The 57,671-nt window shown below is 48.1% G+C and carries 58 protein-coding genes and 1 riboswitch (1 of these 59 running past the window's edge); of the genes, 46 read left to right on the top strand and 12 right to left on the bottom strand.

What is annotated here, in order from left to right; all coding sequences use genetic code 11:
- Positions 1 to 68: riboswitch (cyclic di-GMP riboswitch) on the top strand. This riboswitch is flagged as partial in the annotation.
- Positions 69 to 215: 147 nt separating this feature from the next.
- Entirely contained in the window at positions 216 to 1,313 is a 1,098-nt protein-coding gene (locus tag PV433_RS08615; RefSeq protein WP_332071768.1) for an HD-GYP domain-containing protein, read from the top strand.
- A 109-nt stretch (positions 1,314 to 1,422) separates the two neighbouring features.
- Complete coding sequence (locus tag PV433_RS08620; RefSeq protein ID WP_332071769.1) at positions 1,423 to 2,241, top strand: glycosyltransferase family 2 protein; 819 nt, start codon at positions 1,423 to 1,425, stop codon at positions 2,239 to 2,241.
- 103 nt (positions 2,242 to 2,344) lie between these two features.
- On the opposite strand, the gene PV433_RS08625 is transcribed toward PV433_RS08620, so the two are convergent.
- Positions 2,345 to 4,846, bottom strand: a complete 2,502-nt coding sequence (locus PV433_RS08625; RefSeq protein ID WP_332071770.1) for an HAD family hydrolase — start codon at positions 4,844 to 4,846, stop codon at positions 2,345 to 2,347.
- Between the two features lie 116 nt (positions 4,847 to 4,962).
- Entirely contained in the window at positions 4,963 to 5,799 is an 837-nt protein-coding gene (locus PV433_RS08630; protein ID WP_332071771.1) for a hypothetical protein, read from the bottom strand.
- A 323-nt stretch (positions 5,800 to 6,122) separates the two neighbouring features.
- Between PV433_RS08630 and recQ the strand changes: the two genes are divergently transcribed.
- From recQ to PV433_RS08645, 3 genes are all read left to right on the top strand, one after another.
- Positions 6,123 to 7,907 (top strand): DNA helicase RecQ, encoded by a 1,785-nt coding sequence (gene recQ / locus PV433_RS08635; protein WP_332071815.1) that lies wholly within the window; start codon positions 6,123 to 6,125, stop codon positions 7,905 to 7,907.
- Between the two features lie 300 nt (positions 7,908 to 8,207).
- On the top strand, positions 8,208 to 9,089 hold the full coding sequence (locus PV433_RS08640) for a hypothetical protein (protein ID WP_332071772.1): 882 nt from the start codon (positions 8,208 to 8,210) through the stop codon (positions 9,087 to 9,089).
- Positions 9,090 to 9,261: 172 nt separating this feature from the next.
- Positions 9,262 to 10,074, top strand: coding sequence for a sugar phosphate isomerase/epimerase family protein (locus PV433_RS08645; RefSeq protein ID WP_332071773.1), 813 nt, complete (start codon positions 9,262 to 9,264; stop codon positions 10,072 to 10,074).
- A 220-nt stretch (positions 10,075 to 10,294) separates the two neighbouring features.
- Here the strand turns inward: PV433_RS08645 and PV433_RS08650 are convergent, their stop codons facing one another.
- Positions 10,295 to 10,507 (bottom strand): hypothetical protein, encoded by a 213-nt coding sequence (locus PV433_RS08650; protein ID WP_190932143.1) that lies wholly within the window; start codon positions 10,505 to 10,507, stop codon positions 10,295 to 10,297.
- 256 nt (positions 10,508 to 10,763) lie between these two features.
- Between PV433_RS08650 and PV433_RS08655 the strand changes: the two genes are divergently transcribed.
- The 3 genes from PV433_RS08655 (at position 10,764) to PV433_RS08665 (ending at position 12,605) form a co-directional block, all read left to right on the top strand.
- Entirely contained in the window at positions 10,764 to 11,687 is a 924-nt protein-coding gene (locus tag PV433_RS08655) for an NAD(P)/FAD-dependent oxidoreductase (RefSeq protein WP_332071774.1), read from the top strand.
- Positions 11,688 to 11,719: 32 nt separating this feature from the next.
- Positions 11,720 to 11,974: a glutaredoxin family protein gene (locus PV433_RS08660; protein WP_190932141.1), complete on the top strand. Its 255-nt coding sequence runs from the start codon at positions 11,720 to 11,722 to the stop codon at positions 11,972 to 11,974.
- A gap of 76 nt (positions 11,975 to 12,050) precedes the next feature.
- Positions 12,051 to 12,605 (top strand): peroxiredoxin, encoded by a 555-nt coding sequence (locus PV433_RS08665; RefSeq protein WP_332071775.1) that lies wholly within the window; start codon positions 12,051 to 12,053, stop codon positions 12,603 to 12,605.
- Between the two features lie 139 nt (positions 12,606 to 12,744).
- On the opposite strand, the gene PV433_RS08670 is transcribed toward PV433_RS08665, so the two are convergent.
- Positions 12,745 to 13,179, bottom strand: a complete 435-nt coding sequence (locus tag PV433_RS08670) for a hypothetical protein (RefSeq protein WP_332071776.1) — start codon at positions 13,177 to 13,179, stop codon at positions 12,745 to 12,747.
- 66 nt (positions 13,180 to 13,245) lie between these two features.
- Entirely contained in the window at positions 13,246 to 13,695 is a 450-nt protein-coding gene (locus PV433_RS08675; RefSeq protein ID WP_332071777.1) for a hypothetical protein, read from the bottom strand.
- Positions 13,696 to 13,845: 150 nt separating this feature from the next.
- On the opposite strand from PV433_RS08675, the gene PV433_RS08680 reads away from it, so the two are divergent.
- Complete coding sequence (locus PV433_RS08680; RefSeq protein WP_332071778.1) at positions 13,846 to 14,223, top strand: DUF423 domain-containing protein; 378 nt, start codon at positions 13,846 to 13,848, stop codon at positions 14,221 to 14,223.
- A gap of 114 nt (positions 14,224 to 14,337) precedes the next feature.
- Here PV433_RS08680 and PV433_RS08685 read toward each other — a convergent pair whose 3' ends face one another.
- Positions 14,338 to 14,643 carry a hypothetical protein gene (locus PV433_RS08685; RefSeq protein WP_332071779.1) on the bottom strand — a complete coding sequence of 102 codons (306 nt, stop codon included), beginning with the start codon at positions 14,641 to 14,643 and terminating at the stop codon, positions 14,338 to 14,340.
- A gap of 68 nt (positions 14,644 to 14,711) precedes the next feature.
- Positions 14,712 to 15,956, bottom strand: a complete 1,245-nt coding sequence (locus PV433_RS08690; protein WP_332071780.1) for an NAD(P)/FAD-dependent oxidoreductase — start codon at positions 15,954 to 15,956, stop codon at positions 14,712 to 14,714.
- A 202-nt stretch (positions 15,957 to 16,158) separates the two neighbouring features.
- On the opposite strand from PV433_RS08690, the gene PV433_RS08695 reads away from it, so the two are divergent.
- Both PV433_RS08695 and PV433_RS08700 read left to right on the top strand, forming a co-directional pair.
- The gene (locus tag PV433_RS08695; RefSeq protein ID WP_332071781.1) at positions 16,159 to 16,401 is read left to right on the top strand and encodes a hypothetical protein; all 243 of its coding nucleotides are present in this window, start codon (positions 16,159 to 16,161) and stop codon (positions 16,399 to 16,401) included.
- 14 nt (positions 16,402 to 16,415) lie between these two features.
- Entirely contained in the window at positions 16,416 to 16,856 is a 441-nt protein-coding gene (locus tag PV433_RS08700; protein WP_379217490.1) for a spore coat protein, read from the top strand.
- Positions 16,857 to 16,928: 72 nt separating this feature from the next.
- Here PV433_RS08700 and PV433_RS08705 read toward each other — a convergent pair whose 3' ends face one another.
- On the bottom strand, positions 16,929 to 17,534 hold the full coding sequence (locus tag PV433_RS08705) for a hypothetical protein (RefSeq protein WP_332071782.1): 606 nt from the start codon (positions 17,532 to 17,534) through the stop codon (positions 16,929 to 16,931).
- 200 nt (positions 17,535 to 17,734) lie between these two features.
- On the opposite strand from PV433_RS08705, the gene PV433_RS08710 reads away from it, so the two are divergent.
- Entirely contained in the window at positions 17,735 to 18,034 is a 300-nt protein-coding gene (locus PV433_RS08710; RefSeq protein WP_190932132.1) for a YunC family protein, read from the top strand.
- Positions 18,035 to 18,327: 293 nt separating this feature from the next.
- On the opposite strand, the gene PV433_RS08715 is transcribed toward PV433_RS08710, so the two are convergent.
- The gene (locus PV433_RS08715) at positions 18,328 to 18,696 is read right to left on the bottom strand and encodes a helix-turn-helix domain-containing protein (protein ID WP_190932157.1); all 369 of its coding nucleotides are present in this window, start codon (positions 18,694 to 18,696) and stop codon (positions 18,328 to 18,330) included.
- A 408-nt stretch (positions 18,697 to 19,104) separates the two neighbouring features.
- On the opposite strand from PV433_RS08715, the gene PV433_RS08720 reads away from it, so the two are divergent.
- From PV433_RS08720 to PV433_RS08860, 29 genes are all read left to right on the top strand, one after another.
- On the top strand, positions 19,105 to 19,269 hold the full coding sequence (locus tag PV433_RS08720; RefSeq protein WP_332071783.1) for a hypothetical protein: 165 nt from the start codon (positions 19,105 to 19,107) through the stop codon (positions 19,267 to 19,269).
- Positions 19,270 to 19,539: 270 nt separating this feature from the next.
- Positions 19,540 to 21,528 (top strand): asparagine synthase-related protein, encoded by a 1,989-nt coding sequence (locus PV433_RS08725; RefSeq protein WP_332071784.1) that lies wholly within the window; start codon positions 19,540 to 19,542, stop codon positions 21,526 to 21,528.
- On the top strand, positions 21,488 to 21,619 hold the full coding sequence (locus PV433_RS08730) for a paeninodin family lasso peptide (protein WP_190932129.1): 132 nt from the start codon (positions 21,488 to 21,490) through the stop codon (positions 21,617 to 21,619). Before PV433_RS08725 ends, PV433_RS08730 begins: the two co-directional genes overlap by 41 nt.
- Positions 21,620 to 21,701: 82 nt before the next feature.
- Positions 21,702 to 22,628 carry an HPr kinase/phosphorylase gene (locus PV433_RS08735; protein ID WP_332071785.1) on the top strand — a complete coding sequence of 309 codons (927 nt, stop codon included), beginning with the start codon at positions 21,702 to 21,704 and terminating at the stop codon, positions 22,626 to 22,628.
- 6 nt (positions 22,629 to 22,634) lie between these two features.
- A complete protein-coding gene (locus tag PV433_RS08740; RefSeq protein ID WP_332071817.1) occupies positions 22,635 to 22,925 on the top strand; it encodes a lasso peptide biosynthesis PqqD family chaperone in 291 nt (96 codons plus the stop codon).
- 96 nt (positions 22,926 to 23,021) lie between these two features.
- Positions 23,022 to 23,444 carry a lasso peptide biosynthesis B2 protein gene (locus PV433_RS08745; RefSeq protein WP_332071818.1) on the top strand — a complete coding sequence of 141 codons (423 nt, stop codon included), beginning with the start codon at positions 23,022 to 23,024 and terminating at the stop codon, positions 23,442 to 23,444.
- Positions 23,437 to 24,591, top strand: a complete 1,155-nt coding sequence (locus PV433_RS08750; RefSeq protein ID WP_332071786.1) for a nucleotidyltransferase domain-containing protein — start codon at positions 23,437 to 23,439, stop codon at positions 24,589 to 24,591. The genes PV433_RS08745 and PV433_RS08750 overlap by 8 nt, the downstream gene beginning before the upstream one ends.
- Before the next feature lies 1 nt (position 24,592).
- On the top strand, positions 24,593 to 26,380 hold the full coding sequence (locus PV433_RS08755) for an ABC transporter ATP-binding protein (protein ID WP_332071787.1): 1,788 nt from the start codon (positions 24,593 to 24,595) through the stop codon (positions 26,378 to 26,380).
- Between the two features lie 64 nt (positions 26,381 to 26,444).
- The gene (locus PV433_RS08760; protein ID WP_332071788.1) at positions 26,445 to 26,948 is read left to right on the top strand and encodes a tyrosine-type recombinase/integrase; all 504 of its coding nucleotides are present in this window, start codon (positions 26,445 to 26,447) and stop codon (positions 26,946 to 26,948) included.
- A 465-nt stretch (positions 26,949 to 27,413) separates the two neighbouring features.
- Positions 27,414 to 28,169: a YveK family protein gene (locus PV433_RS08765; RefSeq protein WP_332071789.1), complete on the top strand. Its 756-nt coding sequence runs from the start codon at positions 27,414 to 27,416 to the stop codon at positions 28,167 to 28,169.
- On the top strand, positions 28,150 to 28,797 hold the full coding sequence (locus PV433_RS08770; protein ID WP_332071790.1) for a CpsD/CapB family tyrosine-protein kinase: 648 nt from the start codon (positions 28,150 to 28,152) through the stop codon (positions 28,795 to 28,797). Before PV433_RS08765 ends, PV433_RS08770 begins: the two co-directional genes overlap by 20 nt.
- A 256-nt stretch (positions 28,798 to 29,053) precedes the next feature.
- On the top strand, positions 29,054 to 30,958 hold the full coding sequence (locus tag PV433_RS08775) for a polysaccharide biosynthesis protein (protein WP_332071791.1): 1,905 nt from the start codon (positions 29,054 to 29,056) through the stop codon (positions 30,956 to 30,958).
- Between the two features lie 68 nt (positions 30,959 to 31,026).
- Positions 31,027 to 32,253, top strand: a complete 1,227-nt coding sequence (locus PV433_RS08780; protein WP_332071792.1) for a DegT/DnrJ/EryC1/StrS family aminotransferase — start codon at positions 31,027 to 31,029, stop codon at positions 32,251 to 32,253.
- A gap of 19 nt (positions 32,254 to 32,272) precedes the next feature.
- Positions 32,273 to 32,896 carry a sugar transferase gene (locus tag PV433_RS08785; protein WP_332071793.1) on the top strand — a complete coding sequence of 208 codons (624 nt, stop codon included), beginning with the start codon at positions 32,273 to 32,275 and terminating at the stop codon, positions 32,894 to 32,896.
- Between the two features lie 14 nt (positions 32,897 to 32,910).
- Positions 32,911 to 33,639: a GNAT family N-acetyltransferase gene (locus PV433_RS08790; RefSeq protein WP_332071794.1), complete on the top strand. Its 729-nt coding sequence runs from the start codon at positions 32,911 to 32,913 to the stop codon at positions 33,637 to 33,639.
- A gap of 38 nt (positions 33,640 to 33,677) precedes the next feature.
- Positions 33,678 to 34,874, top strand: a complete 1,197-nt coding sequence (locus tag PV433_RS08795) for a glycosyltransferase family 4 protein (RefSeq protein ID WP_332071795.1) — start codon at positions 33,678 to 33,680, stop codon at positions 34,872 to 34,874.
- A 16-nt stretch (positions 34,875 to 34,890) separates the two neighbouring features.
- The gene (locus PV433_RS08800) at positions 34,891 to 35,949 is read left to right on the top strand and encodes a polysaccharide biosynthesis protein (RefSeq protein WP_332071796.1); all 1,059 of its coding nucleotides are present in this window, start codon (positions 34,891 to 34,893) and stop codon (positions 35,947 to 35,949) included.
- Positions 35,909 to 37,018: a capsular polysaccharide biosynthesis protein CapF gene (locus PV433_RS08805; RefSeq protein WP_332071797.1), complete on the top strand. Its 1,110-nt coding sequence runs from the start codon at positions 35,909 to 35,911 to the stop codon at positions 37,016 to 37,018. Before PV433_RS08800 ends, PV433_RS08805 begins: the two co-directional genes overlap by 41 nt.
- Before the next feature lie 3 nt (positions 37,019 to 37,021).
- Positions 37,022 to 38,173 (top strand): non-hydrolyzing UDP-N-acetylglucosamine 2-epimerase, encoded by a 1,152-nt coding sequence (wecB, locus tag PV433_RS08810; protein ID WP_332071798.1) that lies wholly within the window; start codon positions 37,022 to 37,024, stop codon positions 38,171 to 38,173.
- Positions 38,170 to 38,769 (top strand): CatB-related O-acetyltransferase, encoded by a 600-nt coding sequence (locus PV433_RS08815; RefSeq protein ID WP_332071799.1) that lies wholly within the window; start codon positions 38,170 to 38,172, stop codon positions 38,767 to 38,769. The genes wecB and PV433_RS08815 overlap by 4 nt, the downstream gene beginning before the upstream one ends.
- 22 nt (positions 38,770 to 38,791) lie before the next feature.
- Positions 38,792 to 39,985: a glycosyltransferase family 4 protein gene (locus tag PV433_RS08820; protein ID WP_332071800.1), complete on the top strand. Its 1,194-nt coding sequence runs from the start codon at positions 38,792 to 38,794 to the stop codon at positions 39,983 to 39,985.
- Positions 39,986 to 39,990: 5 nt separating this feature from the next.
- Positions 39,991 to 41,211, top strand: a complete 1,221-nt coding sequence (locus PV433_RS08825; RefSeq protein WP_332071801.1) for a nucleotide sugar dehydrogenase — start codon at positions 39,991 to 39,993, stop codon at positions 41,209 to 41,211.
- A gap of 45 nt (positions 41,212 to 41,256) precedes the next feature.
- The gene (locus PV433_RS08830; protein WP_332071802.1) at positions 41,257 to 42,402 is read left to right on the top strand and encodes a glycosyltransferase family 4 protein; all 1,146 of its coding nucleotides are present in this window, start codon (positions 41,257 to 41,259) and stop codon (positions 42,400 to 42,402) included.
- A 1-nt stretch (position 42,403) separates the two neighbouring features.
- The gene (locus tag PV433_RS08835) at positions 42,404 to 43,609 is read left to right on the top strand and encodes an O-antigen ligase family protein (RefSeq protein WP_332071803.1); all 1,206 of its coding nucleotides are present in this window, start codon (positions 42,404 to 42,406) and stop codon (positions 43,607 to 43,609) included.
- A gap of 26 nt (positions 43,610 to 43,635) precedes the next feature.
- The gene (locus tag PV433_RS08840) at positions 43,636 to 45,120 is read left to right on the top strand and encodes a lipopolysaccharide biosynthesis protein (RefSeq protein WP_332071804.1); all 1,485 of its coding nucleotides are present in this window, start codon (positions 43,636 to 43,638) and stop codon (positions 45,118 to 45,120) included.
- Positions 45,121 to 45,150: 30 nt separating this feature from the next.
- Positions 45,151 to 46,512 carry a UDP-glucose dehydrogenase family protein gene (locus PV433_RS08845; protein WP_332071805.1) on the top strand — a complete coding sequence of 454 codons (1,362 nt, stop codon included), beginning with the start codon at positions 45,151 to 45,153 and terminating at the stop codon, positions 46,510 to 46,512.
- On the top strand, positions 46,513 to 47,526 hold the full coding sequence (locus tag PV433_RS08850) for a GDP-mannose 4,6-dehydratase (protein ID WP_332071806.1): 1,014 nt from the start codon (positions 46,513 to 46,515) through the stop codon (positions 47,524 to 47,526).
- Positions 47,527 to 47,597: 71 nt separating this feature from the next.
- Complete coding sequence (gene galU, locus PV433_RS08855; protein WP_332071807.1) at positions 47,598 to 48,488, top strand: UTP--glucose-1-phosphate uridylyltransferase GalU; 891 nt, start codon at positions 47,598 to 47,600, stop codon at positions 48,486 to 48,488.
- A 327-nt stretch (positions 48,489 to 48,815) separates the two neighbouring features.
- On the top strand, positions 48,816 to 49,946 hold the full coding sequence (locus PV433_RS08860; protein ID WP_332071808.1) for an O-antigen ligase family protein: 1,131 nt from the start codon (positions 48,816 to 48,818) through the stop codon (positions 49,944 to 49,946).
- Between the two features lie 260 nt (positions 49,947 to 50,206).
- On the opposite strand, the gene mtnA is transcribed toward PV433_RS08860, so the two are convergent.
- Together mtnA and mtnK are read right to left on the bottom strand one after the other, a co-directional pair.
- Entirely contained in the window at positions 50,207 to 51,268 is a 1,062-nt protein-coding gene (gene mtnA, locus PV433_RS08865) for an S-methyl-5-thioribose-1-phosphate isomerase (protein WP_332071809.1), read from the bottom strand.
- Between the two features lie 56 nt (positions 51,269 to 51,324).
- Positions 51,325 to 52,533, bottom strand: a complete 1,209-nt coding sequence (mtnK, locus tag PV433_RS08870; protein WP_332071810.1) for an S-methyl-5-thioribose kinase — start codon at positions 52,531 to 52,533, stop codon at positions 51,325 to 51,327.
- 239 nt (positions 52,534 to 52,772) lie between these two features.
- Between mtnK and PV433_RS08875 the strand changes: the two genes are divergently transcribed.
- A complete protein-coding gene (locus tag PV433_RS08875) occupies positions 52,773 to 53,231 on the top strand; it encodes a Dps family protein (RefSeq protein ID WP_190931805.1) in 459 nt (152 codons plus the stop codon).
- Positions 53,232 to 53,405: 174 nt separating this feature from the next.
- On the opposite strand, the gene PV433_RS08880 is transcribed toward PV433_RS08875, so the two are convergent.
- Complete coding sequence (locus tag PV433_RS08880) at positions 53,406 to 53,564, bottom strand: asparagine synthase (protein WP_190931806.1); 159 nt, start codon at positions 53,562 to 53,564, stop codon at positions 53,406 to 53,408.
- Between the two features lie 151 nt (positions 53,565 to 53,715).
- Here PV433_RS08880 and PV433_RS08885 point away from each other — a divergent pair, with 151 nt between their 5' ends.
- The 4 genes from PV433_RS08885 to PV433_RS08900 form a co-directional block, all read left to right on the top strand.
- Positions 53,716 to 54,291 (top strand): DUF1802 family protein, encoded by a 576-nt coding sequence (locus PV433_RS08885; RefSeq protein ID WP_332071811.1) that lies wholly within the window; start codon positions 53,716 to 53,718, stop codon positions 54,289 to 54,291.
- A 297-nt stretch (positions 54,292 to 54,588) separates the two neighbouring features.
- Positions 54,589 to 55,374, top strand: coding sequence for a Fe-S cluster assembly ATPase SufC (gene sufC, locus PV433_RS08890; protein ID WP_332071812.1), 786 nt, complete (start codon positions 54,589 to 54,591; stop codon positions 55,372 to 55,374).
- 20 nt (positions 55,375 to 55,394) lie between these two features.
- Positions 55,395 to 56,699 (top strand): Fe-S cluster assembly protein SufD, encoded by a 1,305-nt coding sequence (gene sufD / locus PV433_RS08895; protein ID WP_190931809.1) that lies wholly within the window; start codon positions 55,395 to 55,397, stop codon positions 56,697 to 56,699.
- Positions 56,696 to 57,671: the 5' portion of a cysteine desulfurase gene (locus PV433_RS08900; protein WP_332071813.1), read on the top strand. 254 nt of this gene lie beyond the right edge of the window; 976 of the gene's 1,230 nt are visible here — the first part of the coding sequence; the start codon lies at positions 56,696 to 56,698; its stop codon lies beyond the right edge, outside the window. The genes sufD and PV433_RS08900 overlap by 4 nt, the downstream gene beginning before the upstream one ends.

The raw sequence follows: 57,671 nt of genomic DNA on the forward strand, positions 1-57,671 counted from the left end.
TATCGAAAGGTAGGGACGCAAAGCTGCAGGCCTTCCGGTTGTAAACCGATGGCGGCTGGGCTGCCGAAGCATAGGGAAATTTTATAATTCACGTTATAAAACCGGTCCTGGCTTCTTTGAAGTTGGGATTCTTTTTTATGCGTCTGTCATTTGGCGACTGTAGCTTCCGCAATGTAAGCGATTTCTTCACTATTTTCGAGGAGGAGTATCCGGATATGCGGTACGACCGATATGAAGACTTGATCGGAAAAAAACTGCTACATAATGTGATAAGCGTCAAGGGAATGATGCTCATTCCTGTGGATACGCTTCTTACCGAAGGACATATCGAGAAGCTGCAAAACTTCCATATCGATTTGTTTGATATTCGCGCCGTACCCGTCGAGCCGAAGGAAGATTCCAGGCCGGTATGGAAGGAAGATCAGCCTGCTGCGGAGTTGGCCAAGCAAGCTGCCGAAATCAGGCCAGCGGCGGACAATACGGTCGAGTTCGTAAAAAGGGCGGATGCCAAAATGCAGGAAATTGAGAAATGCGTTTTGCATACCGGAACTATTCCTGTTTCCGAAATGGAGTCCAACTTGCTGCCGGCGATTATGGGAGCGACGCAAAACCGGAACATCTACAAGCTGTTCGCCGAGCTGAAGGCGGAGGGCGATTTTCGCTTCAAGCATAGTATCGGTACTGCGTTTATCGCCGCGATGCTGGGACGCTGGCTGCAGCTGGACGAGAAGGAAGTGTCGACTCTGGCGATGGCCGCCAGCCTGTGCGACATCGGTACGGTCAAGCTTCCCAGCGCTCTGCTGAACAAAACGACGGAACTGGCGCCGCACGAATTCGAGATTATGAAACAGCATACCGTCATCGGATACGAGCTGCTCAAAGAGTCGGAACTCGATCCCCGCGTGGCGCTTGTCGCCCTGCAGCACCATGAGCGTGAGGATGGCAGCGGTTACCCGTCCAAGCTCAAAAGCGCGGATATCCACCTGTTCAGCAAAATCGTCGCTTTAGCGGACGTATACTTAACGATGACGACCGATCGTCCGGGGTGCCCTGCGCTTCCTTTTTATGAGGTTATTCAGAAGCTGCATGCGGATATATTGCAGAACCGGTTCGATTCGAAGATCGGCATGACGTTCCTGAATCGGCTGATGTCCGCCCAGGTCGGAAGCGAGATCATATTAACCGATGAACGGCGGGGGAAAATCGTGCTGATCAACGCCAATTATCCGACCAGTCCGCTCGTATCGCTGGATACCGAATTTATCGATCTGAGCAAAACAAGCGCGCTTAAAATTAAAGAAATCGTCGGCTAGCCGGGACTCTGTCTATCTGGAACCGTCCGTTCCGTCCCGTCTCCGGTCTGGCTATGGTATAATAGCAGCATTCTGCTCGGAAGATAAGGAAAGGAACGGGGGATCTGCGATGCTGCCACTTGTATCCGTATTAACGCCGACTTATAACCGGCTTGGCGAGCTGGGGGAACTGCTGGAGGCGGTCAGCCGCCAAACCTATAAACGGCTGCAGGTAGTCGTCGTGAACGACAACGGCGTCCCGGTCGAGCCGGTTTGCAGCTTGTATCCGGAGCTGGACATTCGGATCGTAAACCTGGAGACGAACCGGAAGCATGTGCGGGCACGCAATATCGGGCTCCAATACGCGGATGGGGAGTATATCATGCCTTGCGATGACGACGACCTTCTTGTGCCTTCCCATATCGAGACGATGATGAAGCATATAGAGGGCGCCGATATGGTGTTCTCCGATGCCGAGATCGTCAATTTGGTATGGCAGGACGGTGCGCGGGTGCCTGCGCATCGTATGGAATTTGCGTACGAACACGATTTGGCCGCTATGCGTTTGTTCTCCACCTTCGTCCCGTCAGGCAGTCTGTACCGCAAAATCGTGCATGAGTCTGTCGGCTCGTTCGACGAACGAGTGTATCATTACTGGGACTGGGATTTTTTCCTGCGCGTCTCCGAGAAGCATCGTGTCAAGCGGGTGCCGATCGCCGGCGTGTTGTACGCTTTCTCGCAGGATGGCGGCAACTTGTCCGGTCAGCTTGAGGATATGAAGCCCTACTTAAACCAACTGTCGGCCAAACACGGATTGGGCGAGCTGCCAACGAAAAACTTTTTCCTGCTCCTTGAGGAACCGGAGGTTCAAAACCGGCGTGCCGGTACGACCGTCTTGTGGGACGGGAAGCCGTTCCGCTCGAGATACGCGGCCATCGGCAAAAGATAGAGAATATAGGCCGGATCGGAAGATAAGGCGGAGATCAAGCTGTTCCTGAAAAGGTGACGGCTGTCTCCGCTTTTTTGCGCACAATCGGGTCAATCAACGAAAGCTAGACAAACGGTTCGATCACTTGCGGCCTGACAGCCGGATTAAGCCGCGAATAACCGTCTGTCAGCATCCGCCTGCAGCTTTGTACACGGACCAGCGTTCCGATTACGTAGGTATACCCGGTGCGATCCGTACGAATCGTTTCTTCCCAAGCCGGAGGCAGCGAATCGTTTGTGGTGCCATCCGCTCTCGTCTGTTCGGCCGGTTCGGAATTAAGAATCCGTTCTATCCGGATTCCTTGTAGCAGCGCTTCCTGAAGCAGTCGTTCGGCGAACTCGCCTTTGCCCAGCAGCATCACGCTCTGAATCCCTTCCCGTCGCAGCTTGTTCATCGTGTTAAATGCGATAACGGCGCTGCCGTAGGCGTCCCGCAGCCGCAAAAACGATACGTACAGCCGGTACGGCTCGCTCCGCGTTACAAGGCCTTGAGGCCAAAATATGTTGGCCGTATCCGCTCCGAAGCTGCTCAGATCGATCAAGTAATCCCCGCCGTTCGTCTCCCATTCGACCGATAGCGGCTCGCACAGCCGGATCGTCTGCACCCCGCCGAAGTTATCCTGATGGACCAGATCGCCAAGTCGGGACGCTTCCTCCGGCGTCGGCATATCCAGCACGCGGTGCAGCGGCAGGCTCCACTCGAGCGGATGACCGGCGGCGGCTGTCAAGCCGGGCTTCGCCTTCAGCCAGATGCTGTACCAGCTCTGGAATGCCATCACGCCCGCCTGGCAAGCGCGCTTATACTCCAGTTGTTCGGCAGGAATGTTCAGCTCGGCCGTCACGGGGACGATCGAGCCGTCATCGTTCCTCTCGTAACGGACGGTCGAGCCGAAATCCCCCATCATCAGCTCTTCGATCAGTCCCGGACTGCGCGCGAACCGCCGGGCGATACCGCCTTCCGTGTCGGGGCCGATCCAGCAGCGTATATCTGTCCCGCGAAATAATTGCAGCGCGGCGCGCTCCGTGCCCACGGCGAGCAGATGGATGGAATCGCCTTTTTGGCGTTCAAGCGTATAAGCCGCATCGATGGCGGCCTGAATCGTGCCGTTAAAGCCGAGATCGACGGTAATTAACTGGTCCGGGCTGCCGCATTGCTGCCGGATATGCTCCAGCAGCCGCTCCCGCTGTGTACGGATGGACCGGAGCGCAAGTTGTCGGGCGTAAGGCTGCAGCAGCAGTCGCCGGAGAGTGTCGTGCCAAGAACGTTCGTTAGTTTCTCCTGACCGTACGGAGTGCAGTTCCTCCACCGGCGTGGACAGCAAGTCCGCCAGTACGGGAAGTTCGGCGGTCAGCGAAGCCGCTTCGACTCCGAGCATATGGAATACTTCACCAACCGTTATATGGCCGAGCCCCAGTATTTGATCAAGCTCCCGTTCGGTAAAATCGTTCATGGAAGCGAGCAGCGTAGCTTGTCTCGAGACATACAGCGGCTGGACGCTTATGGACAGTCTCCGACTGCGTGCCGCTCTCTCCAGCGCCGGCCCCAGCAGGTGCGCTTCTCTCATAAGCGGATGGATCTCCCGTCGTCCCGCTGCGACGCACTGGTCGATCACCCAGTCGCAGAAGCCTTGAACGAACGGCCCGAGTATCTCTGCGCCGAAGCGGTAAAAAAACGATCGCGCACCAGCCTCCAACGAATCAAGCGCGGGAACTTCCATGCTGTTCCTATCTTCTTCGGAATGAAGAACCGCTGCCGGCATTGTCGCCCCCGCCAGCTTCCGGACCGCGGCGATCGCCGGAAGGACGGGGCCGTGCCGCACCGACTCCCAATGAAACGGGCTTTCGATCGTCTCCGGAATAAGCGTGTAGTGAATGGCGGCGATTCCTCGTCTGGCCGCACCTTGAACGTCGGCAGCCTCGTTATCCCCGATATGAACGATCTCCGTGCGGTTTATGTGAGGAAACACGCTCAGCAGCGAATCGTACAGTCGGCCCGAACGTTTCCCGAACCCTTCCTCGGAAGAGACGAGTACGGCATCCAGCAGCGAGGCGTCCATACCGTTAGCGGTCAGGAAGGACGCGATCTGTTTGCCTGATAAATACATATCGCTTAATAAGGCGACGCCGATGCCGTTGTCCTTGCAGAAACGGATCAGCGAAGCGGCATACGGATTGACGAAGATCAGCTCGCGTTCCGTTTCGAGCTCAAGCTGCAGGAGCCGGGTCCGGTCGCCGAGCTGTACGGGCATATGCTCGTAGATCCGTTCCAGCGTCGTTTCTCCGAACCCGGAGACGTCCTGTTCGCGGGCGAGCTTTTCGGCGGACATCCGAAGTGTGCGAAATTGTCCATCTGTTGTCGGCCGGGTAAACAGTCCGAGTTCCGCCGCCTTCCGAGCGGTACGATCGAATACGTCCGCCGGCCTGGAGCAGCATCGAAACAGCAGCGTATCGAAAACATCGAAGCTGATAAGACGCAAACCGCCGATTAGAGGGTCCAGGCGGCGTAATACGATATCCCTTTTCCACAAATGCTGCTCGGGAATGTCCCCGAGTTCGGCCGATTCCATGGCCTGTTTCCTCCCCCGGTTGAAGCTTCTTTATCATTAAGTCTAGACTTGCGGGGGACCGGAAGCAAGCCGTATTTTGCCGGGTTAGAGCCGTCCGCCAAATCCCTCCTATTCGTTCAAAGTTTGGATAATTGTGTTTTCGCTTTATTGATAATAACCGTCGTCTCCGCCTCCAGATCGTACAAGCTCCGCTTATGATCGGATATTTGGCGCAGCCGGCTCAGCAAGGCGGATAGCGCTTCCGAGGAAGCTTTGGCGTCCTGCTGCTTCACATGCGGAGTGAACGTCTTCCAGTCGGAAGCTACCTGCTTGTTTAGACGGGTGACGGCTTCGCGGTGCGTCCGCATTTTAACATCGACGGGTTCGAGAGCTGTCAGCGTCTCCCGTATTTTTTTCTGCTTGGCGGATGTTTGTCCTTTGGCGGCGGTTAACTGAGCTTCTTTGTTCCGGATATCCTGCTTGGCGAGCTGAACAGCGGCTTTCATGCCGTTTGCCTGAATTTGCAGGATAGCCGCCCACTCTTTGCTGTGCAGCTTCTTGGCCGTCGTGATTTGCTGATTGATCGACGTGTACATGTCCAGCATCGGCTTGTACCGCGCCTTCGTGTCGTCGACGCGGCGTTTTAATTCCGCGAGATGACTCTCGTCGAGCTGTTTGATTTGCCGCCTGAGTACCTTCAGCGCTTCATCGTTGCGGATTCGCAGCTCTTTGCTGTCCGCATCGCGCTTCCGATGCTCCTGCTGCAGGGCGGTCAGCTCGCCGTACTGGGCGCCGAGATTTCGTTGGAACGTACCTCCGGCGGCATCCGCCATCTTATCAAACGATTTTTTCATTGTAGCCGACAGCTCATAACCAGCAGCCGCCACGGTTACCGGAAACGAATGCATAATCAGAACCGCGGCGATCAGGGCGGCCAACAGCCTGCGCTTGCTTCCCTTTCGCATTCCTCGCACGTTACATGCCTCCTTCTTCCCCACAGTCCGCCGGCGAACGACAAAAAAGCACCGGAAAGCAAGGCGTCTCTGCCTCACTTCACCGGTGCTTCCGTTGTAAGCGTCCCAATAGGAAATTCATATTTTTGTAAAATATATCTCAAATATGAAGGGCTGTCAAGGGTGCCTGCCCAATGGTAGACCGGGGAAGGAATGAGGTTGGATTCATCGACGGGGTAGCGCCTTTTGCACTTTCCATTCAACGGCCCGACCGAGATGTGGTATAGTGGAAGTCGGAGAATTTCAACAGGAAGCGGAGGGAATCTGACGTGACCGCGCAACAGATGGCGAGAGCGGTATTAAAAACGCATTTTGGCTACGATACGTTCAAAAAGGGACAGGAGACACTCATATCCGGCATTCTCGAAGGCCGCGACGCTCTCGGCGTTATGCCTACGGGAGCGGGGAAGTCCGTCTGCTACCAGGTGCCGGCGGCCGTGATGGACGGAGTGACGCTTGTCGTATCGCCGCTGATCTCGCTTATGAAAGACCAGGTCGATACGCTCAATCAGTCGGGCATTCCGACTACCTTTATCAACAGCACACTGACGGTGCAGGAGCTGAACGCGCGGTTCCGGGACATTGCGGGCGGGCGCTACAAACTCGTCTACGTGGCGCCGGAGCGGCTGGAATCCGATCGGTTCGTCCGGCTGCTCGCGGAGCTGAAAATCCCGTTCGTCGCCGTCGACGAAGCGCACTGCGTATCCCAGTGGGGCCATGACTTCCGGCCGAGCTACATGGCGATCAGCCGGCTGCTCGACGTGATCAAGCCGAGGCCGATCATCGCCGCCTTTACGGCGACCGCTACGGACAAGGTGAAGGCGGACATCGTCCGGCATTTGCGGCTGAACGATCCGCTCCGGGTAACGACCGGTTATGCCCGGGACAATCTGAGCTTTTTCGTGATGAAGGGAATCGACAAAAAGGCGTACTTGGCCGACTATGTACGGGGGCGTTCCGGCGATTGCGGCATTATCTACGCTTCCACCCGGCGAGAGGTGGAGGAATGCTGCAACTACCTCGTCAAGCTCGGGATCCGGGCGGGGCGATACCATGCCGGCCTGCCGGACGAGGAGCGGGTCCGCAACCAGGAGCTGTTCCTGTACGACGAGCTGAAAGTGATGGTCGCTACCAACGCGTTCGGCATGGGAATCGACAAATCAAACGTCAGGTACGTCATTCACTACAATATTCCGAAAAATGTGGAATCGTATTACCAGGAGGCGGGACGGGCCGGCCGCGACGGCGAGCCGGGGGAATGCATCCTGTTGTACGCGCCGCAGGACGTGATGACGCAGAAGTTTCTGATCGAGCAGGGCGAAAGCGATGAGGACCGGAAAGCGATCGAATACGGCAACCTGCACGGGATGGTGGAATACTGCCATACGACGGAATGTCTGCAGCGGTACATCGTCCGTTATTTCGGCGATTCCGACGGGCAAAGCTGCGGCAGATGCGGCAGTTGTACGGACGACCGGGAGGTCGAGGACGTGACGCTGGAAGCGCAAAAAATATTTTCATGCGTCGCCCGGATGAAGCAGCGGTTCGGCATCACGCTCACGGCCAAAGTGCTGCGCGGGGCTAACGACGCCAAGGTGCGCCAATTCGGCTTCGAACGTTTGCCTACTTACGGAGCGTTAAGTGCGCGCAAGGAAAAAGATATTGTCAACCTGATCAACGTGCTTGTAGCGGACGGTTATATGCGGCTGACCGACAGCCAGTATCCGGTCTTGACGCTGACGAACGAAGCGAGAGGGGTGCTGGAAGGGAAGGAGCAGGTGTTCCAGAGGGTGACCCCTGTCGCGCGTTCCGCCTCCCGTTCGGCCGATACCGGGGACGAAGCGCTGTTCGAGAAGCTGCGCCAGCTGCGCAAAACGTTTGCCGACCGGGAGCGGGTGCCCCCGTTTACGATATTCCACGACGCTACCTTGCGGGAGCTGTGCATCGTAATGCCGGCAACGGAAGAAGAGATGCTAACCGTTAAAGGGATCGGCAAGGTCAAGTACGACAAGTACGGCCATGCATTCCTCTCCTGCATAAGCGAACATTCGGCTGCCGGGAACGGTTGATCTTCGGTAAATGATGGCAGATTGGGGAAACGGCGTGTCGGGGGCTTAGGCATGAATCCATCCTATGATCCTTACTCTCAAGAGCGGAAAACATTCTCGAACGGTCGCCCTGGCTGGGGCCGATACGGAGCGAGTCGTTTTTCGCTGTTTTTGCTGCCATTTGTACAGAGAATGGCAGGATTTGCGCAGTATCCGCCTTTTTTACCGGAGAAAATCGGAAATCTACTACTTCTGCTTTCCTCTTTTTTCCTATATGATGGAGACGAAACTATCTATCAAACGGAAGGGATGAGGCTGGACGTGAAGAATGGTGCCGGGGAAAGAATAGAAGGGGACAAAAGATATTCGTTCCGGCTGGACGATACGGATATAGTGCTCGGAGCAGACAAAGGTAAACACGGGCTCGTATCTTGCCGGGTGCCTGGAATCGGGTATGATCTGGTCCGGGAGCCGTATTACGTGCTGAATCTGTACCGGATTATGAATGAAGGCCGTCTTCGCGCGATTGCCCGGAACGAGCCGTTCGTCGTAAGCGGGGAAACCGCAAGCGGCATTCGTCTGCAATGGGAGCCGACGGAGGCGAACCCGTGCCGGATGGAAGCGGTTTATACGATCGCGGACGCTTTTACGATCGATCTGAGCATAACGATTGAAGCGGTTAAGCCGTTGTCCGGGCACGAGCTTACGATATCGTCTTATTTCGACTTCCTGCTCGAGCCTTACGCCGTATTGCCGAACTGGCCGGGCAAAATGGACGATTCGGATCTGCATCTGCTGAAAGTGGAAGATCATCCTTACATCAAAGGACACTACGTTTATTTTCCGCGGGATAACGAAGCGGCGCATACTCATCTGGACGGCAGATGGCTTGACGAGAAAAGCGGGAAGCCGATTGCCCACTTCGTCACAGGTCCGTATTATGGAAGGCCGATAGCCGTCATGGGCAACGAAGACGTGCACGTCGTGCAGATGGCGGACCCGGCGGAGTGCGGAGCGATCGGCATCACCTATTCCAGCCCGGAGGAAAACGACAGCATCAGACGGCATAACGCCCTTTATTTCACTTTGTTCGGAGGCCAGTTGCAGGCGGGGGACCGGCGGGAGGCCCGGATGCGGCAAGTTATTCTGAGCGGCAAACCGAGTCTCGACCGGCTGCTGGAGCTTTACAAGCAATTTGTGTGAAGACGCCCTTCATTCTCGCAACATTTTGGACGAGATAAAGACGATTCCAAGCCTTGCTGCCGGAAAGTCCGTTCCCTTACAATGAAGTAAACGATTGCTGGCGACGGCCGGCTCCTCTTGCGAATGGAGGAAGGCCGAAGCGGAATCGGCAGAGGGACTGGAGGTATGTGCGATGAAATGGAGTCTATGCTCTACAGGAAACCGGGATAAGCCGGTGGAGTATGTATTAAACCGCGTCCGCGAGCTCGGACTGGACGGCGTCGAGCTGTGGACAGGGCATATAGACGAATATGCGGAACGTTGGGGAGCCGTCGACGGGCTGGTGGACGAGGTCCGCAGCAGCGGCTGGCAGGTGCCGGCGATTAGTCCGTATACGCATTTTACAAAAAGTGACGAAGAACGTGCGGAAAGTTTGGCGGCGGTCGAGAAAGCGGCTCAATATGCCGTCCGGTTCGGCAGTCCGCTGGTCCGGATATTTCTGGGCCATCTTCCGTCGGCCGAAGCTTCGGAGGAGCTATGGGATCGTGCGATTCAGACACTGAAGCAGGCGCTGGACCTTGCAGACCGGTACGGAGTGAACTTGGGGCTGGAGATGCATAACAATACGTTTGCGGACAGCATCGAGTCGATCAGGCGCATTATTGTAGATGCGGACCACCCGAGACTGCGTCTGTTGTTCGACGGCTTCAATTTATATCTGGAACGGACCGATCAGGCGGAAGCGCTGGAGGCGTTTTACGATTATACCGACCACGTTCATATCAAAAACTACTTCTGGAAGCTGGACGCTCCGGAAAGCCGCAAGCCTTCGACGGTATTGGTCGGCGACGTGGACAACATCAAGCTGTGCGAGATGCTGCGCAGCAAAGGTTATGAAGGTTTTCTCTCCTTCGAATATTTCGGAGCGGAAGGCGAGCTGTGCGTCAAGGAATCGGTCGCCGAGCTTCGGAGCGGCGGATGGATGAAGGGTACGGTACGCGGATAGAGGACCGAAGAAATGGGAGAAGAGCCAGCTGGAACCGGCGGCAGCCGTGAACAGCTAAGGCTCTTTTTTGTTTGGAACCTGGAAAGAATGATGATTGTAAGTTCCTTCTTTATGTACCGAATCCCCCGAATGAACGAATGAATTCTGTAAGCCGCCCCGCAACAAGCAGCATGCCTTCTGGCCCGGCCGTGGGGTATGCAGGATAAAGCTAAAGCTGCGGCTAGGTAGTGGTCGTAGTGTTCCCCATCTTTTTCCGCTGCCGCCACCTGCGCAAATATTCCCGGTTATATTCGCTGTAATATTCCCAGTTTTCCGCTTTCCATTTCTTATTGTAAGCGCTAACTTTCTCTAAATTGGCTTCCCGGTATTTTCGGCTTGCTTCGCAATGCCGTTTGCGCCTTTCTTCATCCGAGTATACTCTTTTTCTAGGCATTACTGTCCCTCCCTAGTGCTTCGGTTCTACATTACGATACGTATCGTATCACATAATGAAGGATTTGCCAATAATAATGATTCGTATTGTATCGAAAAATAATAGATTTTTACTTTCTTTGTGAATGTTATCCAAGAGAAACATAGAAGGGGTGTTTGTTATTTATAATAATTATAAATAAGTATTGACTTTAATTAGTTATAGTTTATAATAATTATTAACAGATAGTTACTTTTCACTGATGAGGGGTGAACGAATGTACGATGTCATTATTATCGGCGGTGGTCCGGCAGGTTCTTCTGCTGCGATTTATACGGCCAGAGGAAATTTAAAGACGCTGGTGATCGATAAAGCTCCATTCACGGGAGCTTTGGCCTTAACTCACAAAATCGCCAACTACCCTGGCGTAGAGGGCGAATGGAGCGGCAAGGAGCTGCTCGAAACTTTTCGCCGTCAAGCGTCGGCATTCGGAGCGGAATACATTCAGACCACGATAACGGCGGTTGATGTGGAGGATGAGATTAAGACCGTATTTACGGCGGACGGGGTATTTGAGGCGAAAGCCGTCATTTTTGCTACCGGTTCCAAAGGACGAAACCGGATGATTTCCGGGGAAGAGCGCTTGCTCGGCAAAGGAGTCAGCATTTGCGCCACTTGCGACGGTGCCTTTTTCACAGGCCGGCCGGTCATCGTCATCGGCGATTCCGAGGAAGCCTTGGAGGAAGCGGCCGCCTTATCCAAATTCGCGAGCCGGATTACGTTTCTGGTGCCCCGCGCCGAACTGCAGGGTGTGGATCATGCGCCGGAACTGCCGGGGACGGAGTGGATGTTTCGGACAAGACCGCTCGAGATTATCGGCGAACGAAGCGTCGAGGGAGTGAAGATTCGTACTGCGGGCGGCGAAGAGCGGATTCTTGAAGCGGACGGCGTATTTGTATTTTTGTCCGGGAGCAAGCCGGGCACAGAGCTGATCAAAGAGCAAGTGCCCCTCGACGACGAAGGTTTTATGATTCTCGATTCTCTGATGCAGTCCCCGGTACCGGGCGTATTCGGCGCGGGGGAAGTCCGCAGGACGCCGGTCAAGCAAGCGGTTGTCGCAGCAGCGGACGGTGCGATCGCGGCAATGGCCGTCGATAAATATATTCATAAGCGGACGCAAGTGTTGCCGCAGTATAAATAAAATCAGATTCCGGATAAGGAGTGTGTATATACATGTCAACTGCAATCGTATATTCCAGCACAAACTGCCACTACTGCGGGCAATTGAAACAATATTTGAAAGACCAAGGCATCACCTACGAGGAACGCAACATCGATACGAATCCTGAGCATGCGGAGCAGCTGGAGAGCATGGGTTTGATGTCGGTGCCTGTAACGGTGATCGGAGACATGCACATTCTCGGTCTTAACCCGAGCCGCATCCGCAAAGCGCTTGCCGCCGTGGCGGACGCTGCAGCCGCCAATTAACGGGGCGGATCTCCGCTATTGTTCATAACCATTTCACTAGGAATACCATTACCCAACATCAGGAGGAATCGTAGCTATGACAACAACTGTACAAGCTTTGGCCAAAATGGGACAACCTGCGCCGGCTTTTAACCTGCCTTCGACCAAAAACGTGGAGACGCTTGAGGAGAACGTTAAACTGGAGGATTACAAAGGAAAATGGGTGATGCTGTTTTTCTGGCCGTTCGATTTTACGTTCGTATGTCCGACTGAGATCATCGCCTTTAGCGACCGGTACGAGGAGTTCCTCGATCTGGATTGCGACATAGTCGGGGTATCCGTCGACAGCGTGTATACGCACCGCGCCTGGATGGACACGCCTCGCGACCGCAACGGCATCGGCCCGATCCGCTACCCGATGGCCGGCGACGTTACGAGGGAGACGGCGAGCGCCTACGGCGTACTCGACGAGAAGTCCGGCGTTGCTCATCGCGGGCTGTTCATCATCGATCCGGAAGGTATTTTGCGCTATCAGGTCGTAACGGATATGAACGTTGGCCGCAGCGTCGACGAGACGCTGCGCGTGCTGCAGGCGCTGCAAGCGGGCGGATTGTGTCCGGCCAACTGGAAGCCGGGCCAGAAGACGCTGTAATCGGCCTGCCGCTGGGGCTCAACTATCACAAGCCTGTGATCTTCACGATCAGATAGGGTTCATTGGGCACAAAAAAGACGCTTCCTCCTCCACTCCGAAGTGGCGGGAAGCGTCTTTTGATTTTGGCGCAGCGTTAGCGTTAGCGCTCGAATATAGCCGGTTTCCCGTCCGCTGCCGAAACCTCGATCCGGACATGGGGATGGACCCCAGGCCGCGGCTCATACGCTTCCCCAGCTGCGTCGACAATTTCCGCATAAGCGATCGATATCGTTCCGCGTGGCACCCATTCGGCTTTGTAAGCATAGTCGCCGTCGATGGATATTTTCGCTTGCTTCCAGACGGCCGCGCCGGTGTTGCGGATGACGATATGCCGGTCGGTAAACGAGACGGAAGCGTTCAAGCGGGCCGCCCCTTCCGCCGTTCCCTCGAAGCCCGGGAGCACCATGGACAGCAGCAGCAGCGTTGCCATCGGGCGTCCGATCATCGAGCTGTACGGCTGCTTGCCTTTGTTCCCATGGAACCCGAAAGTTTTGGTTAGCCGGACCAGCCATTGTGTCCAAGCTTTGGGCAACATCTAGATCACCGCCTTATCGGTAAGCTGTTTGAAATAGCGGAACGGCTAGCAAAAACCGTCTTTGCCTTACACCGCTTGTCCGGATAGTACAAGTCCGATCAAAAAGAGCAGAAAGAAGCCGACTATCGGTAAAAAGCAAAAAATCGTGCCCAAGATGCCGAACACCTTTCTCCGTTCTTTCTGAAACAGAGAGACGATTCCGAGAACGCCTCCGACGATATCGAGCACGAGCGCGCCTAGAATAAGAAATACGAATAAGATAAGGATCGGCGATTTCTCAAGCAGCATTTGTTCGTCCGGCAGCCCGCCGCCGGTTATTAAGTCGGCCGCCAGGCTAGTCATAACTACAAAAGACAGGATAATTGCGCCCAGCATCGTTACGGAAATGATAAACGAAGCGATCCCGAGTCCGGAATGCTTAAGCGGTTGGGCGGGGGGCATGTAAGAGGCACCGGTCAGATGTGGATCGTTCGCCGGCACCGGGTTGTTCTGAACGTCATTTGGCCTTTGTTCCATCGGTAAACTCCTTTAATTATCAGCTACCATTCTACTGTAAAGTAAGGAAAGCGCCGATGTCAACCGGTTCACGGAATGTTCGCTGGCGCTGCTTGGTGCGTTCCTGTATGCTGGATGTATAAGAGCAAAAAAGGAAAGGGAGCTGGATGTATGGTTCGCAAATATGTAAGCTGGGGGGCCATCGCGATGCTGCTTGCGGTGGCGCTGGGAGCGTTCGGCGCTCACGGCCTTGAGGACAAGCTGGAAGCCAATCTGATGTCCGCTTATCAGACGGGAGTCCAATACCATATCGCCCACGCGCTTGGCTTGATTGTTATCGGTCTGGCGGCAGGGAAGCTCGGCGAGTCGAAATGGCTTTCCCGGGCTGGACTGTTTATGTTGATCGGAATGGTTTTGTTCTCAGGCAGCTTATATGTGATGGCCGTTACCGAAATAACCAAGCTTGGAATCATTACGCCTTTTGGCGGAGTATCGTTTATGCTCGGCTGGCTTTTCCTAGCACTGGCCGCGCGGAAGTCTAACCAGTAAAGTGTTTAAAAAAACGGACCGGAAGCGAGAGGCAGCAGCCTTCAGACGCTTTCGGTCCTTTTTATCAAGAGTTATCAGCGAACCTGAATCCGTTCTGCTCGCAAGAAGCTTCTATTACCAGAATAAACCGGGATAACCTCCGTACGGATATCCGCCGTATCCGTACCCGCCGTACCCTCCATAACCGCCATAACCGTATCCGCCGTAGCCTCCGTAAGTGCCGATGGCCAGCAGGTCGAACAGGACGAGCGGGATTACCGCTTTTGTCCTTACTCCTTTGCCTTTTGGCCGTTCCAGGACCAGTCGGTTGCCGTTCAAGCTTTTCAGAAGACCTGTTACGACCGCACCGTCTTTTTTTACCGCATAGATCGGTTTCCCTATCAGTTTCTTCACATCTTGTCTTTTCAAGGTAGACTGCACAGGTGTTCCTCCCTTCGCCAGGCTACCTCATAGTATGCAGGTCTGCCGCCCGATGCTTGGACACCTATCTATCCGCGGCAATCATTGATTCGATAGGCGGGCGAGAGCGTCCGGCTCGGACGATCGACCCGAAACAGTTGGGCATCGGGGTGACCGCCATTCACGATAAGGCCGCTCAGGATGGAAGCTGCGATCTTGCTGTACACCGTTCCATTCCCTCCGTACCCGAGTGCCAGGAAACATCGCGGGGAGGAAGGGTGAAGCCCGATCATCGGGAGACCGTCGTGGGTGTTGCCGAATGCCGCCGCCCAGCTGTAGCTGGCACGCAGTTCCGGAAGCCGCGGAAACATCTCGTGCAGCTTTTCGAGCAGCATAGAAGCTTTGTGCGGCAGCATCCGGTTTCGTTCGTCCGCAATGTTCGTCCGCTCGTCGAATCCTCCGGCGATAATCCGGTTATCCGCCGTCGTGCGGATATACATATAAGGTCTGGCCGTTTCCCAGATCAGGCAGCGATGCGGCCAGTCCGGAAAGCTGTCCAGCGGCTGAGTGGCGATCGCAAATGTGCTCGAAAGTACGGCGTTCGGATTCGCCATCCGCTCCTGAGTTTCGTATCCCGAGGCGAAAACGACGTATTGCGCCTGTATTTTCCACTTGTCCGTATAAAGCGTAATGCTGTCCGGACTCGTCGTATGCCTCTTCACTTCCGTATGCTCATAGATCCGCCCGCCTTGCCGCCCGATCGCTGCAAGCAAACCGTTGACGAAACGGTAAGGGTTCAGCTCGGCATCGCCCCGGGAATAAAGGGCCGCCTTGCCGAAAGCGAATTGCGAGGCGGTCGTCCGCTCGTCCCAATACTCTGCATCGAATCCGTACCCGGTTATGATCGCGCTTTCCTCTTTTAAAGCGGCTGCATCCTCCGGATGGCTGGCTACATAGAGGCTATCTTTTCTTACGAAATCCGCGCCCTCGATATTGGAGCATATACTCTGCAGTTCGCTGACCGCCTCGCGGCATAAGGAGTAAAAGCGGACTGCCTGCTCCGTACCAAAAGAATGGATACAAGCGGACAGCGGCTTATCGTTGATGTACTGCACGAGACCTGTATTCACGCAGGAACTTCCCGAGGCAGCCTTCCGTTTGTCTACCACGATCACGTCCAGGCCATGCCTGATAAGCTCATAGGCGCAAAGCGCCCCCGTACTGCCTGCGCCAATAATCGCAACGTCGCACGAGATGTCCTGATCAAGCGCCGGGAAGGCGGGGGGAACGGGAAGCGTATCGATCCAGCACGATTGACCGGAATACAACTCCATAATAAGCACACTCTTTCCAAGATAGTCGGAGCTAATAAGTGAAACGAAACGGGAAAGTGAAGCTTCAGACCATTTTTCGGAAACGGAATTTGCTTCTGACTTTGTACGTTAGTATGTACAGGCGGTGAGTGCACATGCATACATAAGGAGAAATCGGCTGGGGCATCTTAATCAATGGAACTTTCGAAGGGAGGGATCAAATATGCAGATGAATGGGCTACAGCCGTTAACGGCCAAGGAACTCGAATACGTAGCGGATACGATGTCGAACGAGGATTTGCTGATCAAGCTTTGCGCAGCTACCGCTTCGACGACGAACAACCCGCAGGTACGCAATATTTGCCTGGATATGCTTCATACCCATGAGCAGCATTATCACACCCTGCTGAACAGCTTGCAGCATCATATGAACTTGGCTCCGCAGCAGCCGGGGACTTCCCAATAAGGAGGAGAAGCGTCTTGTACTCAACCATGCAGCAGCAACAGCAGCAACAACAACAGCAACAAAGCGGATCGTTTATGCCGGAGCAGGACTTGCTGTACACGATCTTATGCGAGCTGAAACGTTCGGTTCGCGAATACACGACCGCCACGACTGAATCGAATTGCCCTGCGATCCGTCAAATGTTTACGGAGCTGACAACGAGCACCCTGACCATGCAGGGCCGGCTTTACACCCTGATGAAGCAGCAGAATATGTATAATACCGCCTCTCCAGTGCTGCGTCAGGAAATCGACAAGCAGTTGAAGCAGTACAGCCAAGACGGGCAGAAAACGTCTCAATTCGTTCAGCAAAAAATGTCCGCAAGCAAGCAGGGCTATGCGCAGCAGGCACCGATGTTCGCGAACAACTACCAGCAATCCCAGCACCAACAGCAGCAGCATATGCCTTACAATTGATTCATAGAAAACGGGCTGATCGTCAGGTTTTCAGACCTGTACGACCAGCCCGTTTTCGTATGCGCTCCGCCATCATCCGGTAATAATATCTTCGATTTCGTTCAAGTTAAACGAATACACTTTCTTTTCATCCACGTGGTAAATCGTCAGTTGCTGCCCGGCCGCGTCGAATCGGAGAATCCGACAAGGGATGCTCAGTCTGATTCCTTTCTCCTTCACCGCCACGATTCGAACGAGCGTGCCTTTGGCTTGAAGATCGGACAAATTGTCGAAGCTTAAGCTGGATTTGAGGTTGCCAGCCGGAGAGTCCGTTTTTTTCATAGGAGCGGGCTCTTTCGTTTTGCCGCCGGCAGGCTCGCCGATCAGCGATTTCTCCCCAGCGGGATTCGGCTCCGGCTTGTCAGGACGATCTTTCTCCGGACCGTTCGGCGGCGGAACCTTAACAGGGGCCGCCTGATGGGGAGGAATCGCGAACCGCTCGCCCTTGTTCTCCTTTAACGTTTTCTCGATTTCCTTGCCGAACTGAATGCCCTGCATAATCCGGAAATCCGCTACGTGGGGATGATTCAACGCTTGCAGCAGAGCAGCCAGTGCCATCATATGGGTAGGTTCTTCAACCAAAATCTCCACTTGGAATAAATGCTTTTTTTTCTCAAATTTGGACTTTTCTGGTTCCATGGTCTCACTCCGGAATTATTCAATAGGTATGTAGTCCTTAGTATATCAAAAAACACGGTTTCAAGTAACCGGAAATCCGCTTACGCTCCTGCCTTCCGCCGCCAGGCAGATCCGGCTCGAACTGGGCGAAAGACCGGACTAAGCGGGCAGCGCTTGCATATGCTGATACTAACCTTGAGGCGAAAGGAGAACCGTCTGGAATGATTGAAGCGAAACCTATCGTAATAGAGGGGCGTACCGTAATCGGCATTACCGTATCCTTGCCGAAAACGACGCTGATCGCAGTCACCACGGACCGGGGCTACATCATGTGCGGCGCCTTGGACATCGGGCTGCTGAACGATCGGCTGAAGGATCGAAATATCATTGCTGGCCGGGCTACCGGTGTCCGCACGCTCGACGAGCTGCTCGACGCTCCCTTGGAGTCCGTCACCCACGAAGCGGAGCGGTTAGGCATCGTGCCGGGAATGAAGGGGCGGGATGCGGTTTTACGGATGTGAGGGGGAGAGAGTAAGTCGCTAAGGCAAAGGCGATTTACTCTTTGTTTATTAATGTATCAAGAAAGTGTAGCGTGGGAGTGGCTTGACTCTAAATCTAGGTAAACACCTGTCAAAAGACGCCGGTAAGCGTTCATTTTTGGATCTGACAAAAAGAATAGTTTCCATCCCTTTCTGTTTCTCATATACTAATGAATAGGGAAAGATTTCTGGTCCATTTTGTATCAATGAAACATAAAGAAGAAGTCCTCATGGAACTGACGACCTCTTGGAAGGTTAAAAGCAACATATAAAGTTTATTTGAAGGAACGCTCTGCTCGAATAAAAGCAATGAACCGTTTGGCTTCTTCAACCGAAAGCTTCCTTCCGTCTACCGTAAGGCTGAATTTCTCCAAGATGTTCTCGTCGGATAGTTCCAGGCTGTCTACGAAATCCCGTACGTCCTTATCAAGCTCCGAGTATGGATCGTTGGTTCTGCCCAGCAAATAATCCAGAGATATGTCAAAATAGTTGGCTATGTTCCGCAAAGTCTCATAGTCCGGCTCTCTACGATTGGTTTCGTAGTGGGATAGGGAGGCGCGAGAGATCCCGAGTTTATGAGATAATTCCTCTTGCGTAAGGCCCCTCTTCTCGCGAAGATATGCTATTCTATCCCCACATTTCATCATCGTCTGTCCCCCTAAGTTCGAAATCCGATAATAGTAGTATACCCACTGGTACAACAGTAAAACAAGACGAACGATATAAATTTCGTAATCTAGCAAACGGAAGCAACTAAATATTCCCTAGATATACTAACGTTAGGAACTCCGAGTGGAATAAATTTGATTATTTAGAAAAACGCGGAAATAATAAAGGGATAACGCTTGACTTTGATACGTTGTGTATCTAAAATTAAATTGTTGATACAAAAGTATCATAACTCTATGACTACATACCTGTTCGGTTCGATATTGTTGATGAGCAAATCATTTCATATTTTACAACATTAGATGACTCATTGCACGCCAAAATTGATGAAGATCAGATCTACATTTTTGGGGGAGAAAATGGCCGAGAAGAGGGAAATCGATGTGTTGGAAGTAATGAGGCACCTGGAGATTGAAACGAAGAAAGTTTACCAGTTTTTATCCAGGCTGCAGGAGAGCTCGTTTAAGGAAACGGATGGGGTTCAAATAAGCGCGGCAAAGGGGGAGGAAGCGCAGCTCAAGCAGCAGGCCGAGAAGAACCGAGAGTAGCTGGGGATCGGCAGTATCGCGTAGATCCGGGTTCATTCCGTTTTTGAGTTCAGCGCGCATAATCGCAGCGCCGGCTAATATATATTCATATCCGCTGTTTGCTAACGGCGGCAGTTTACACCGCGAAGTGGAATAGGAAAAAGGAACCAGTAGTGAGTCCTTGTAATCATAATGATACTATTTGTATCAAATTAGATTGACAATATACAAAATGTATCATAACATAAATCCGAGGACGACAACATTGCTTCAAACGCTGCAGGGGGAACCATGAGTGCACTAGTCGGTATTGTATACGATCATGAAGCGTCTGGACGGCTCCAGGACGAAGGAAGACGGATGATGCAGGCTCTTGAACCGTATCCTGCTGACGATCAGGGTGCTTGGAATGACGGAACTGTTTTTCTTGGCTGTCATGCCCAATGGATCACGCCCCAATCGGTTGGCGAGCGGCTGCCTCTCTACCGGGATGAAGCCCGGCTCGCGATAACGGCGGACGCGATCCTCGATAATCGCGACGAGTTATTTCAGCAGCTGCAGATCGAAGCGGGGAGACGGGAGCAGATTACCGACAGTGAGCTGATCCTGGACGCTTACATGAAGTGGGGCACGGATACTCCGAAGTTTTTGCTCGGCGACTTCGCCTTTCTCATCTGGGACCGGAAAAATCATAGTTTGTTCGGAGCGAGGGATATATTCGGCAGCCGGACGTTGTACTATCACCGCAATCCGGAAAGGGCCGCGTTTTGTACGACGATTTCGCCCCTGTTCGCGATTCCCGGTGTGAAGACGGAGCTTGATGAAGTGTGGCTTGCGCAATATCTCGCGATCCCGACGATGCTGGATAATACGGATATACATACCACGGCATACAAACATATTAATCAAATCCCGGCCTCCCATTCTTTCGTGATGAGAAGCGGAAGAATCGAGCTGACGAGGTACGGGACGCTTGTGCCTGAGACTCGGCTGCGCTTGCCTTCGAATGAGGACTACGAAGAAGCGTTTCGGGACGTATTTGAAAAAGCGGTTGCCTGCAGACTGCGCACCCATCGGAAGGTGGGGGCGACATTAAGCGGCGGCCTGGATTCGGGCCTGGTCGCGGGTACAGCCGCTAAACTCCTTCGACGGGAAGGAAGGCCGCTGCATGCGTTCAGCACGATTCCCGCTCCCGATTTTGTCGATTGGACATCAGCGAGCCGGATGGCGGACGAACGCCCGTTTATTCAGGAAACGGTCGGTTTCGTAGGCAACATTACGGAAAATTATTTGGACTTCCCGGACCTGAGTCCATTTTCGGAAGTGGATGATTGGCTGGATGTGCTTCAGGCGCCTTACAAAAATTTCGAAAACTCGCACTGGATAAAAGGAATCTACGAAGAAGCTTCCAGACAAGGGGTGGGCATCCTGCTTACAGGCGCAGCCGGGAACTTCTCGATCTCGTGGGGGTCGGCGGCCGAATATTACGTCCATTTATTAAGGAAGCTTCGCTGGGTCCGTTTTTATCGCGAGCTGAAGCCTTACAGCAAAAATATGCGGATGGGCCGGCTGAACTTAATCAAACGGCTAGGCAAGTATGCGTTCTTCCGCCCTACGCACCGCTCGATCGGCCAGATGGATATTGCTTCGATGATTCATCCGGATTTCGCCGAGAAAACGAACGTGTATGAAATGTTGAAAGATCAGGATATCGGCCTCGAATCCAACGTCAGCATGGTGAATGAAAGGGAGAGCTTCTTCCACAACCTGGCCGTTCAAAATATGCGGGGAGCTTCCTGCACGAAGCTGTCGCTGCGTCATTCGGTATGGGAGCGCGATCCCAGCAGCGATGCGCGAGTGGTAAGGTTCTGCTTATCGTTGCCGCTCGACCAGTTTGTCCAGAACGGATACGACCGGTCGTTAATCCGGAGAGCCGCGAAACCGTACTTGCCCGATAAAGTGCGGCTGAATCAACGGACCCGCGGGGTACAAGGCGCGGATTGGCTGCATCGGATGCTGCCTGCATGGGGAATGTTTACCGGCGAGCTTCGCGAGTTATCCAAAGATACCGGCGCATCGGCCTATTTAAATATCGCCGCAATCGACCAAGCTTTGGCCCGGATCGGCGACGCTCCGAGACCGGAGCAGGCTTTCGATTCGGATGTAAGGTTTTTGATGCGAAGTTTGATCGCATTCCGGTTTATAAAACGGCTGCATGCAACGGAGGGAGGTGAAACGTATGAAAAAAGAGTGGCAGGCTCCTACATTGGAAGTCCTTGACGTCAGCATGACGATGTCCGGTATCGGTTCGACGAAAGTCGACTGGACATGGGTTGGCGGCAAGCTGGACGGGGATCTTTACGATTCCTAATCCGTACTTATTATGAGAATCCGAGCCCTTATACATAACCTGTATAGGGGCCCCTTTTTAAGAGGGGAGGGGGAAGCATTGCATGATCATTCCTACAGCCAAGAGAAATGCCTATCGAGCGTTCGGGCTGCGTTTTTCCAGCGACTTTGCTTTGCCCGAACTCCTATCGATCGACGATGAAGAGGGGGCGCCTGACGTAGAAATCCGGATTGCCGATTTGTCCGGTATCTGGGACGACTCGTTGTTTCATGACTCTTATTATGCGGGCAAAGACGGGGACATTTATTTTCATTTGCCGGGAATCGCTCATGTTTGTATCCGGGGAGGCAGAGAGATTCTCGTGTCGCCTCTGGCGGGCTCGGATGAGAATCAGGTCCGGCTGTACGTGCTCGGAAGCTGTATGGGCGCCTTGTTGATGCAACGTCGAATATTGCCGTTGCACGGCAGCGCGGTCGTCGTGGACGGCAAAGCTTATGCTTTCGTCGGCGAATCCGGGGCCGGCAAATCGACGCTTGCCGCTGCGTTTGTCCGTCAAGGGTACTCGCTTGTAAGCGATGACGTCATTGCCGTATCGTTGTCGCATGAGGGGACGCCGGTTGTAACCCCGTCGTATCCGCAGCAAAAATTATGGCAGGAAAGTCTGACCGGCTTCGGCATGCAGACGGATCAATATGCTCCGTTATACGGCGGAGTAAATAAATACGCGATCCCGGTCAAAAACCGTTTTTATTCGAGTCCGGTGCCGCTTGGCGGAATTTTCGAGCTGCTGCCTGCCCGGGACGACCTGTATGTTCATCAGCTGGAGGGACTGGAGAAGCTTCCTGTGTTCCGGTTCCATACGTACCGCAGCATGCTGATCCCGATCCTTCAATTGGAGAAATGGCATTTCCATATGTCGGCAAGCATCAGTACGCAGGTTCGGGTGTATCAGGTTCGAAGATCCGCTTCGTCCTTTGCCCCGGAACAGCTGCTCGCACGAATTGTGGATTCTATTAACAAAGGAGCTTGACCTGTGATGAGCGTTCAACCGCTTGAGCTTGACCAAGTCGTGATGCAGTCCGACGGATTTCTGGCGAGCAATATGAATGACGAGAAAGTAATGATGAGCGTCGAATCGGGCAAATATTACAACCTCGGCTCGATCGGAGGCCGAATCTGGGAATTGATCGAATCGCCGACTTCGGTCAGGCAAGTGGTCACTTCTTTAAGAGAAGAGTACGAGATCGACCAGGACGCTTGCGAGCGGCAGGTTTTGTCGTTTTTGCAGACTATGCTGGCCGAGAAGCTCATACGAACCGGGACTTAAGGCTACGGCCAAATTATAGCAGGAAGGGCGCACCTAACGTTGTGGAGAAAAGTGAAATCGTTTTTGTCGCTGAATTCGGGCACGAAGCTGTTATTTATGGAAGCTTTTTTTTATCTGGGCTGGGCGAGACTGCTAAAAGCGCTGCCTTTTGCGAAAGTTGCGCCTTCTTTGGGAATCCGGATGATGGAGACGGACCTGGCGCCCAATCCGGCCCAGCGGAACGTAATTAAGCATATTTCGCAAGCGATTCAAGTGATGAGCCGTTACACCTGGTGGGAAAGCATGTGTCTGGTCAAGGCGATCGCCGGGATGAAGATGCTCGAAAGACGGGGAATCGAGAGCACCTTGTATCTGGGAACGGCCAGAGACGAAAGCGGCAGCATGATTGCCCATGCGTGGCTGCGCAGCGGTCCGTATTATATTTCCGGGTATGAGGAAATGGAGCGGTTTACGGTCGTAGCCAAGTTCGGAAACGTTAGTAAGCGCCAAGCGAGCCAAAGGGGAGCCGTCAATGGGTAGCAAGTTCAAACTGAAACGGAGTTCGATGTCACAAGAGCTGAAGCTGCTGCTTTCCATCGTTGGCATGGAACATGCGCCGGACCTTCCCGGTCACATCTTGCGCACATCCGCATCAATCGACTGGGATCAGTTTATAGAGCTGACCCGGCACCATCGCGTGTATCCTTTGGTTTATTCGAATGTGAGCCGATTGGGCAAAGAGCTTCTTCCGCAACACGTCGTTCAGGTTCTGCAGCAAGACTATACGAATAATACGTTTCAAATGCTTCGCTTAAGCGCAGAGATGCAGATGATCGGTATCCAATTGGACAAAAGCGAGATTCCGTATTTGCTCGTAAAAGGTCCTCTGCTCGCGGAACGTCTATATGGGGACATTTCGCTGCGGACCTGCAAAGATTTGGACATCCTTGTGGCGGATCAAGATCTGGAACGGGCAGGCGCGGTATTGCGCGATGCGGGTTACTTCGCGGCGGATGCCGACCCGGCCACGATCCTAACGGAAACAAGGGAGCATCATCATTCTTACATCCATCCTAATAAAAAAATACAGATCGAGCTTCACTGGAGATTGAATTGGAAAACCTGGAGCGAACCTGCCTTCGACGAATTGTGGGCAAGAAAGAGGACGTTCTCTTTTAAAGGGGTTTCCGTGCACAGCTTCGGCCCCGAGGACTTGTTTCTCAGCTTGACTACTCACGGCGCCCGTCATGGCTGGTCCAGGCTTCGTTGGTTATCGGATATAGATAAATTGATGGCGGAGGAGCTTGATTGGAAACGGATCGTGCAGCATCTGGAAGCGTATCGGTTGCAGCATATCGGCGCGCAGGCTCTCCTGCTGACCTCCCGCTTGTTCGGAACGCAGACGGGCGACCGGCTGCCGGCCCTTCAACCCACCCGTTATTCTTACCGGCTCGCCAAGCTGGCGATCGAGTATATTCAGGGACGAAGAACGCATCAGTATTCGATATCCCTGGTAAAAGGAATGGCAAAGCTGAAATATTTCATTCATATGCTCCAGCCGAAAGCGTATGATATGGAAATGTTTCCGCTGCCGAAAGGACTGCGTTTTTTGTATGTTCCTCTGCGGCCCCTCTTGTATATCAGGCGGAAGTTGCTGAAGCGCCAAGGGCTGACAAGGGAGATGTGAGATGACGCCACTACTGCCCTATTTGAAGAAAATGCACCATGTCGTCGGGTTTAAGCTGTACGTTAACTTTTTCAGTATGATGATCATCAGTTCCCTGGAAGGGGCGGCGATTTATTTATTGATCCCGATGTTGGGCGTGATCGGGGTTCTGAGCGTCGACGTCGGACCGATCCCGCTTATTTCCTGGGTGAATCAGGGTTTTGCCCATATTCCGGAATACTTGCAACTGCTGGTCATTTTGCTCTCTTTCATTGTTATAGTAACGATTCAAGCTTTCTTGCAAAGAAGCCAAACGATCCAGAACAGCAAAATCCAGCAAATGTTCATTAAATCTTTAAGATTCGAGACGTACCGGGCGATTCTGCAGTCGAATTGGAGTTTGTTTGTTAAGAAGAGAAGAGCCGATTTTACGCATATGATGACTCACGAGATCGCGAATGTAAGCCAGGGCACCGTTTCCGCGCTTGGACTGGGAACTAACCTGGTATTTACCGGCATTCAGATCGTGTTTGCTCTATGGTTATCGGTAAAGCTGACGCTGTTTGTGCTGGTCAGCGGCATTTTGCTAGCTTTGTTCTCGCGGAAATTTATTAGAAAAGCCAAACATTTGGGAGAAAACATCACTCTGTTGGCTCGGACCTATACGGCGGGCGTCACCGAGCATTTTAACGGGATCAAAGATATAAAAAGCAATACGCTGGAAGAACATCACTACACGTGGTTTACTCGATTGGGCAACAAGATGGAGGACACTTATGTCCAATTTTCGCGGCTGCAAACGACTTCCCAATTGGTCTATCGCGTCGTATCGACGCTGCTGATCGCCATGTTCATTTGGGTGTCGATTAAGCTTCTTCGCGCCGAACCGGGGCAGTTGATGCTGGTTATCCTCATCTTTACCCGATTGTGGCCGAGGTTTACGTCCATCCAATCGAGCTGGCAGCAGATTGTATCTACCTTTCCGGCTTTTGAGAGTCTGTCGGGTTTGCACCGGGAATGTGCGGACGCCAAAGAGCTGGATATCGACCGTCACGGCCAAGCTGTAACCGCCATGCGTATGGAACAAAACATCGAATGCCGCCATTTGTTTTACCGGTATGATCCCCAGGAACCGGGCTATGCCCTTCACGACGTCAGCTTTCAAATTGTCGCGAATAGTATGACCGCCGTTGTGGGGAAGTCAGGTGCGGGCAAAAGCACCTTGATCGATCTTCTGATCGGATTGATTGAGCCGGAACGGGGCGAGATTCGAATAGACGGAATTCCTCTGACCCCTGCCAACCGGCCTTCCATTCGAGGGGCGATCAGTTACGTTTCGCAAGATCCGTTCCTTTTTCACGCTACCGTCCGGGAAAATCTGATGATGGTCGTACCGGGGGCCACAGAGGAGGAGATGTGGGAGGCTCTCCGGTTTTCCGCATCGGATGAATTTGTAAGCAAACTTCCGCAAGGTTTGGATACCGTTATCGGCGACCGGGGGATTAAACTGTCGGGCGGGGAGCGGCAGAGGCTCGTATTGGCAAGGGCGATCCTGCGAAAACCGCTCATTCTGGTGCTCGATGAGGCAACGAGCGCGCTGGATCACGAAAATGAGATCAAAATTCAGGAAGCGCTCGATCGGTTGAAAGGGAAAATGACCTTAATCGTCATCGCTCACAGGCTCTCTACAATTCGAAATGCCGATCAGGTGATCGTCCTGGAGAACGGGGGAATTATCCAGCAAGGGGAGTACCAGAAGCTGTCCGATGAAACGAAAGGCACGTTCAGCAAAATGCTTGCCTCAGGGTGACGTAGTACTGTGAATGCAGCCGCACAATTTGGGAGAGGATTCTTACTAAGAAGGAGTGTGAATCATGCAAGTCGTCCAGCCTATAAAGGACGTGGAGAAAATTAAAGAGATCCAGACCATACTGAAAAAACAGTCCGATCGAGACTGGCTGCTTTTTACTATAGGCATCAGCTCGGGGCTGCATTTGACCGATATTTTGAAGCTGAAGGTGAGCGACGTCCAGGACAAAACCGTCGTTTCGCTGAGAGAAGAAAGAACGGGAAAAATGAAAAGTTTCAAGCTGACGGATGAATTAATTCACGCCCTCCGTGAATATAACAAATGTATGGACATTAATGACTACTTGTTCCGCTCCCAACGGACTGGGCAGCCGATCAAACGAATCCGGGTATACCGCATCCTGAACGAAGCAGCCAAGCAAGCCGGCTTGGAGGACGTCGGGACTCACACGATGCGTAAAACATATGGTTACCATGTTTATCTGAAAACGAATGATGTTATGCGACTAAAGGAGCTGTTTAATCATTCGGCTCCTTCGGTTACGTTAAGGTATATAGGAATGGCTTGAAATGTGTTCTCCATGCAAATGATTAAATATTGCGGGTTGAGCTGCTATCCCCCCCATTGAAAATGCAGCTTTTTCTTTTTTGTCTGTTATGTTAACCAAATATATACTTGACAGGGATACAAAATGTATCTTAAAGTAAGGTTAGGAATAAGACAGGGGGGAACGGAGTGGAGAATGACAGGAGAATAGACTTAGATATAAAAAAAGTTTTGGAGCAGCTACATATTAGTAAGGAAAATGCGCAGATGATTTATATCGAACAAGTCACTCCTAGCCGATCCGAGGAACACGTCCAGCCGTCTGAATGATGCTTTTGCTTTTAATATTTAAATAAATAATCAATTAAGGAATCAATGATACAATTTGTATCATTGATTAAATATTCATTTCTATATTAATTAAAAAATCTTTGCAGATATATTGATACGAAATGGATCGTAAAAACTGTGTTTGCCGGAGGAACTCATGGAACTGGAATTAAAAGAAATTTTATTAATCCTGAAGAGAAAGTTGTGGATTCTAATTTCGATTGTTTCGATCGCTTGTCTAGCAACGGCCGTCATCAATCTTTACTTTACGAAGCCCGTGTATTCTACCAGCACCAAACTGATTGTCAATAAATCAAGTGAATCCTCGAGTATTGATAAGTTAGATTTAGGTTCACTTAATGCCAATATTCAATTAATTAATACTTATAAAGAAATTTTAAAGACAAGAGCGATCTTGGATAAGGTAGTTGACGAGCATCCTGAATTCAATCTCACCGCTGAAGGCCTGAACGCAAGAATTACTGTAACTTCCAAAGAACAGTCGCAAGTAATGACCATTAATGTCACGGATACTTCACATCCAAGGGCAGTAGGAATTGTAAATGCGGTTGCTGAGGTTTTTAAACGAGAAATTCCCAGAATTATGAAGGTGGATAATGTCACTATACTCAATGAAGAAAAGATTCAAGATCATCCAACTCCGGTAAGTCCCAATATACGGTTAAACATGATTATTGCATTCATAGCTTCATTATTAATTTCAACAGGATTGATCTTCTTTCTCGAATATTTGGATGATTCGATCAAAAGTGAAAAAGATATCGAGTTGGCTCTCGGATTACCCACTTTGGCAATGATCAGAAAGATTAAGAAGAAGGATCTAAAAGGAAGGCATAAAGCTTCCTATCAAAGAGCAGCAGGTGAGAAAACTTATGCCAGCAGTAACGGATAAGATCAAAAAGAATCTGGTCACTGAGCTTAATCCAAGCTCCCTAATAACGGAAGATTACAGAACGCTGCGCATGAAAATTCAGTATTCGACATCTTCCGAGCCGACCAAAACTGTGTTGTTGACATCTGTAACTTCAAAAGACGAAAAGTCGAAAACGATAGCTAATCTCGCCGTCATATACGCCAGAGAAGGTAAGAAGGTACTCGTCATTGACGCTGATCTAAGATCACCGATGCTGCACCACACTTTTACATCCAACGGATTTGGGTTAGCGGATATCTTGCTTGGACAGAGTTCATTATCCAATACCGTTTCCGAGACGCAAATAGCGAATCTTTCCTTTATAGCGGCCGGGCATGCTACCGTAAGTCCTTCGGAGTTGTTGTCGTCGGAACGGATGCAGGAGCTTTTGAGCCAAGTAAAAGAAGAGTTCGACATCGTCCTGATCGATTCTCCTCCAGTGCTGGCCGTAACGGATGCACAGATTATGGCTGCCATAAGCGATGGAGTGGTGCTGATCGTGAATCAAGGAAAAGTAAAGCGAGAAGCAGCGAAGAAAGCTTTGGCCCAGTTGAACTATGTGAGGGCTGTTGTACTCGGGGCTGTGTTGGTGAATACATCGAAATAAAAGTATAAGAAACTGTTTATGAATGAAGGTAATGTCTACTGAACCTTTATCACTGTAGGCACTCGGCCATGCTGTGGGTGATTGTCACCTTAGACGTTAATCGTCAAGAGTGTGGTGTGAGGAAGGGTTCGATGCCCATTGCGAACGATCATCAATAAGCGTTCGAATGATAAAAAGAGTCAGCTATTGTTCATTTAGGTATAGCTGGTTCTTTTTAGCATTCAAATCACTCTAATTTTCAAGATGGAGGAACGACATGAGCTATTCTCGAAGACTGACGCTACTGATCGCGATAGACTCCCTCTTAATCCTGATCGGTGTATGCGGGGCTTACTTATTGAACGACGATGGAATATGGTCTATAAGTAACGTCTGGCAGTTCATGATTTACGCTTTTCTTGCAGCTGTATTCACGACTGGCTCGATGTACCTATTCAAGCTGTACAGCCGAATTTGGCAGTACGCCAGCGTCGGGGAAATGCTCTCGATCATTATGGCAGTCATGCTAAGCAGTTTTATTTGTTACTTGGTTGGAACGTTTGTACTGAAACCTCCTATTACTTTTACACTTCATCTGCGTAGCTTTGAAACAATTATTCTGCTGATCGGAGGTTCGCGCTTTGCTTGGCGTTCATTCCGCCATGTCTTCAGCAGACAACGGTGGGAAATGTCGCGGGAGCATAGGAGAAAGGCGCTTATTATTGGCGCGGGGGAATGCGGTTCAATGATTGTTAAGGAGCTGTTAAACGATCCATCATCGCAAATAATTCCGGTAGCTTATATCGATGACGATCGGCACAAGCACAAGCTTCAAGTGCACGGGTTGGAAGTGTACGGTTGCAGACAGAAGATCGCCGAAGCAGTAGAGAAGTATGGAATAGATGAAATCATCATTGCTCTACCGTCCGTATCGAAAAAAGAAATTACACAGCTGATCGACATTTGCAAGCTGACCAAAGCAAAGCTGAAGTTGATCCCGAAGCTAGGAGACCTCATCCACGGCAAAATTTCGGTCAAGGAAATACGTGATGTCGACGTGGAAGATTTGCTCGGGCGTGATCCGATTAAGTTAGATTTGGAAGGAATAGCCAATTATGTAGAGAAGAAAACGGTGCTTGTTACCGGTGCGGGGGGGTCGATCGGCTCAGAGCTGTGCCGACAAATCGCTCTGTTTCGTCCTAAAAAACTGCTCTTGCTCGGACATGGAGAGAACAGCATTTTTGGGATTGAACATGAACTGAGGCGTAATTTTCCACGTTTGCAATTGGAGACAATCATTGCAGATGTACAGGATCGAATGCGTATATTCAGCGTTTTCGAGGATATGCGACCGGCCGTCGTTTTCCATGCAGCTGCTCACAAGCATGTACCCCTTATGGAGCGAAATCCACAAGAGGCGGTCAAGAACAATGTATTCGGCACGAGAAACGTAGCCGATGCAGCGCATCGCTTTGGAACGGAACGGTTTGTCTTGATCTCGACCGACAAGGCGGTCAACCCAACAAGCGTCATGGGCACAACGAAACGAATCGCGGAGATGTACATTCAAAGTTTGAATCCAATCAGCCAAACCCGCTTTGCAGCCGTCCGCTTCGGGAACGTACTGGGCAGCAGAGGGAGCGTCATCCCGAGTTTCAAGGAGCAGATTGCCCGCGGCGGACCGGTCACCGTTACTCATCCGGACATGATTCGTTATTTCATGACTATACCAGAAGCGGTTCAACTCGTTATCCAGGCGGGGGCGTTATCGGCCGGCGGTGAGGTGTTCATTCTCGATATGGGTGAACCTGTCAGGATTCAAGATCTGGCGGAAGATCTGATTCGTCTATCCGGCTTCGAGCCATTCACCGACATAGACATTCAATACAGCGGCATACGTCCTGGTGAGAAGTTGTATGAAGAATTACTTACTAGCGAGGAAGGTATTAGTTCGACAAAACACGATCGGATCTTTATCGGTAAGCCGTCACAAACGGAACATGGTGTGATGTTGTCGGAAATTGGAAAACTGGAACGGTACATTACGGAGGATGCGAACATCATTGTCGAGCTGCTCGGCGCAGTAGTGCCGAGCTATCAGCAGATCGGGAACGGGCAGCGAGAGAAGGAAAAGGAGAAAACGAAATTGCCGACAATGCTAAGGGAAGTTACGGTGGGGTAAACTTACGGCTTTTTTGCAGCCACTGGCTTATCGATATAACCAATACTAAAAGAAGGCAGGGAACCCGTATGTTCGATACAAAGGTCAGAACCATACCTTTCTCTCCACCGGATATTTCTGAAGCTGAAATTGAAGAAGTGGTTAAAGCGATGAAATCCGGATGGATTACGACTGGACCAAGAACGAAGTATTTGGAGAAAAAAATTGCTGAGTATGTTGGTACCGGTAAGGCGGTTTGCCTCAATTCCGCGACTTCCGCTATGGAACTGACTCTTCGTATTCTGGGCGTAGGTCCCGGAGACGAAGTCATCACATCCGCTTACACCTACACGGCGTCTGCTTCGGTAATCCATCATGTCGGAGCAAAAATCGTTTTAGTAGATACAGCGCCGGATTCATTTGAGATGGACTATTTTAAGTTATCTGATGCAATTACTGAGAGAACAAAAGCGATTATTCCGGTAGATATCGCAGGGAAAATGTGCAACTATGACCTTCTACTAGAGATTGTGGAAAATAAAAAATCACTATTCTGTGCCAACAATGAGCTTCAACAAGCATTTAATCGGGTTATCATCATGACGGATGCCGCCCATGCATTCGGAGCTGAACAGAACGGACTGAAGTGTGGACAAGCGGCCGACTTTACTTGCTTCTCGTTCCATGCAGTGAAAAATCTGACAACGGCGGAAGGAGGGGCGGTCGTATGGCGAGACGGGATGGGACTGGACGATGAGTGGCTGTATCAGCAGTATATGCTATACAGTCTTCATGGCCAGTCCAAAGATGCATTGGCTAAAACGCAAAAAGGTGCATGGGAATACGATATTGTTTATACAGCTTATAAATGCAATATGACCGATATTACTGCGGCAATCGGCTTGGCGCAATTAGACAGGTATGCGGGAAATTTAAGAAGGCGAAAGGAGATTATCCAGAAATACGATCAGGCACTAATACCGTTTGGAATTCAAAGCTTGCAGCATTATGGCGAGAACTATGCCTCTTCGGGTCATCTTTATTTAATGAGAATTCCAGGAATCGGAGAGTCGGAAAGAAATGAAATTATAGTCAGGCTTGCGGAAGCGGGGGTATTCTGCAATGTCCACTACAAGCCGCTGCCAAAATTTACTGCTTATAAGAAACTTGGATTCGATATTAAAGACTTTCCGAATGCTTTTGATGTATACCGTAATGAGATAACGCTTCCGCTTCATACTTTGTTGAGTGATGAAGATGTGGAATATGTGATTGAAACTGTTTTGCGGGCGATGGAGGAAGTCAAAAAAGATTAGCGGTAAGCGAGGATCGAAGATGTATAAACATGTGTTCAAACGTGTAATAGATTTCATATTAGCCCTGATAGCCTTTCCTTTCTGGCTAATTATCTTGGTCATAATTGGCCCGCTGATTTATTTTCAAGACAAGGGCCCGATTTTTTATAACGCCCCGCGGCTCGGTAAGCGCGGCAAAGTTTTTAAAATGTACAAATTCCGCTCCATGAAAATGAATTCGCCCGATTTAAGAAATGAAGACGGGTCAACTTTCAATGCGGATGACGATCCCAGATTGACGAGAATCGGTAAGTTTATTCGTAAGACTAGCCTGGACGAAACGCCGCAGCTCCTAAACATTATCAAAGGAGAAATGAGCATTATCGGCCCTCGGCCGGATTTGCCAGAACATTTGGAACTATATGAGGGTAATGAAGAGAGAAAGCTGGAAATCAGGCCGGGTGTTACCGGATATAATCAGGCTTATTACCGAAATACCGTGCCTTGGAAAGAAAGAATACAAAACGATATCTATTATATTAACCATTTATCCTGTTGGCTTGATATTAAAATTTTCTTCAAAACAGCCATATCCGTTTTGAGGCGCAAAGATGTATTTGTACCGGATCTTAATAGTAATAAAAGCAATGGCGTTGAAATGTAGGAGGTTTAGTTGAGATGAACGATAGCTTTGACAAGGCATGGACCTTCTACGAACTCATGTGGGATACAAAGTTCTTTGGTGTCACAAGCGCGAAAGTTATTATGCACAGGCCGCTTGCACAGAATCAGTGGGACGAAATAAATGGGAAAATTAGTAATTATGAATTCATATCAATCGAAAATCGGAATTCGGAACCGGCCAATGCCCAACTGATAGGAAAAGGATGCTCGGCGTTTTTGGCAGATGTAAATATACAGTTTGTAAAAAAAGTAAAAGAATCAACTAAGTTTTCTGAAGACATTACAATTGAGAGCTCATTAACAATAAATGAAAAACTCATCGAGTTGGCTGATTTTCCGATATCAAAATTTACGGAAGATCTGGAATTGGCAAAGCGAGGGGGGGAGTTGGTCTATCGTCAGTGGCTTATTAATTCTTTTGAAAGGTCAGATAAACGTTTTGCCGTTTATTGGGATGAAAATGGCAGTGCAAATGGCTTTCTCCTATTTTCCACTTCAGATAATGCATATGTTATTGAACTTGTTGCTGTTTCCCAGAAGGTAATGAGAAAAGGTGTTGGGAGAAGCCTTTTCTATGCTGTAGAATACGATGCCTACAAAAATGGCATTAACGAAATCAGGGTTGGCACACAAGTTCGTAACTTAGGGGCAATTAATTTTTATCATAAAGTCGGTTGTATGCAAGTAGGATGTCATCAAGTTTTTCATTTATGGAACTACTAGAATATGTAGTTTACCGAACAGTAGGGGATTGAGAATAATTGAATGTTTTATACATTGCCACTTCATTTCCTGAACCAGAAAAAGGCGCGACAATATATACGGATTTAGCTGAGGCGATCCATGACGCCGGGCATGATATAACAGTTGCAGTATCAGAACAAGCGAGAAATAAGAAGAATACGGAATTCAAAAAAGAACGAGGATTTGATGTGCTTCGAATTGTCACTGGAAATTATTATGATGTAGGGTTTATAGAGAAAGGAATTACAACGCTTAAAATCCCATACTTAATGAAAAATGGAATTACTAAGTACATAGGAGAAAAGCAGTTTGATTGTATTTTATTCGAATCCCCCCCTGTTACGAATGCCGGACTCGTTGCTTGGGCAAAGAGGAAATTTAATTGCCCTGCATACTTAATGCTTAAGGACATATTTCCTCAAAATGCGGTTGATCTGGGTATTATGAAACGAAAAGGCGTCTTGTTTAAATATTTCGCTGCTAAGGAAAAAAAATTGTACAGCGTTGCGGATTATATTGGTTGTATGTCTACTGCTAACAAAAGTTATTTAGTTGAACATTACCCGTGGTTAAATAGCAAAAGTGTTGAAATCTTCCCGAATACAAAAAAAATAACGAATCATATCAAAACAGATGGATTTCCTATGCGAGAACGTTATGGCATACCTAAGGAATCCTGTGTTTTTTTATTTGGCGGCAATATGGGGCGACCCCAATATATAGATCTTTTATGTAAAGCGATTCGGGAATGCATGGACGTAGAAGGAATTTACTTCCTTTTTGTCGGAAGAGGGACGGATAGGTATAAATTAGAACAGATAATACAAGAAAATGCCATTCAAAACGCTCTTGTTATTGAGAATTTACCAAGAGACGATTACGAACAAATTACGAAGGAATGCGATGTAGGCTTAATCGTACTTGACCCCCGCTTCACGATTCCAAACTATCCTTCTCGCATTTTGTCATATATGGAGTATGCCAAACCAGTAATCGCGGCAACGGATCGTGTTTCAGATCTAAAAAACTTAATAGAAGAGGCTCAGTGCGGCGAGTGGGTTTGGTCAGGAGATGGCGACTTGTTTGTAGCCAAAATAAGAGAAATGGCTACCAGCAAAAACTTAAAAACTCAGGGAAGCAGCGGAAGAGACTTTATCGAGCGTAATTTTAAAGTAGATCGTTCAGTCACAATCTTGGAGGGGCATTTTAATTGAAAGAGGTAATCATCCGATGTTCGATAATAAAACTTTACTTATAACAGGCGGAACAGGCTCTTTTGGGAATGCTGTAATGAAAAGGTTTTTAAATACAAGCATTAAAGAAATTCGCATTTTTTCTCGAGATGAAAAGAAACAAGAGGATATGCGAAAACTTTACAAAAGTGACAAGCTCAAATTTTATGTAGGCGATGTTAGAGATATAGGTAGCGTGAAAAATGCGATGTATGGTGTGGATTATATTTTTCATGCTGCAGCTCTTAAGCAAGTACCATCCTGCGAGTTTTTTCCGTTAGAAGCGGTTAAAACAAATGTTATAGGGACAGAGAATGTCCTTGTCGGAGCGATTGAATCCGAAGTAAAAAAAGTGATTTGTTTATCTACGGACAAAGCAGCTTACCCGATTAATGCTATGGGGATTTCCAAGGCGATGATGGAAAAAGTGTTCGTATCCAAAGCTAAAGCGGTCGATTCGGGGAGAACGCTTATTTGTGGAACGCGTTACGGAAATGTAATGGCTTCCAGAGGATCGGTAATACCTTTATTTATCGATCAGATTAAAAAAGGACAATCACTAACCGTAACAAATCCAAATATGACTCGATTCCTCATGAGCCTTGAAGAGGCGGTGGAGCTGGTCATTTTCGCTTTTGAAAATGCAGAAGCCGGAGATATCATGGTGCAAAAAGCACCTGCATCGACTATCGGCAATCTGGCGCAAGCGATAAAAGAACTATTCAATATAGATAACGAAATTAAAATAATAGGCACTCGTCATGGGGAAAAACTGTATGAAACGTTGCTGACTAGAGAAGAGCATGTGGTTGCGCAAGATTTAGGCGGTTTTTATAGGGTGCCTGCGGACAAAAGAGACCTTAATTATGACAAATATTTTGTCGTAGGAAACCATAAATTGTCATCCGGAGAAGAATACAACTCTCATAACACCGAAAGATTAAATGTTGAGCAGATAAAAGATAAGTTATTGAAGCTTGACTATGTCCGAGAAGAATTGGAAGGTTGGAACCGCTATGAGAATACTAGTAACCGGAGCTATGGGGTTTATAGGTAAGAACCTAATAGCTGAGCTAAGAAATCGAAATTATGTGGATATATTTGAATATGGTAAGGAGACAGATCCGTCTTTACTTGATAGATATTGCAGTGAGGTGGATTTTGTATTTCACTTGGCAGGAGTTAATCGTCCGAAAGACTCGTCTGAATTTATGGATATTAATTTTGGGCTGACCTCGACACTGCTTGAGAAGCTGAAAAGGTATAGTAACAGTTGCCCGGTTTTGTTTGCTTCGTCAATCCAAGCCTCGCTGGATAATCATTATGGTTTAAGTAAAAAAGCAGGTGAAGACCTGCTTTTAAAATATGGTAAAGCTACGGGAGCAAAAGTACTCATCTATCGTCTACCGAATGTTTTTGGAAAATGGTGTAGACCTAATTATAACAGTGCAATAGCAACCTTCTGTTATAACATTGCTCGTGAATTGCCAATTAATATAAACGATCCAAACGTTGTAATGAAATTGTCTTACATTGATGATGTGGTCGAAGAAATGATACGAGCGATGGAAAGTAAAGAAAATTTGGTCGGAGACTTTTGTGAAATCCCGACTGTACATACGTCAACCCTTGGAGAAATCATCGATATGATTTACTCGTTTAAAAAAGGCCGGGGGGATCGAACCATTCCGGACATGTCAAATTCATTCACAAAAAAATTGTACAGCACCTATTTAAGTTATTTACCCGAAGATCAGTTCAGTTATGGACTCAAGATGAATGTGGATCAGAGAGGATCGTTTACGGAGTTTATTAAAACCAGGGATAGAGGGCAGGTTTCGGTCAACATATCTAAACCCGGCGTAACAAAGGGAAACCACTGGCATCATACGAAAAATGAGAAGTTTCTGGTTGTAAGCGGCAAAGGAGTAATTCGTTTCAGGAACGTTAACTCGGATAAAGTCATCGAGTATTTTGTTAGTGGCGAAAAATTGGAGGTTGTTGATATACCGACAGGATATGCGCACAATATTGAAAACCTGGGGGATTGCGACATGGTCACCGTTATGTGGGCAAACGAACTTTTTGATTCCGATGCACCGGATACCTACTTCATGGAGGTCTAACTCATGCAAAAATTGAAAGTCATGACAGTTATGGGGACAAGACCCGAGATCATCAGACTGTCCGCAGTTATTCATAGACTGGAAGAATCAAGCGCAATAGAGCACATTCTTATTCATACAGGGCAAAATTATGACTATGAGTTAAATGAGGTTTTTTTTAAAGACTTTGGTTTGAAAAAACCGGATTATTTTCTGAATGCAGCCGTTGGAACTGCAATTGAAACTATAGGCAATATTTTGATCCAAATCGATCCTATATTGGAGAAAGTTAAGCCCGATGCCTTGTTAGTACTTGGAGATACAAATAGTTGTTTATGCGCGATTGCGGCAAAAAGAAAACAGATTCCGATCTTTCATATGGAAGCCGGTAATAGATGCTTTGACCAGAGAGTGCCGGAAGAAACGAACAGAAAAATTGTCGATCATATTGCGGATATCAACTTAACGTATAGCGATATTGCAAGAGAATACTTGATAAGAGAAGGTCTGCCAGCGGATCGAATTATAAAAACAGGAAGCCCAATGTTCGAGGTCATCAACTCAAGAAAAGTGGACATCGAACAATCTGACGTCTTGAAGAGATTGGAGCTGGAAGAAGGAAATTACTTTGTTGTTTCGACTCATAGAGAAGAGAATATCAATTCGGAAACAAACTTTTTAGATTTAGTCGACAGTTTAAATGCGGTAGCGGAACGATACGGTATGCCGATCATTATAAGTACGCATCCAAGAACTAGAAATATGATTCATACAAAGGGAGTAAAGTTTGACGCTTTGATAAAAACATTAAAACCTTTAGGGTTTAACGACTATGTAAAACTTCAAATGAAAGCAAAAGCAGTACTTAGCGACAGTGGAACTATTAGTGAAGAATCTTCCATTCTGGGATTTAGAGCGCTTAATATTAGGCAATCGCATGAAAGACCCGAGGCGATGGAAGAGGCAGCAGTGATGATGGTGGGGCTAAAAAGAGAGAGGATATTGCAAGGGCTAGAAGTATTAGAAACTCAAGATAAAGGAACATTAAAGCTCGTGAATGATTACAGCATGCCTAACGTATCCGATAAGGTGCTTCGTATCATCTTGTCTTACACGGATTATGTGAACAGAGTCGTTTGGAGGAAAATCGATACCAATGAAGCGGTGATTCGATGATTCGATATTTGTTTTCAAAAGTGGTAAAAAAAATAAATATTCCTTCAATCAAAAACTCCTATATAGATAAAACGGCAAAAGTATGTTCGGCTTCTCATTTAGTTAATGTAAGTATGGGGAAGTATTCATATGTTGGAAATTCATGCACGGTTATTAATGCACGAATAGGCAATTATTGTTCCATTGCAGATAACTGTATTATTGGCGGCTTAGGTCATCCAATTGATTGGGTGTCAACATCTCCAATATTCCACGAAGGTAAAAATATTTTCGGGAAAAACTTCTCCAATCATGAATATAGGCTTGGGAAAATGACGTCCATAGGCAATGATGTTTGGATTGGAAGTAATTGTTTGATTAAAAGTGGCTTAAGTATTGAAGATGGCGCTATCATCGGAATGGGTTCAGTTCTCACCAAAAATGTAGGGGCATACGAGATTTGGGCAGGTAACCCAGCAAGGTTAATAAAAAAGAGATTTGCCGATGAGACTATAGAAAAATTATTAAACAGTAAATGGTGGGATTATGACCTTATAGAATTAAGGCAGAAAGCCGCATATTTCAACAATGTAGAGAAGTTCATACAAGATCTCTAAATAACGATATGAGGTAGATGGAATGAGGATTTTGCACTGGGATGAGATGTTTCATCCGTCATTCGGATATCAAATAAACGTATTGCCAAAGTATCAGGTGAAACAAGGCCATGAAGTCATAATCGTTACATCTGATAAAATCGAAGAGCATCCTGCATTTGCTTCTTTTGGGAACACGGAAAATATATACGAAGAAGATAAACTATTCAGCAGAAAGTTTGGGATCGAAATAATACGCTTACCTATCCATAGGGTTGTTAGCGGACGTGTCATATACAAGAGAGGTTACATAAAAAAAATTAAAGAACTGAATCCAGATGTAATCATGTGTCATACAAACGACACATTATCTTCGATTCGCATAGCTCAAAAACATAAATATTTAAACATTCCAATTATATTTGATAATCATATGTTGGAGATGGCCTCGAAGAACCCATTTAGTAGTATTTTTAAGTTTTATTTCAAATCTTTCGTTACTCCATTAATAAAGAAAAATAAGTGGGTTGTAATAAGAACTCAAGACGATAACTATGTCAACAAACATCTGGGAATTCCAGAAGAACAAACACCTTTTCTTTCTTTTGGCTCCGATACAACAATTTTTTACCCTGATTTGCAAATTAAAGCGAATTTCAGATCGAAATTTAAAATTCAAGAAAGCGATTTTGTTGTAATTTACACGGGGAAACTAAATGAAAGCAAGGGAGGAAAGTTGCTGGCAGAAGCTTTCTGTAAAAAGTTCGATACCCATAAAAACATTATTCTTGTTGCTGTAGGCAATTCAAGCGGAGAATACGGAAAAGAATTAGAGGCTACATTAGCAAAATCCGAGAATAGAATTATTCGTTTTACTACGCAAAAATATACCGATTTACCCCAATTTTATCAAATGGCAGACTTATGCGTATTCCCGAAGCAATGCAGTTTAAGTTTTTATGACGCACAAGCCTGTGGTTTGCCAGTTGTATCAGAGAATAACAACATTAATGCCGATAGACTAAAACATTGCAATGGATTTGTGTTTGAAGAAGGCGATGTAAATGATTTCAGGGAGAAGATATTAAAGTGCGCGGAACTTTCGCGAGAGGAATATAATAGCTTGGCCCAAAATGCGTTTCAATTTGTAAAAAAGAACTATGACTATGAGGATATTGCAAAACAATACACTGAACTACTTATTGACGAACACAAAAAATTTCTAAAAGAGGGATAAGGCCAATGCGTTTGAATGTAATTGGATTAGGTTATATAGGTTTGCCGACCGCCTTAATGCTGGCGAAAAGCGGTTTGAAGATAGTAGGCACAGATTATAATACAGATTTAATAAGGACACTTAAGGAAGGAAAACTTACTTTTGAGGAAATGGGATTAAATGAAGTTTTCAAGGAAGCTCGTGCTAATGGAATCGAATTCACTACAGAATATCAAAAAACGGGCGTATATCTACTTGCAGTTCCGACACCATATTTGCAGGAGTCAAAGAAACTAGATCCCAGATATGTAATTTCGGCAGTAAATAGCGTTCTTGAGGTTTGTGAAAAAGGAGCAATCCTCATAATTGAATCCACTGTTTCTCCAGGTTCAATAGATAAATTTATTCGACCGGAAATTAAGAAAAGAGGATTTATTATTGGACAAGATATACATTTGGTTCATGCCCCCGAAAGAATTATACCTGGAAATATGATTTACGAACTTGCACATAATTCTAGGACAATCGGCGCAGACGATCGAAAGATTGGTGAATATGTTAAGGAACTATATTCAAGTTTCTGCAAGGCTGAAATTGTAGTCACAGATATAAGATCAGCAGAGATGTCAAAGGTAATTGAAAACACGTATAGGGATATTAATATCGCATTTGCAAACGAGCTGGCGAAAATATGTCGGAAAGATAACATGAATGTTTACGAAATTATTCGAATTGCAAATAAGCATCCAAGGGTCAATATTTTACAACCTGGACCAGGGGTTGGGGGGCATTGTATATCCGTTGATCCGTGGTTTTTAGTGGGAGATTACCCGGATCTAACAAATCTTATTTTGACAGCTAGGAAGATTAACGATTCTATGCCCAACCATGTATTGGGACGAATCAGAGATATTATGCGGGAACATAGGGTAAATGATATATCTAAAATTGGGCTATACGGACTGACTTATAAAGAGAATGTTGACGATACAAGGGAGAGCCCTGCACTTCAATTATTACAAAAAATGGACGAACACTTAGCTTTTGGTATTAAGGTGTACGATCCCCTATTGAAAACAAGAATTGTAGACCATCAATTTATGAATTTCGAGGACTTCTTAAACGACATCAAAATCCTTGTTATTATGGTTGGACACGATCATATTAAGAGCAACATGGACCTTATTAAGGACAAACTTGTTCTTGACACCCGAAATATTTGTGAATTTGAGGCATATACCTTATGAAAATTTTAACAGAAATCTTATATTGAATTCCTATGGAGGCAGTTTATGGATGTTAAGCATATCTGCTTTGTTGCAGAGGGTTATCCAACCGATGATGACCCTAGATTTACTTTTGTCAGACAGTTAATATGTTCAATTGCCGACTTAGGGGTTCAATGTAGTGTCATTGTTCCCCAAAGTATAACAAACACACTAAAAAGAAGCAAAGGAAAAAGGCCGTACCATTGGACGGATAGCCATAACTCTAGAATCAATATATTCCAGCCAAAGTATATTTCCTTTTCAAATATCAAGATTTTTGGTGTCAACTTATCTCATTTGTTATGGCGACGAGCTGTAATTAAGACCTATAAAAAGTTAAATATTAACCCAGATATACTTTACGGACATTTTTGGCATTGCGGAGTTGTAGCGTCGATGATTGGTCAAGAAAATAATTTACCTGTATTTGTTGCATCAGGAGAAAGTAGAGTTACAGTACAAGAACTTTATAAAGAAACCAAATTACGTAGAATTTTAACTCAAGTTAAAGGAGTTATTTGCGTTTCTTCAAAAAATAAGAAAGAAAGTATAGATTTAAATCTTACGACCGAAAATCAGATACAAGTCATTCCCAATGCAATTGATAATTCAAAGTTTTATTTGGAAGATAAATTAAAGGCAAGAAGGAAGCTTGGGTTCCAGGAAAATGATTTTATTGTTGCCTTTACTGGTGCATTCAATAATAGAAAGGGGGTATTAAGATTATCAGAAGCAGTTCAAACGCTTAAGGATGTGAAGTCAGTTTATATAGGTTCCGGTGAGTTGATACCTAAAGGGGAAGGAATATTGTTTTGCGGAAAACTTCCCCACGACCAGATTGTCCATTATTTAAATGCTGCAGATGTTTTTGTTCTTCCCACATTAGCGGAAGGATGTTGTAACGCCATAATAGAAGCCATGGCATGCGGTTTACCTATTGTCTCATCAGATCAGTCCTTCAACGATGATATTTTAAATGAACAGAATTCAATAAGAATCGATAGTAACGATATCGATAAAATTGCCGATGCAGTTCGCTATCTTAAAGACAACCCTCAGATAAAGGAAGAAATGTCGCTAGCTTCGCTCTCAATGGCAAAGGGGCTAGATATTCAAACAAGGGCAAAGAACGTTATTCATTTCATAGAAAAGCAGTTGGGTGGTATATAAAATGTTTTATAAACTTTCTAAAACTTTTTATATATTATTTATTTTTTATACTGTTTGGTTCCAACTTTTTTTTCATCCCATTCATAATGCACCTCTGATGATCGGAATGGGAATGATCGGATGCTTGTTATTGCACAAGATGAATGCTAAAAAACGACTATCTTTTTTTGTGACAAAGCCTGTATTTATATGGCTTATTTTTTTATTCTATATATTTATCACTGGTTATTTCGTTGCGTTCAATAAATCTTTATTAATTACCTCAGCCCTTACATATTTTCAGACACTTATAATGATGATATACATTCTTGATGTTGCAAAAAATGAAGGAAGTAGCAGTTTTTTTGTTAAATCTTTTGCATTGTTGTCCATCTTTTATTCGATCACGCTTCTTTTTTGGGGATACAAAATGGATGGGCGGGTAATGCTTTCTCCAAGTTCTAACGCCAATAGTGATGGAACGGTTTTGCAATACGGAATATTTTGCTTATTAGTACTTATGGATCTGAGAAAACCGTATAAATTCATTATATCGTATGCAGCTATTGGAATGCTGCTGTATGCTATAGTGCTGACAGGTTCTCGAAAGTCCTTCCTTTTTACAGTAATCCTCATTCTTTTGTGGCTTTGTATTATTTTGAAATACCATTGGAAGTTTTCCTCCTTAAAGAAGAAAACACTTTTCTTAACTTTAATAGCTGCCACATTGATCGTAGGTGTGATTGAGTTTGTACCCGTTTTTTTTGATTCCGCTCTTTACATAAGACTAACCGAAGGGCTTGGATATCAAGGTGACCAAAATAGAAAAGAAATGTATATAACGGCACTTGACTACTTTAAATCAAATCCGCTACTTGGAATCGGATTTAATCAATTCCGCGTGTTAAGTCCGTGGGGAACATACAGTCATTCTACCTATGCTGAAATTATATCGACTACTGGGATTATCGGACCTATATTGTATTTCATCCCCTATTTGATCATTATGTATAACATATTTCTGGTTTACAGATATAACAAACAAACTCTGATTGCAAGTCAAGCAATTCTATATTTAGTTTTGATGATCTTGATGCTTTTTTTAGCAACTGGGGTTATTCTTTTTTACGATATTACTGCAAATATAATGTTTGCTTTAATGATATCGTTTTATTATATTAGCCTCCGCGGCATGAAAGTGGAATTTACGACGCGAACAGCAGTATAGAAGTTGAAAAGTTAAGGTGAACCATATTGAATATTACGGAGTTAAAGGGAAAAATGCTAAGGGCTACTAAATGGGCGACTTTAGCCGAAGTAGCCGCTAAATTAGCTGTGCCTATTATTAATATGATTTTGGCCAGATTGCTGGCACCAGAGGCGTTTGGCATTGTGGCAACAATAACTATGATTATAAGTCTTGCGGATATGTTCTCGGATGCTGGTTTTCAGAAATATCTAGTGCAGTACGAATTTAACAATGAGCTTGAGTTATATCAAAATTCAAACGTGGCTTTTTGGACAAATCTTGCAATATCACTATTCATATGGGGACTTATAGTGCTTTTTTGCAATCCGTTAGCGGAACTTGTAGGGAATCCTGGGCTGGGCGTCGTAATCGCAGTTGCTTGTGTTCAGCTACCGCTTACATCATTTTCAAGTATACAAATGGCATTGTATAGACGCAACTTTGATTATAGAACGTTATTTTTGGTCCGTTTAGTTTCAGTATGCATTCCTTTTATTGTATCAATACCTTTAGCTCTAACAGGTCTTGGTTATTGGGCTCTTATAATAGGAAGTATATGCAGCCAGCTTTCAAACTCGATCATTTTGACAATAAAATCAAAATGGAAGCCTGCGTTATTTTACCGCATAGCTATTTTGAAAAAAATGTTATCGTTTAGTATATGGTCACTTATAGAAGCGATCTCTATATGGGTTTCTGTTTGGGCAGATACATTGATAATAGGAACAATATTAAGCTCCTATTATTTAGGACTATATAAGACATCGACTACTATGGTAAACGGGCTTATGGCCATTATTACATCAGCGGTAATTCCGGTATTATTCTCGGCACTTTCGAGACTGCAAAATAACAACGAACAGTTTAACCAACTATTCTTCAAGGTACAGAGGCTCCTTTCTGTTATTATTTTTCCGTTAGGTGTCGGTGTTTATTTGTATAGCGATCTTGCCACAAATATTTTATTAGGTAGCAAATGGAATGAAGCTAGTCAGATAATTGGGCAATGGGCTTTAACAAGTGCCTTAATGATAGTTTTTGGCAATTTATGCAGCGAGGTATATCGAGCAAAAGGACGGCCCAAGTTATCATTTTCAGCACAGGTGCTTCACATCGTCGTACTTATACCGGTTTGTATCATTAGCGCCCATCATGGCTTTTGGGCACTCGTTTTGGCGCGCTCTTGGATTCGACTCCAATTTATTATGGTACATTTTATTCTCCTTAAGACTAAAATAGGGATTCCGATTGGCAAGATTTTTACTAATACAATGCAGCCTGCTATTGCAGCCATAGCTATGGGGCTAGTTGGATACTTCCTGCGCTATCTGTTTGATGGTGTTATTTGGAGTTTAATATCAATCCTTATATGTGTATGTTTTTATATTGGCATTCTTTTTATGTTCCCGAGCATGAGGAGAGAGATCGCTAACGCTTCGGAGCGGTTTCTTAAGAATAAGGTGCTAAAATTTTCGGCGAGAGAAGTTTAGTCAATCAACCCCCAAGAAGGAGAACCAAACATGAACATTTCAATCATCGGAACTGGCTATGTAGGCCTAGTCACCGGCACGTGTCTTTCGGAATTCGGCATGAACGTAACATGCATGGACGTGGACGAGATCAAAATCGAGAACTTACGGCGGGGGATTTTGCCGATCTACGAACCAGGGCTGCTGCCGCTTGTTGAGAAAAACTATAGATCGGGTAGGTTGAAATTTACTACAAATTTGCAGGAAACGGTCGAGAGCGCGAACACAATTTTTATCGCGGTCGGGACACCTCCCCGAAAGGATGGTTCGGCGGATCTGCAATATGTACTTGTAGCCGCGAGGTCAATTGCGGAGCATATGAACGAATATAAAGTCATCGTTAACAAAAGCACGGTCCCTGTCGGAACGGGAAAACAAGTGAAGGAAGTTATCCAAGCGGTGCTGGATTGCAGAGGGCTTGATATCGATTTCGATGTCGTATCGAACCCGGAATTTCTGCGTGAGGGCGCCGCTGTTCGTGATTTTATGCATCCGGATCGGATCGTTATCGGCTCGGAGAGCGAACGGGCCAAAGAGATAATGAAAAGTATCTATAATGTACTTTACTTGATCGATACGCCGTTCGTTTTCACCAGCGTTGAAACTGCCGAATTGATTAAATACGCGTCCAATGCGTTTCTGGCCACAAAAATTACGTTCATTAACGAAATCGCAAACCTATGCGATAAAATCGGAGCGGATGTCCACCACATATCGAAAGCTATGGGTCTTGACGAAAGAATAGGAAAATATTTTCTTCACCCAGGGCCGGGATATGGCGGCAGTTGCTTCCCGAAAGACACGAAAGCGCTGGTCAACATAGGGCAAGCATTCGATGTGCCAATGAGCCTTGTACAATCCGTTGTTTCCGCGAACGAGAACCAAAAAAGCTATATGATCCGTAAAATGGAAAGAAGTCTGGAAAATTTGAGCGGCAAGGTGATCGGCATTCTTGGGTTGGCCTTCAAGCCCGAGACGGACGATATGCGGGAAGCTCCTTCCATCACTATTATTCAAGAGCTGCTAAAGCGCGGGGCCATAGTGAAGGTATACGATCCGATCGCAATGGACAATGCACGCAGGTTTGCATTCGAACAATACAAGGGTACGAAAAACGCCGAGTGGGACGGCTCGATGGACGACACCGAAATCGTGTATTGCGAGAATGAGTACGAGGCATTGATCGGAACGGACGCCTTGGTTTTGATTACCGAGTGGAACGAGTTTCGCAGCCTCGATTTGCTGAAGATTAAAGCCAGTATGAGAGGTAATCATTTCTTCGATCTTCGCAATGTATATGAGCGCAGTGAAGTGGAGCCATTAGGTTTTGTTTACGAAGGAGTGGGCCGATAAATGGAATCGAATACGATCGTTGTGACAGGGGGAGCCGGATTCATCGGGTCTCATCTTTGTGATGCCTTGCTGTGCCAAGGAAACCGGGTTATCAATATCGACAACTTTAACAACTATTACAATCCGGCTATCAAGAGGGATAATGTACGGGCCACCCGCCAACTCGTTCACGAGCTGCGTTTGAGCGAAGATCGTTACCGGGTTGAAGAAGGAGATATTCGGGACCGCCATTTTTTAAGCCGGGTATTCAAGGAAAATCGGGCGGACGCGATTGTCCATCTCGCCGCTTATGCGGGGGTAAGACCCTCTATACAAGACCCCGTACTCTATACGGATGTTAACATTAACGGAACCGTGAATATGCTGGAGATGAGCCAAAAGCACCATATTCAGCGATTTGTCTTTGCCTCCTCGTCCTCCATATACGGAAATAACAGCAAAGTGCCTTTTGCCGAGGAGGATGTTGTCGACTTTCCAATATCTCCTTACGCGGCAACGAAAAAAGCTGGAGAGCTACTCTGTCATACTTACCACAGTTTGTATGGTATCAATATGGCTTGTTTGCGATTTTTTACCGTTTACGGCCCCAGACAAAGACCTGATCTTGCCATACATAAATTTACGAAGCTAATTTCCACAGGGCAACCGATTCCTTATTACGGGGATGGCTCGACAGAACGAGATTACACGTACATTGAGGATATTATTGACGGCGTAATCAAGGCGATCGCCTGGACAGATGCAGACGACGAACGGAAATACGAAGTGTTTAATCTGGGTGAATCGAACACGATTCGCTTGAGCCAAATGGTCGAAGCAATCGAGGAAGCGCTCGGCCAAAAAGCGCTTATCGACCAAATGCCGATGCAGCCGGGAGACGTGAACCGGACATTTGCAGATATTCGGAAAGCGAAGGAGGAACTAGGTTATGCTCCCATATGGGAATTCAAGAATGGAGTCAAGAAGTTTACGGAATGGTTTGCGGCTCAATCCCCTCATGAAGTAAAGCGGTAAGCAGGACTATGTAAGCGGAGGCGTATTCTGCCGCACGAAGGGCAACAACGAATATCGGAGGGTGAGAAAATATGAAAGTCAGAAAAGCGATTATTCCCGCTGCGGGATTAGGAACTCGGTTCTTGCCCGCTACGAAGGCGCAGCCAAAGGAAATGCTACCGATCGTCGACAAGCCGACGATCCAATACATTGTGGAAGAAGCGATTCAATCGGGAATCGAAGATATATTGATTATTAGCGGGCGCGGCAAACGGGCAATTGAGGATCATTTCGATAAATCGTTTGAACTGGAAGAAACGCTGCTGAAGAAAAACATGCTGAAAGACTTGGGGCAAATCCGCGCCATTTCCGAAATGGCGAACATTCACTACATTCGGCAAAAGGAGCCGCTTGGGCTCGGCCACGCCATTTGGTGCGCACGCTCGTTTATCGGCGACGAACCGTTTGCGGTGCTACTAGGGGACGATGTAATCCAGTCCGAGAAGCCTTGTCTAAAGCAACTGATCGAGGTCTACAACCGATATCACTCCTCGGTTGTCGGAGTTCAGAAAGTGGCGGACGAGGATGTGTCCAAATATGGGATCATTGCTCCAGGCGGTGGGGAAATCGAGCCGAATATCATTCATGTCAGTTCATTTGTCGAAAAGCCGAAACCGGAAGAAGCTCCTTCTAACTATGCTATTATGGGACGATACATTTTGCGTCCGGAAATATTTGATGCACTCGAGTATCAGGAACCGGGAGCCGGCGGTGAAATTCAACTGACGGATGCAATTAAACGTTTGAACGGAGAGCAGTCTGTTCTGGCTTACCATTTTCAAGGCACGCGCTACGATGTGGGGGATAAGTTCGGTTTTATTCGGGCTACTATTGACTTTGCGTTGCAGAGAGAAGATTTAAGAAGAGACCTCCTCGACTATTTGGGGGCTATACTAGAAAGTGAAAAGATTCATAAACGCTAATATACGAAGAGACTATAAGGGAAGACACGGGCTTTGATTCTTAATGGAGAAAAAAAGCGATTATCAAATCGGACTTTGAGGTATGTCTTGAACCAATTGCATACTTTTTATTAGGGTATTTTAACTTGAGGTGAAGTTGTGGATTTACGGATGAGGGGCCGAATTATTTCTGTTGTACTAGTTTTTTTTTCATTTTCATACCCTTTTCTTATTAATCCTTGGGGAGAAGCCTATTACTACACGAATATGAAAGCTTACTATTTAATAGGTTTCTCTATCTTACTATGTGCATTTATTTGGTCTACTGGCGAACGACAGAAGAAACGAATGGTGCGGATCGAATCATTCGGACTTGCCGATGGGCTCTTACTATTTTTTTTATTGTTAGTTGGGTTTTCAACCATCCTGTCCTTACAAAAATCTTTTGTAGGATATTTAACACAGCATTACGGGATCTTGGTTATGTTCTCTTACGCCTTGTTATTCTTTAGTGCATCTCGTTTTTTTCATCCGGATTCTCATAAAAAAATCATCATATATATGACGATCAGTTCCTCCCTTTGCGCTGGTTATGGGATTGCACAACATTATGGTGTAAAACTTTTGCCTCAAGATTTTATCTTGAGTTACGTTTACAAAAACAGGAGCTTTTCTTTTTTTGATAACCCCGATTATTTCGGGGCTTATCTGGTTTTGGCTGTAGTTATGGTATTTGCTTTATATTTAGGGGCAAACGGCAGAATACAAGAAATCTTATATTTGTTCATATTATGTCTGCTCGGTATCGCATTACTAGGGTCAGAAACACGGAGCGCTTGGCTGGGGAGCTTAGTCGGACTCATCACCTTATCGGTATTAGTTGCTTGGAAACGAAGAGATTTATGGAGAAAATGGATGGTTCTATTAACGCTCATTATATTAATCTTCGTGGTCATGAACCTCTTTTCTCAACAAGACTATTTAACGCGAGCCAAGACGATAGTTGAGGATGCGCAAAGAATCTTAACCAATGTCGATAGTAATAATGCAGGTGCAACACGCTGGTATATATGGAAAATTACATTGCCATTAATCCCGGAACATTTTTGGTTCGGTTCGGGACCCAATACGTTTCAGTTAGTTTTCCACCCCGGAATTGACTCTGATTTCTTTAAGTACTTGAGATCAGGTCCGATATATGATGCGAACAATGATTATCTTCAGATCGCTTTAACGTTGGGGGTACCTGCCTTATTCGTCTACTTATTATTCATAGGGGTCGTTTGTTACAGCGGCTTCCGTGCTGCTCGAACGTTGAGCGGAGAGAAACAGATCCTGGCATTTGGGTGCCTAGCTGCGATAACGGGGTATTTGGTTCAGGCTTTCTTTAACGTTAGTGTAGTATCTGTTGCTCCTTATTTTTGGCTGCTGCTTGGTTTTGTTTATAGCCACTCTATTAATAAGGAAAAGGGAGAGTAGATCCGTACAATGGTTCCGATCAAAGAATTAAATACTTATCACCAATTTACGGAGGAATTGCAGAAGTTTATTACGAAACATGAACTGGATTCGGGCATGAATGATGATAGTGTTAAACCCTATGTAGAGGAACTGAAGCAACTTGTTTTAAGTTTCTTACTCATCAAATAACTTAGCTGCTAATAGCAAACGAAAAGCTGATTGGATTTATCGTCTGAACGACTAACCTATCTGCTTTTCGTCCACTATATGTTAGCTCCTCACCCAAACAACTTCCTCAAATTCTCCCCGTATGGCGCCTGAACGACACCTTTCTCCGTAATAATAGCGGTCACGTATTCGTTAGGCGTTACGTCGAAGGCCGGGTTGAATACTTTGACGCCGCGTGGAGCCGTGCGTTTGCCGAAGCCTTCGGTGACTTCCTCTTCATTGCGCTCTTCGATCGGAATCTCTGCGCCGGTGGGCGTGTTCAGGTCGATCGTCGACATCGGGCACGCCACGTAAAACGGGATGCCGTGGGCCTTGGCCAGAACGGCGACGCCGTAGGTGCCGATTTTGTTGGCTACGTCGCCGTTGGCGGCGACCCGGTCGGTGCCGACGATGACGGCCTGCACCCAGCCTTTGGACATGACCATGGCGGCCATGTTGTCGCAGATGAGGGTGACGTCGATGCCAGCCTGCTGCAGCTCGAAAGCGGTCAAGCGCGAGCCCTGCAGGACCGGACGGGTCTCGTCGGCGAATACTTTGACGTTCCAGCCGCGTTCCTGGGCGAGATACAAAGGCGCCAGCGCCGTTCCGTACTTCGCCGTTGCCAGTCCGCCCGCGTTGCAGTGCGTCAGCACCCCGATACCGTCGTGCAGCAGGGTGAGCGCGTGTTCGCCGATCAGACGGCACGTTTCCTCGTCCTCGGCCTGGATCTGGATTGCTTCAGACAGCATCACTTCCCTCAGTACTTCTCCGTCCCGCAACCCTTCGTCCGTCAGCAACGCTTCCGCTTTGGCTTTCATCCGGTCCAGCGCCCAGAACAAGTTAACGGCGGTCGGCCGCGAGGTGGCCAAGTAATCCGCCTGCCGGTTGATTTCCGCCTGGACCTGCTCGGCGTCACCGGAAACCTCTCTGACTCCCAAGTATACGCCGAAAGCCGCAGCGATTCCGATCGCCGGAGCTCCGCGCACTTTCAGATGACGGATGGCTTCCCAGACGTCCTCTGCCGTCGTTAAAGCCAAATAGACGATTTCTTCAGGCAGCAGCCGCTGGTCGAGGAGATCCAGATGATCTCCCGCCCATACGACAGACTGCAGCGGTTGTTGTGCAGTTTCCATTCCTAATCTCCTTATCGCTTACCTCGGGCGTGATCGCCTTCGGAAACTCTTCCTTATTATTGAGCGGCTGCTTTGACAGCGATGTCGAGCACTTCGTCGATAGAAGCGGCGCTCCGGTGGTGTTTGATCAGCGCCTTCCCTATGGCAAGTGCCAGACGTTGAGCGCGTTCTTTGGCGGCTGCATCTTCGATTTTATCGATATCTGCGACATGGGCCAGTCCGACGATGCGGCGCACCATTTTACAGCCGGCATATCCGATTGTATCACGAAGCAGTTGTTCGACATAGATGTCTTGAAAGCCTGGTGTGTTCGAAATCCGATCCACACTGCGGTCGTTCCACAGACTGCGGAATTCCCGCTCGAACGTCGTCCAGGTGTCCTTTACGGTAGTAAGCAAGTACTCCCGGTATTCCGCACGACTGGCTGCATCCGGACTCCAGCCCTCCTGGCCGGCGAAATTCAGCAGCAGATTGGCGATCACCGCTCCGATATCGAAGCCCATCGGGCCGTAATAGGCGAATTCGGGATCAATTACCTTCGTCGATTGTTCGGTAATAAAAATACTTCCGGTATGAAGATCGCCATGGAGCAGCGCTTGGGCATTCGTCAGGAAGCCATGACGCAGACGGGCAACCTCGAGCTTCAGTCCGGTATCGTTCGAGAGCGCTTCCGCTTCATCGCGGATCGTTTCGTCGAAGCTGTTCGTCTCGGCGTCACGGTAAGGGTCGTCGAAGATCAAGTCCTCGGTTATTTTGCACAGATCGGGATTGATAAATTGCTTGACGCGTTCTTTTTTGTCCTGCTGATTCATGCCGAGATCCGACGAATAGAAAAGCGTATGCGCCAGGAATCGGCCTATATCGCCGGCAAATTTAGGATACTTGTTGCGCTCGATCAAGCCTCTTCTCATGATGACGTGATCGCTCAAATCTTCCATAACGGTGAGCGCCAGCTCGGGAACGTATTGGTACACGCGCGGAACGAGGTCCGGGCAAAGCGCGCCTTCATACTGCAAAGCTTCGCTCTCGATCCTTGCGCGGTCGAGGGTAAGCGGCCATGATTCGCCGACTACTTTAGCGTAGGGCAGCGCCTGCTTCAATATAATGCTTTTTCCCGTCGCCGGTTCGGTAATATGAAATACCAGGTTCAAGTTCCCGTCGCCGATTTCACGGGATATCAGCTGGGCGTCCGCTGCGAACAAATCCGGGATGGATTTGGCAAATTGTATGGCTTCCCCTTCCGAAAGCGGGTGATACTGCGTCATAACGCACCTCCGATAAATGGTCAAACTCTTATCTTAGTATAAGCGAAATTGAAACACGGGGAAATACCAAGTTTATCAATAAGAATAGTATTTAATTGGAACTTACATAATAAACGTCCCCGGCAGCCACAATAGGAAAGAATGTGCATAGGCTAAGCGCATTCCGCTGCCTGTTTCAAAAACGGCAAACCCGTTTACATTATGAGTACAGCTTTCAATAAGAGGAGGCACTGGTAACTATGGCTACAGCAACCGAGGCAACCATTAAAACCGTCGTGGAGACGCTCAACAAGCAAATTGCGAACTGGGGCGTCCTGTATGTGAAAATTCACAATTACCACTGGTTTGTAAAAGGAAAGAACTTTTTCACATTGCATGAAAAGTTTCAGGAATTGTATGAGGAAGCGTCTGTCCATTTGGACGAGCTGGCGGAGCGGGTGTTGTCGATCAAGGGCAAACCGATCGCTACGATGAAAGAGATGCTTTCGGAAGCGACAGTGAAGGAAGCGGCCGGCAACGAAAGCGCCGATCAGATGATCAAGGAAATCGTCAAAGATTTTCAGACGATGATCGCCGAAATGCGCAAAGGCATTGATCAGGCCGATGAAGCCGGAGATCATACCACCGCCGACATGCTCACAGGGATTCAGAATTCGCTGGAGAAGCACGTCTGGATGCTGGAGGCTACACTCGGGTAACAAGGCACGTTACCGGCAACCAACATTCATAAGGCGGCGTATTTTCGGATATTCAGCACCGTCGATAAATACTTCATTTCCTCTCGGACCGTCGCAGCATCGTATCCGCCAACTTTGCTTATTATAGAAAAAACGTCAGGGAGCTTGGAGGGCTCTACCTGACGTTTTTTGCTGTTACCTCCGATGCTCCACCAAATCGATAGCTCCTAATACGATGTGAGCGAGTCCGAAGCCGAGAATGCCCCAGCCCGCCGCCGGGAATTTACTGCGCAGCGCAGCGCCGGAAGCCGCCACCGCCGTTCCGAGAACGGCAGGTACCAATCCTTCTCTCATGCGGTCACCTTCTTTCGTGTTCGGATAGGGGATATGGGGTGCAGCGAATGCTTTTATAAGGTTCGGTTAAATGGAGGTTATTATGCGGCGCAAGGGGTTGCTTTGTTTTGCCTGCAAGGTATAATGGGGTTCATTGGAGGTGTGAGGTTTTATGGAAAGGATGCAACCGGTCGCCCTTAAGGAATGGGCGGTAGCGATACGCGCGCTTGCAGAAGGAACGCAGATTGTTCTGATGCGAAAGGGCGGTATTGCGGAGGAAACCCGGGATTTTCATTTGAAAAGCCCGTCTTTTTGGCTGTACCCGACTTACGAGCACCAAAAACGGGAATTACTGAAGGAAGAAGCCGGCGCCGGATTGGACGAAACGCTGGCAGGCTGGAGCCCGCAGCAAACATATGCGGATATCGAATGTTTCGCAACCGTTGAAGCGGATATCGAGGTGACAAGCCAGGAACAGCTGGACCGGATCCGCAGCACTCACATATGGACGGACCGCTTCGCGGAAGAGCGTCTGAAATGGAAGCGGCAAAAGCCTTTGCACGTCCTGGTGCTTCGCGTACATAGGCTGGACCTTCCGGTCCGCATTCCGATTCTGGATGCGTATTCCGGCTGTACGTCCTGGATCAGACTGGAGGGAGATTTCACTCCGGGAGCGATGAAGCCGGTTCTGGATGATGAGGCTTTTAAAGCGAAGGCGGAACAAATAAAGACGTTTCTTAGCGTTTAAAGAAGGGCAGCCAGGTGAAAGCTGCTAAAGTGCTGAGATAAGGCGGTTTTGACTCGTTAAATGCGGCCTCTTTGCTTGTTTGCATGGTTTGGTTCCCGCACATAAGAAGGTTTTGTTACTTTTTAAACAAAACAGTCTGGAAATATATCGAAATGCCCTTTATTGATTTGGTGGGGTAGGTTATAATAAAATTATTGCTGAGAATCAATGAGAATCATTTCATATGAATTTCAATCACATATTGAAACTCATTTTGTAACGATTCCAATATAAGATCGCAGTCGGAGGGAAGCACATATGTCAAACGCACCAAAATTTGTCATAGACGGTCTGAAAGCATCGATCGAAGACAAGGAAATTTTGAAAGGCATTCAGCTGGAAATCAACGGTGGGGAAGTACATGCCATCATGGGACCTAACGGTACAGGCAAAAGTACACTCGCATCCGCTCTTATGGGGCATCCCAAATACGAAGTGACCGAAGGTACCGCTACGCTTGACGGTGAAGACGTGCTGGAAATGGACGTCGACGAGCGCGCACGCGCAGGTCTGTTCCTCGCTATGCAGTATCCTAGCGAAATTCCCGGCGTAACGAACGCAGACTTTCTGCGAAGCGCGATAAATGCCCGCCGCGACGAAGGTAACGAAATCTCGCTTATTAAGTTCATCCGCCAAATGGAAGGCAAGATGAAAGAGCTCGAGATGAATCCGGAATTCGCTCACCGTTATTTGAACGAAGGTTTTTCCGGCGGGGAGAAAAAACGGAACGAGATTTTGCAGATGATGCTGCTTGATCCGAAAATCGTCATTCTCGACGAAATCGATTCGGGTCTCGATATCGACGCCCTCAAAATCGTCGCCGCAGGCGTCAACGCCATGCGTAGCCCGGAAAGAGCCTTCCTGATCATTACTCACTATCAGCGCCTGCTGAACTACGTCAAGCCGGATTTCGTACACGTTATGATGCAAGGCCGCATCGTGAAATCGGGCGGACCGGAACTCGCTGAGAAACTCGAAGCGGAAGGCTACGATTGGATCAAGGAAGAGCTTGGGATCGTAGACGAGACGGTCGGACAAAACTAATATTAATTGGAGGAATCGATATGAGCTCTCAAACCGTTCTTCCAATCGACCGGAATTCCGTAGCGGACTTGTCCGCAAGCCGCAGCGAGCCTTCATGGATGACCGAACTTCGCTTGAAAGCTTTGGAATTGGCCGGTTCGTTGGAACTGCCGAAACTGGAAAAAACGAGAATCGACCGTTGGAACCTCACTTCCTACGGAACCTATAAAGCGCCTGCGAGACTTCAAGGGGCGGGAGCGCTGCCGGAGGCGGCCAAACTGCTGCTCGGAGATTCCGGCGAAACGACAAATTTGCTCGTACAGCGTAACTCTGGTATCGTCTGGAGCGAGCTGTCGGGCGAGTTGGCCGAGCAAGGCGTTATTTTCACCGACCTGGAAACGGCTCTTAAAGAGCACGGCGACTTGGTGCAAAAACATTTCATGACGGTCGTCAAAGCGGACGAGAACCGGCTGACGGCGCTTCACGCTGCTCTCTGGAACGGAGGGGTTTTCCTCTATGTTCCCAAAAACGTGGAAGTGAAAGTTCCGCTGCAAGCGATCTTCATCGCTGACGACGCGGAAGCGACTTTCGCTCCTCACGTGCTGATCATAGCCGAGTCGAACAGCTCTGTCGTATACGTAGATAATTATATCTCCGAAGACGGCAAAGAATTCGTTCATAACGGGATCGTCGAAGTCGTCGCCAAAGCTGGCGCCAACGTACAGTTCGCTTCCGTACACGATTTGGGCAAAGGCTCCACAGGTATTACGTACCGTCGTGCCGTCACGGATAACGATGCCCGCATCGAGTGGATTATCGGCGAGCTGAACAGCGGCAACGCCATGGCCGACACGAGCACGCTGCTTAAAGGCAACGGCTCGAGCTCCGACGCTAAAGTGATTTCCGTCGGTAAATCCGACCAGAAGCTCAACTTGACGACCCGCGCCGTTCATTTCGGCAAGAGCACGCCGAGCGATATGATTACGAGAGCGGTTATGCAGGATGAGGCGACTGCGATCATCAACGGTATTACGAAGATCGAGAAGGGGGCGACAGGAGCGAACGGCGAGCAGACGGAACGCGTGCTTATGCTGAGCCCTAGAGCCCGCGGCGATGCGAACCCGATGCTGCTGATCGACGAGGATGACGTAAAAGCGGGCCATGCGGCCAGCGTAGGCCAAGTGAACCCGGAGCATATGCACTATCTGATGTCCCGCGGTATTACCCGGACCGAAGCGCATAAGCTGGTCGTATACGGATTCCTTGCCCCCGTCATCAGCGAAATTCCGCTTGAGAACGTTCAGAAGCAGCTCCAGGCGCTCGTTGAGAGGAAGCTCGGACAATGAGCAGCCTCGGAGCCGAAATTCGCGAACAGTTTCCGATCCTCCACCAGGAAGTAAACGGTCATCCGCTCGTTTACCTGGATAACGGGGCAAGCTCGCAAAGACCGCGTTCCGTTATCGAAGCTATAAAACGCTACTATGAGCTGGATCATTCGAACGTTCACCGCGGCGTTCATACGCTAGGTTCCCGCGCCACCGACGCATACGAAGGCGCACGCGATAAAGTCGCCGCGTTTTTGAATGCGAAGTTTCGCGAGGAAATCATCTTCACGCGGGGAACGACGACGGCGCTTAATCTGGTCGCCTTCAGCTACGCCCGCTCCGTATGCCGGGAAGGGGACGAGATCGTCCTGACTCCGATGGAGCACCATAGCAATCTCATTCCGTGGCAGCAGGTCGCCAAAGCGACCGGCGCCACGCTCAAATATATTCCGCTTCAGCCCGACGGCTCGATTACGCTGGAAGATGCAGAGAAGACGATTACGGAACGGACCAAAATCGTATCTGTCGTGTATGTGTCCAACGTCCTTGGCGTCACGAACCCGGTTAAGGAGCTTGCGGCCATCGCTCATCGCAACGGTGCGGTTATGGTCGTGGACGGCGCGCAAAGTACGCCTCACTTGAAGGTAGACGTGCAGGACCTGGATTGCGATTTTTATGCCTTCTCCGGGCATAAGATGTGCGGACCGACCGGAATCGGGGCCCTGTATGGGAAAAAAGCGCTGCTCGACAACATGGAGCCGATCGAGTTTGGCGGCGAAATGATCGACCGCGTCGACCTGTACGAATCTACGTTTAAGGAGCTGCCTTACAAGTTCGAGGGCGGCACGCCCATTATCGCCGGTGCGGTAGGTCTCGGAGCCGCGATCGATTTTTTGACGGAAGTCGGGATGGACCGGATTCATGCGCACGATACGCATTTGGCCAAACTTGCTTATGAGCAGCTGTCGCAGATCGAAGGGTTGACCATCTACG

The sequence above is a fragment of the Paenibacillus sp. GYB004 genome (assembly GCF_036577605.1).
Classification (GTDB): domain Bacteria; phylum Bacillota; class Bacilli; order Paenibacillales; family NBRC-103111; genus Paenibacillus_AB; species Paenibacillus_AB oceani.

Excerpts from the sequence above, each read along its gene's own strand:
- PV433_RS08615 (WP_332071768.1), top strand. The coding sequence starts at position 216 with ATGCGGTACGACCGATATGAAGACTTGATCGGAAAAAAACTGCTACAT.
- PV433_RS08620 (WP_332071769.1), top strand. The coding sequence starts at position 1,423 with ATGCTGCCACTTGTATCCGTATTAACGCCGACTTATAACCGGCTTGGC.
- PV433_RS08625 (WP_332071770.1), bottom strand. The coding sequence starts at position 4,846 with ATGGAATCGGCCGAACTCGGGGACATTCCCGAGCAGCATTTGTGGAAA.
- recQ (WP_332071815.1), top strand. The coding sequence starts at position 6,123 with ATGGCGAGAGCGGTATTAAAAACGCATTTTGGCTACGATACGTTCAAA.
- PV433_RS08645 (WP_332071773.1), top strand. The coding sequence starts at position 9,262 with ATGAAATGGAGTCTATGCTCTACAGGAAACCGGGATAAGCCGGTGGAG.
- PV433_RS08650 (WP_190932143.1), bottom strand. The coding sequence starts at position 10,507 with ATGCCTAGAAAAAGAGTATACTCGGATGAAGAAAGGCGCAAACGGCAT.
- PV433_RS08655 (WP_332071774.1), top strand. The coding sequence starts at position 10,764 with ATGTACGATGTCATTATTATCGGCGGTGGTCCGGCAGGTTCTTCTGCT.
- PV433_RS08660 (WP_190932141.1), top strand. The coding sequence starts at position 11,720 with ATGTCAACTGCAATCGTATATTCCAGCACAAACTGCCACTACTGCGGG.
- PV433_RS08665 (WP_332071775.1), top strand. The coding sequence starts at position 12,051 with ATGACAACAACTGTACAAGCTTTGGCCAAAATGGGACAACCTGCGCCG.
- PV433_RS08670 (WP_332071776.1), bottom strand. The coding sequence starts at position 13,179 with ATGTTGCCCAAAGCTTGGACACAATGGCTGGTCCGGCTAACCAAAACT.
- PV433_RS08675 (WP_332071777.1), bottom strand. The coding sequence starts at position 13,695 with ATGGAACAAAGGCCAAATGACGTTCAGAACAACCCGGTGCCGGCGAAC.
- PV433_RS08680 (WP_332071778.1), top strand. The coding sequence starts at position 13,846 with ATGGTTCGCAAATATGTAAGCTGGGGGGCCATCGCGATGCTGCTTGCG.
- PV433_RS08690 (WP_332071780.1), bottom strand. The coding sequence starts at position 15,956 with ATGGAGTTGTATTCCGGTCAATCGTGCTGGATCGATACGCTTCCCGTT.
- PV433_RS08695 (WP_332071781.1), top strand. The coding sequence starts at position 16,159 with ATGCAGATGAATGGGCTACAGCCGTTAACGGCCAAGGAACTCGAATAC.
- PV433_RS08705 (WP_332071782.1), bottom strand. The coding sequence starts at position 17,534 with ATGGAACCAGAAAAGTCCAAATTTGAGAAAAAAAAGCATTTATTCCAA.
- PV433_RS08710 (WP_190932132.1), top strand. The coding sequence starts at position 17,735 with ATGATTGAAGCGAAACCTATCGTAATAGAGGGGCGTACCGTAATCGGC.
- PV433_RS08715 (WP_190932157.1), bottom strand. The coding sequence starts at position 18,696 with ATGAAATGTGGGGATAGAATAGCATATCTTCGCGAGAAGAGGGGCCTT.
- PV433_RS08725 (WP_332071784.1), top strand. The coding sequence starts at position 19,540 with ATGAGTGCACTAGTCGGTATTGTATACGATCATGAAGCGTCTGGACGG.
- PV433_RS08730 (WP_190932129.1), top strand. The coding sequence starts at position 21,488 with ATGAAAAAAGAGTGGCAGGCTCCTACATTGGAAGTCCTTGACGTCAGC.
- PV433_RS08735 (WP_332071785.1), top strand. The coding sequence starts at position 21,702 with ATGATCATTCCTACAGCCAAGAGAAATGCCTATCGAGCGTTCGGGCTG.
- PV433_RS08740 (WP_332071817.1), top strand. The coding sequence starts at position 22,635 with ATGAGCGTTCAACCGCTTGAGCTTGACCAAGTCGTGATGCAGTCCGAC.
- PV433_RS08745 (WP_332071818.1), top strand. The coding sequence starts at position 23,022 with ATGGAAGCTTTTTTTTATCTGGGCTGGGCGAGACTGCTAAAAGCGCTG.
- PV433_RS08750 (WP_332071786.1), top strand. The coding sequence starts at position 23,437 with ATGGGTAGCAAGTTCAAACTGAAACGGAGTTCGATGTCACAAGAGCTG.
- PV433_RS08755 (WP_332071787.1), top strand. The coding sequence starts at position 24,593 with ATGACGCCACTACTGCCCTATTTGAAGAAAATGCACCATGTCGTCGGG.
- PV433_RS08760 (WP_332071788.1), top strand. The coding sequence starts at position 26,445 with ATGCAAGTCGTCCAGCCTATAAAGGACGTGGAGAAAATTAAAGAGATC.
- PV433_RS08765 (WP_332071789.1), top strand. The coding sequence starts at position 27,414 with ATGGAACTGGAATTAAAAGAAATTTTATTAATCCTGAAGAGAAAGTTG.
- PV433_RS08770 (WP_332071790.1), top strand. The coding sequence starts at position 28,150 with ATGCCAGCAGTAACGGATAAGATCAAAAAGAATCTGGTCACTGAGCTT.
- PV433_RS08775 (WP_332071791.1), top strand. The coding sequence starts at position 29,054 with ATGAGCTATTCTCGAAGACTGACGCTACTGATCGCGATAGACTCCCTC.
- PV433_RS08780 (WP_332071792.1), top strand. The coding sequence starts at position 31,027 with ATGTTCGATACAAAGGTCAGAACCATACCTTTCTCTCCACCGGATATT.
- PV433_RS08785 (WP_332071793.1), top strand. The coding sequence starts at position 32,273 with ATGTATAAACATGTGTTCAAACGTGTAATAGATTTCATATTAGCCCTG.
- PV433_RS08790 (WP_332071794.1), top strand. The coding sequence starts at position 32,911 with ATGAACGATAGCTTTGACAAGGCATGGACCTTCTACGAACTCATGTGG.
- PV433_RS08800 (WP_332071796.1), top strand. The coding sequence starts at position 34,891 with ATGTTCGATAATAAAACTTTACTTATAACAGGCGGAACAGGCTCTTTT.
- PV433_RS08805 (WP_332071797.1), top strand. The coding sequence starts at position 35,909 with ATGAGAATACTAGTAACCGGAGCTATGGGGTTTATAGGTAAGAACCTA.
- wecB (WP_332071798.1), top strand. The coding sequence starts at position 37,022 with ATGCAAAAATTGAAAGTCATGACAGTTATGGGGACAAGACCCGAGATC.
- PV433_RS08815 (WP_332071799.1), top strand. The coding sequence starts at position 38,170 with ATGATTCGATATTTGTTTTCAAAAGTGGTAAAAAAAATAAATATTCCT.
- PV433_RS08820 (WP_332071800.1), top strand. The coding sequence starts at position 38,792 with ATGAGGATTTTGCACTGGGATGAGATGTTTCATCCGTCATTCGGATAT.
- PV433_RS08825 (WP_332071801.1), top strand. The coding sequence starts at position 39,991 with ATGCGTTTGAATGTAATTGGATTAGGTTATATAGGTTTGCCGACCGCC.
- PV433_RS08830 (WP_332071802.1), top strand. The coding sequence starts at position 41,257 with ATGGATGTTAAGCATATCTGCTTTGTTGCAGAGGGTTATCCAACCGAT.
- PV433_RS08835 (WP_332071803.1), top strand. The coding sequence starts at position 42,404 with ATGTTTTATAAACTTTCTAAAACTTTTTATATATTATTTATTTTTTAT.
- PV433_RS08845 (WP_332071805.1), top strand. The coding sequence starts at position 45,151 with ATGAACATTTCAATCATCGGAACTGGCTATGTAGGCCTAGTCACCGGC.
- PV433_RS08850 (WP_332071806.1), top strand. The coding sequence starts at position 46,513 with ATGGAATCGAATACGATCGTTGTGACAGGGGGAGCCGGATTCATCGGG.
- galU (WP_332071807.1), top strand. The coding sequence starts at position 47,598 with ATGAAAGTCAGAAAAGCGATTATTCCCGCTGCGGGATTAGGAACTCGG.
- PV433_RS08860 (WP_332071808.1), top strand. The coding sequence starts at position 48,816 with ATGGTGCGGATCGAATCATTCGGACTTGCCGATGGGCTCTTACTATTT.
- mtnA (WP_332071809.1), bottom strand. The coding sequence starts at position 51,268 with ATGGAAACTGCACAACAACCGCTGCAGTCTGTCGTATGGGCGGGAGAT.
- mtnK (WP_332071810.1), bottom strand. The coding sequence starts at position 52,533 with ATGACGCAGTATCACCCGCTTTCGGAAGGGGAAGCCATACAATTTGCC.
- PV433_RS08875 (WP_190931805.1), top strand. The coding sequence starts at position 52,773 with ATGGCTACAGCAACCGAGGCAACCATTAAAACCGTCGTGGAGACGCTC.
- PV433_RS08880 (WP_190931806.1), bottom strand. The coding sequence starts at position 53,564 with ATGAGAGAAGGATTGGTACCTGCCGTTCTCGGAACGGCGGTGGCGGCT.
- PV433_RS08885 (WP_332071811.1), top strand. The coding sequence starts at position 53,716 with ATGGAAAGGATGCAACCGGTCGCCCTTAAGGAATGGGCGGTAGCGATA.
- sufC (WP_332071812.1), top strand. The coding sequence starts at position 54,589 with ATGTCAAACGCACCAAAATTTGTCATAGACGGTCTGAAAGCATCGATC.
- sufD (WP_190931809.1), top strand. The coding sequence starts at position 55,395 with ATGAGCTCTCAAACCGTTCTTCCAATCGACCGGAATTCCGTAGCGGAC.